At 63.7% G+C, this 57,129-nt stretch carries 48 protein-coding genes, 1 tRNA gene and 2 pseudogenes (1 of these 51 only partly in view); 22 read left to right on the top strand and 29 right to left on the bottom strand.

From position 1 onward, the window contains the following. The 5 genes from ACTIGC_RS08495 to ACTIGC_RS08475 form a co-directional block, all read right to left on the bottom strand. A protein-coding gene (locus tag ACTIGC_RS08495) for a biotin carboxylase N-terminal domain-containing protein (protein ID WP_439633989.1) crosses the window boundary here: on the bottom strand, window positions 1–1,360 show its 5' portion. Its footprint begins 605 nt before the window's first position; the window shows 1,360 of its 1,965 coding nt (coding positions 1–1,360); its start codon is at window positions 1,358–1,360; its stop codon lies beyond the left edge, outside the window. A gap of 160 nt (window positions 1,361–1,520) precedes the next feature. Further along, entirely contained in the window at window positions 1,521–2,321 is an 801-nt protein-coding gene (locus tag ACTIGC_RS08490; protein WP_439633988.1) for an enoyl-CoA hydratase/isomerase family protein, read from the bottom strand. Beyond that, entirely contained in the window at window positions 2,321–3,478 is a 1,158-nt protein-coding gene (locus ACTIGC_RS08485; RefSeq protein WP_439633987.1) for an acyl-CoA dehydrogenase family protein, read from the bottom strand. Before ACTIGC_RS08485 ends, ACTIGC_RS08490 begins: the two co-directional genes overlap by 1 nt. 155 nt (window positions 3,479–3,633) lie before the next feature. Continuing rightward, window positions 3,634–5,244 carry an acyl-CoA carboxylase subunit beta gene (locus ACTIGC_RS08480; RefSeq protein WP_439633986.1) on the bottom strand — a complete coding sequence of 537 codons (1,611 nt, stop codon included), beginning with the start codon at window positions 5,242–5,244 and terminating at the stop codon, window positions 3,634–3,636. Continuing rightward, window positions 5,244–6,125, bottom strand: a complete 882-nt coding sequence (locus ACTIGC_RS08475; protein WP_439633985.1) for an SDR family oxidoreductase — start codon at window positions 6,123–6,125, stop codon at window positions 5,244–5,246. Before ACTIGC_RS08475 ends, ACTIGC_RS08480 begins: the two co-directional genes overlap by 1 nt. 108 nt (window positions 6,126–6,233) lie before the next feature. Between ACTIGC_RS08475 and ACTIGC_RS08470 the strand changes: the two genes are divergently transcribed. Next, on the top strand, window positions 6,234–6,662 hold the full coding sequence (locus tag ACTIGC_RS08470; protein WP_439633984.1) for a MerR family transcriptional regulator: 429 nt from the start codon (window positions 6,234–6,236) through the stop codon (window positions 6,660–6,662). Window positions 6,663–6,860: 198 nt separating this feature from the next. Here ACTIGC_RS08470 and recF read toward each other — a convergent pair whose 3' ends face one another. The 7 genes from recF to mutM form a co-directional block, all read right to left on the bottom strand. Further along, window positions 6,861–8,000, bottom strand: a complete 1,140-nt coding sequence (gene recF / locus ACTIGC_RS08465) for a DNA replication/repair protein RecF (protein WP_439633983.1) — start codon at window positions 7,998–8,000, stop codon at window positions 6,861–6,863. 223 nt (window positions 8,001–8,223) lie between these two features. Next, window positions 8,224–9,342, bottom strand: a complete 1,119-nt coding sequence (dnaN, locus tag ACTIGC_RS08460) for a DNA polymerase III subunit beta (RefSeq protein WP_439633982.1) — start codon at window positions 9,340–9,342, stop codon at window positions 8,224–8,226. A gap of 154 nt (window positions 9,343–9,496) precedes the next feature. Continuing rightward, the gene (dnaA, locus tag ACTIGC_RS08455) at window positions 9,497–10,939 is read right to left on the bottom strand and encodes a chromosomal replication initiator protein DnaA (protein ID WP_439633981.1); all 1,443 of its coding nucleotides are present in this window, start codon (window positions 10,937–10,939) and stop codon (window positions 9,497–9,499) included. A gap of 526 nt (window positions 10,940–11,465) precedes the next feature. Next, window positions 11,466–11,732 carry a 30S ribosomal protein S20 gene (gene rpsT / locus ACTIGC_RS08450; protein ID WP_127565572.1) on the bottom strand — a complete coding sequence of 89 codons (267 nt, stop codon included), beginning with the start codon at window positions 11,730–11,732 and terminating at the stop codon, window positions 11,466–11,468. A 142-nt stretch (window positions 11,733–11,874) separates the two neighbouring features. Continuing rightward, window positions 11,875–12,651, bottom strand: a complete 777-nt coding sequence (locus tag ACTIGC_RS08445) for an enoyl-CoA hydratase (protein WP_439633980.1) — start codon at window positions 12,649–12,651, stop codon at window positions 11,875–11,877. Window positions 12,652–12,782: 131 nt separating this feature from the next. Continuing rightward, a complete protein-coding gene (locus tag ACTIGC_RS08440) occupies window positions 12,783–13,703 on the bottom strand; it encodes a TraB/GumN family protein (protein ID WP_439633979.1) in 921 nt (306 codons plus the stop codon). Between the two features lie 121 nt (window positions 13,704–13,824). After that, window positions 13,825–14,700 carry a bifunctional DNA-formamidopyrimidine glycosylase/DNA-(apurinic or apyrimidinic site) lyase gene (mutM, locus tag ACTIGC_RS08435; RefSeq protein ID WP_439633978.1) on the bottom strand — a complete coding sequence of 292 codons (876 nt, stop codon included), beginning with the start codon at window positions 14,698–14,700 and terminating at the stop codon, window positions 13,825–13,827. Between the two features lie 96 nt (window positions 14,701–14,796). Here mutM and ACTIGC_RS08430 point away from each other — a divergent pair, with 96 nt between their 5' ends. Together ACTIGC_RS08430 and ACTIGC_RS08425 are read left to right on the top strand one after the other, a co-directional pair. Beyond that, window positions 14,797–15,474, top strand: coding sequence for a YbaY family lipoprotein (locus ACTIGC_RS08430; protein WP_439633977.1), 678 nt, complete (start codon window positions 14,797–14,799; stop codon window positions 15,472–15,474). A gap of 54 nt (window positions 15,475–15,528) precedes the next feature. After that, window positions 15,529–16,278 (top strand): class I SAM-dependent methyltransferase, encoded by a 750-nt coding sequence (locus ACTIGC_RS08425; RefSeq protein ID WP_439633976.1) that lies wholly within the window; start codon window positions 15,529–15,531, stop codon window positions 16,276–16,278. Here ACTIGC_RS08425 and ACTIGC_RS08420 read toward each other — a convergent pair. Together ACTIGC_RS08420 and ACTIGC_RS08415 are read right to left on the bottom strand one after the other, a co-directional pair. After that, window positions 16,275–16,517, bottom strand: coding sequence for a helix-turn-helix domain-containing protein (locus ACTIGC_RS08420; RefSeq protein WP_439633975.1), 243 nt, complete (start codon window positions 16,515–16,517; stop codon window positions 16,275–16,277). The two genes, ACTIGC_RS08425 and ACTIGC_RS08420, sit on opposite strands and share 4 nt — an antisense overlap. A 2-nt stretch (window positions 16,518–16,519) precedes the next feature. Then, window positions 16,520–17,026: a DUF2975 domain-containing protein gene (locus ACTIGC_RS08415; RefSeq protein WP_439633974.1), complete on the bottom strand. Its 507-nt coding sequence runs from the start codon at window positions 17,024–17,026 to the stop codon at window positions 16,520–16,522. A 99-nt stretch (window positions 17,027–17,125) separates the two neighbouring features. Here ACTIGC_RS08415 and ACTIGC_RS08410 point away from each other — a divergent pair, with 99 nt between their 5' ends. The 8 genes and pseudogenes from ACTIGC_RS08410 (at window position 17,126) to dut (ending at window position 23,414) form a co-directional block, all read left to right on the top strand. Then, complete coding sequence (locus ACTIGC_RS08410) at window positions 17,126–18,076, top strand: ATP-binding cassette domain-containing protein (protein ID WP_439633973.1); 951 nt, start codon at window positions 17,126–17,128, stop codon at window positions 18,074–18,076. After that, window positions 18,076–18,819 (top strand): ABC transporter permease, encoded by a 744-nt coding sequence (locus ACTIGC_RS08405; RefSeq protein ID WP_439633972.1) that lies wholly within the window; start codon window positions 18,076–18,078, stop codon window positions 18,817–18,819. Before ACTIGC_RS08410 ends, ACTIGC_RS08405 begins: the two co-directional genes overlap by 1 nt. A gap of 76 nt (window positions 18,820–18,895) precedes the next feature. After that, the gene (gene ubiB, locus ACTIGC_RS08400; protein ID WP_439633971.1) at window positions 18,896–20,443 is read left to right on the top strand and encodes a 2-polyprenylphenol 6-hydroxylase; all 1,548 of its coding nucleotides are present in this window, start codon (window positions 18,896–18,898) and stop codon (window positions 20,441–20,443) included. Between the two features lie 33 nt (window positions 20,444–20,476). Beyond that, the gene (locus ACTIGC_RS08395; protein ID WP_439633970.1) at window positions 20,477–20,767 is read left to right on the top strand and encodes an AbrB/MazE/SpoVT family DNA-binding domain-containing protein; all 291 of its coding nucleotides are present in this window, start codon (window positions 20,477–20,479) and stop codon (window positions 20,765–20,767) included. Then, a complete protein-coding gene (locus tag ACTIGC_RS08390) occupies window positions 20,764–21,171 on the top strand; it encodes a type II toxin-antitoxin system death-on-curing family toxin (protein ID WP_439633969.1) in 408 nt (135 codons plus the stop codon). Before ACTIGC_RS08395 ends, ACTIGC_RS08390 begins: the two co-directional genes overlap by 4 nt. A 45-nt stretch (window positions 21,172–21,216) precedes the next feature. Next, a pseudogene (gene coaBC, locus ACTIGC_RS08385) lies at window positions 21,217–22,418 on the top strand (bifunctional phosphopantothenoylcysteine decarboxylase/phosphopantothenate--cysteine ligase CoaBC). Window positions 22,419–22,483: 65 nt separating this feature from the next. Then, on the top strand, window positions 22,484–22,939 hold the full coding sequence (locus ACTIGC_RS08380) for a hypothetical protein (protein WP_439633968.1): 456 nt from the start codon (window positions 22,484–22,486) through the stop codon (window positions 22,937–22,939). 25 nt (window positions 22,940–22,964) lie between these two features. Then, window positions 22,965–23,414, top strand: coding sequence for a dUTP diphosphatase (gene dut / locus ACTIGC_RS08375; RefSeq protein WP_439633967.1), 450 nt, complete (start codon window positions 22,965–22,967; stop codon window positions 23,412–23,414). Here dut and ACTIGC_RS08370 read toward each other — a convergent pair. After that, window positions 23,411–24,718 carry an ATP-dependent DNA helicase gene (locus ACTIGC_RS08370; RefSeq protein ID WP_127565562.1) on the bottom strand — a complete coding sequence of 436 codons (1,308 nt, stop codon included), beginning with the start codon at window positions 24,716–24,718 and terminating at the stop codon, window positions 23,411–23,413. The genes dut and ACTIGC_RS08370 overlap by 4 nt on opposite strands. Window positions 24,719–24,799: 81 nt before the next feature. Further along, window positions 24,800–25,252 (bottom strand): hypothetical protein, encoded by a 453-nt coding sequence (locus ACTIGC_RS08365; protein WP_439633966.1) that lies wholly within the window; start codon window positions 25,250–25,252, stop codon window positions 24,800–24,802. Between the two features lie 70 nt (window positions 25,253–25,322). Here ACTIGC_RS08365 and ACTIGC_RS08360 point away from each other — a divergent pair, with 70 nt between their 5' ends. Beyond that, window positions 25,323–26,093, top strand: coding sequence for a HesA/MoeB/ThiF family protein (locus ACTIGC_RS08360; protein WP_439633965.1), 771 nt, complete (start codon window positions 25,323–25,325; stop codon window positions 26,091–26,093). Window positions 26,094–26,200: 107 nt separating this feature from the next. Here ACTIGC_RS08360 and metH read toward each other — a convergent pair whose 3' ends face one another. Genes metH through metF form a run of 3 tightly spaced genes read right to left on the bottom strand, consistent with a single transcriptional unit; the run spans window position 26,201 to window position 30,875 of the window. Next, window positions 26,201–28,891: a methionine synthase gene (gene metH / locus ACTIGC_RS08355; protein WP_439633964.1), complete on the bottom strand. Its 2,691-nt coding sequence runs from the start codon at window positions 28,889–28,891 to the stop codon at window positions 26,201–26,203. Between the two features lie 3 nt (window positions 28,892–28,894). Further along, the gene (locus tag ACTIGC_RS08350; protein ID WP_439633963.1) at window positions 28,895–29,965 is read right to left on the bottom strand and encodes a homocysteine S-methyltransferase family protein; all 1,071 of its coding nucleotides are present in this window, start codon (window positions 29,963–29,965) and stop codon (window positions 28,895–28,897) included. A 4-nt stretch (window positions 29,966–29,969) separates the two neighbouring features. Beyond that, a complete protein-coding gene (metF, locus tag ACTIGC_RS08345; protein WP_439634179.1) occupies window positions 29,970–30,875 on the bottom strand; it encodes a methylenetetrahydrofolate reductase [NAD(P)H] in 906 nt (301 codons plus the stop codon). Window positions 30,876–31,034: 159 nt separating this feature from the next. On the opposite strand from metF, the gene ACTIGC_RS08340 reads away from it, so the two are divergent. The 3 genes from ACTIGC_RS08340 to ACTIGC_RS08330 are packed head-to-tail and all read left to right on the top strand — an operon-like array spanning window position 31,035 to window position 33,245. Continuing rightward, complete coding sequence (locus tag ACTIGC_RS08340) at window positions 31,035–31,757, top strand: MlaA family lipoprotein (RefSeq protein WP_439633962.1); 723 nt, start codon at window positions 31,035–31,037, stop codon at window positions 31,755–31,757. A 37-nt stretch (window positions 31,758–31,794) separates the two neighbouring features. Next, entirely contained in the window at window positions 31,795–32,415 is a 621-nt protein-coding gene (locus ACTIGC_RS08335; RefSeq protein WP_439633961.1) for an MlaC/ttg2D family ABC transporter substrate-binding protein, read from the top strand. After that, window positions 32,415–33,245: a TIGR01459 family HAD-type hydrolase gene (locus ACTIGC_RS08330; RefSeq protein ID WP_439633960.1), complete on the top strand. Its 831-nt coding sequence runs from the start codon at window positions 32,415–32,417 to the stop codon at window positions 33,243–33,245. The genes ACTIGC_RS08335 and ACTIGC_RS08330 overlap by 1 nt, the downstream gene beginning before the upstream one ends. A 9-nt stretch (window positions 33,246–33,254) precedes the next feature. On the opposite strand, the gene ACTIGC_RS08325 is transcribed toward ACTIGC_RS08330, so the two are convergent. Next, the gene (locus ACTIGC_RS08325; RefSeq protein ID WP_439633959.1) at window positions 33,255–34,034 is read right to left on the bottom strand and encodes an SIMPL domain-containing protein; all 780 of its coding nucleotides are present in this window, start codon (window positions 34,032–34,034) and stop codon (window positions 33,255–33,257) included. A gap of 240 nt (window positions 34,035–34,274) precedes the next feature. On the opposite strand from ACTIGC_RS08325, the gene ACTIGC_RS08320 reads away from it, so the two are divergent. Beyond that, a tRNA-Ile gene (locus tag ACTIGC_RS08320) sits at window positions 34,275–34,351 on the top strand. 135 nt (window positions 34,352–34,486) lie between these two features. Here the strand turns inward: ACTIGC_RS08320 and galU are convergent. Both galU and ACTIGC_RS08310 read right to left on the bottom strand, forming a co-directional pair. Continuing rightward, a complete protein-coding gene (galU, locus tag ACTIGC_RS08315) occupies window positions 34,487–35,365 on the bottom strand; it encodes a UTP--glucose-1-phosphate uridylyltransferase GalU (RefSeq protein WP_439633958.1) in 879 nt (292 codons plus the stop codon). Window positions 35,366–36,530: 1,165 nt separating this feature from the next. Then, on the bottom strand, window positions 36,531–37,256 hold the full coding sequence (locus tag ACTIGC_RS08310; protein ID WP_439633957.1) for an SDR family oxidoreductase: 726 nt from the start codon (window positions 37,254–37,256) through the stop codon (window positions 36,531–36,533). Window positions 37,257–37,402: 146 nt separating this feature from the next. Between ACTIGC_RS08310 and ACTIGC_RS08305 the strand changes: the two genes are divergently transcribed. After that, window positions 37,403–38,293 carry an AraC family transcriptional regulator N-terminal domain-containing protein gene (locus ACTIGC_RS08305; protein WP_439633956.1) on the top strand — a complete coding sequence of 297 codons (891 nt, stop codon included), beginning with the start codon at window positions 37,403–37,405 and terminating at the stop codon, window positions 38,291–38,293. Between the two features lie 28 nt (window positions 38,294–38,321). On the opposite strand, the gene ACTIGC_RS08300 is transcribed toward ACTIGC_RS08305, so the two are convergent. Then, the gene (locus tag ACTIGC_RS08300) at window positions 38,322–39,269 is read right to left on the bottom strand and encodes a cupin domain-containing protein (RefSeq protein WP_439633955.1); all 948 of its coding nucleotides are present in this window, start codon (window positions 39,267–39,269) and stop codon (window positions 38,322–38,324) included. Between the two features lie 97 nt (window positions 39,270–39,366). Between ACTIGC_RS08300 and ACTIGC_RS08295 the strand changes: the two genes are divergently transcribed. Then, on the top strand, window positions 39,367–40,125 hold the full coding sequence (locus ACTIGC_RS08295; protein ID WP_439633954.1) for an SDR family oxidoreductase: 759 nt from the start codon (window positions 39,367–39,369) through the stop codon (window positions 40,123–40,125). Window positions 40,126–40,163: 38 nt separating this feature from the next. On the opposite strand, the pseudogene ACTIGC_RS08290 reads toward ACTIGC_RS08295, so the two are convergent. Both ACTIGC_RS08290 and ACTIGC_RS08285 read right to left on the bottom strand, forming a co-directional pair. Then, window positions 40,164–40,552 (bottom strand): annotated as a pseudogene (locus ACTIGC_RS08290) (aldo/keto reductase); the annotation flags it as partial. A gap of 73 nt (window positions 40,553–40,625) precedes the next feature. Then, entirely contained in the window at window positions 40,626–42,557 is a 1,932-nt protein-coding gene (locus ACTIGC_RS08285) for a sialate O-acetylesterase (protein ID WP_439633953.1), read from the bottom strand. A 181-nt stretch (window positions 42,558–42,738) separates the two neighbouring features. Between ACTIGC_RS08285 and ACTIGC_RS08280 the strand changes: the two genes are divergently transcribed. Further along, window positions 42,739–44,568, top strand: coding sequence for a glycoside hydrolase family 9 protein (locus tag ACTIGC_RS08280; RefSeq protein WP_439633952.1), 1,830 nt, complete (start codon window positions 42,739–42,741; stop codon window positions 44,566–44,568). 172 nt (window positions 44,569–44,740) lie between these two features. On the opposite strand, the gene ACTIGC_RS08275 is transcribed toward ACTIGC_RS08280, so the two are convergent. The 4 genes from ACTIGC_RS08275 to ACTIGC_RS08260 all read right to left on the bottom strand — a co-directional run bounded on the left by ACTIGC_RS08275 (window position 44,741) and on the right by ACTIGC_RS08260 (window position 53,021). Beyond that, window positions 44,741–47,287: a glycoside hydrolase family 3 N-terminal domain-containing protein gene (locus tag ACTIGC_RS08275; protein WP_439633951.1), complete on the bottom strand. Its 2,547-nt coding sequence runs from the start codon at window positions 47,285–47,287 to the stop codon at window positions 44,741–44,743. A gap of 35 nt (window positions 47,288–47,322) precedes the next feature. Beyond that, window positions 47,323–48,465, bottom strand: a complete 1,143-nt coding sequence (locus tag ACTIGC_RS08270) for an endo-1,4-beta-xylanase (RefSeq protein ID WP_439633950.1) — start codon at window positions 48,463–48,465, stop codon at window positions 47,323–47,325. A 4-nt stretch (window positions 48,466–48,469) separates the two neighbouring features. Then, the gene (locus tag ACTIGC_RS08265) at window positions 48,470–49,783 is read right to left on the bottom strand and encodes a cation:proton antiporter (protein WP_439633949.1); all 1,314 of its coding nucleotides are present in this window, start codon (window positions 49,781–49,783) and stop codon (window positions 48,470–48,472) included. 91 nt (window positions 49,784–49,874) lie between these two features. Next, the gene (locus ACTIGC_RS08260; RefSeq protein WP_439633948.1) at window positions 49,875–53,021 is read right to left on the bottom strand and encodes a TonB-dependent receptor; all 3,147 of its coding nucleotides are present in this window, start codon (window positions 53,019–53,021) and stop codon (window positions 49,875–49,877) included. Window positions 53,022–53,390: 369 nt separating this feature from the next. On the opposite strand from ACTIGC_RS08260, the gene ACTIGC_RS08255 reads away from it, so the two are divergent. From ACTIGC_RS08255 to ACTIGC_RS08245, 3 genes are all read left to right on the top strand, one after another. Further along, entirely contained in the window at window positions 53,391–54,914 is a 1,524-nt protein-coding gene (locus ACTIGC_RS08255) for a tryptophan halogenase family protein (protein ID WP_439633947.1), read from the top strand. A 3-nt stretch (window positions 54,915–54,917) separates the two neighbouring features. Further along, window positions 54,918–56,396 carry a tryptophan 7-halogenase gene (locus ACTIGC_RS08250; protein ID WP_439633946.1) on the top strand — a complete coding sequence of 493 codons (1,479 nt, stop codon included), beginning with the start codon at window positions 54,918–54,920 and terminating at the stop codon, window positions 56,394–56,396. Further along, window positions 56,393–57,129 (top strand): tryptophan halogenase family protein (locus tag ACTIGC_RS08245; protein ID WP_439633945.1); only part of this gene is annotated, 737 nt, incomplete at its 3' end. The genes ACTIGC_RS08250 and ACTIGC_RS08245, both read left to right, overlap by 4 nt.

Genomic DNA, 57,129 nt, shown 5'->3' with positions numbered 1-57,129 from the left:
CGCTGGCAGACGCCGCCCAGTCATCAAGATCAGCAATGGTCACCGCACCAGTGCGGAAGGCCTCGCTATCCAGCAGCCGGATGAGGAAATCCCGATTGGTCTTCACGCCCAGCATGGGGGCTTTGGAAAGCCCGGCAATCAGCCGGTCAATGGCCTCATCGCGATTGGGCGCGAAGGCGATCACCTTGGCCACCATCGCGTCATAGGCGGTGCTCACCGCGTCGCCAGTTTCAAACCCTGTATCGATGCGCACTTCGCGCGCGGCGTCGTCAGGCTCGAAATGGATGATGTCGCCCGATTGCGGCTTGAACCCGTCCAGCGGGTCTTCGGCGTAGAGCCGCACCTCGATGGAATGGCCTTCTGGGACAATCTGCTCCTGCGTGGCGGGCAGCATGCCGCCAGAGGCGACCACAAACTGCCATTCCACAAGGTCCATCCCGTAGACCTCTTCGGTCACGGGATGCTCCACCTGCAGGCGGGTATTCATCTCAAGGAAGTAGAATTTCCCGTCCGCATCCAGCAGGAATTCCACCGTGCCGGCGCCGACATAGCCCACGGCCTGCGCCACCCGAACCGCCTCTGCGCCCATGGCGGCGCGAAGCGTCTCATTGACGGCCGGCGAGGGCGCTTCCTCGATCACTTTCTGGCGGCGGCGCTGGGCCGAGCAGTCGCGCTCGCCGATATGGATGGTGTTGCCGTGGCTGTCGGCGAACACCTGCACCTCCACATGGCGGGCGGGGTGGATCAGCTTTTCCAGAAGCACCGCATCATCGCCAAAGGCGGATTTCGCCTCGCGGCGGGCCGATTTCAGGGCCTCTGCAAACTCGGCACTGGAATTGACCGCGCGCATGCCGCGCCCGCCCCCGCCTGCCACGGCCTTGATCAGAAGCGGATAGCCGATTGCGTCAGCTTCTTTTGCGAGATGGGCGTCGGACTGATCCTCGCCCTGCCAGCCGGGAACCATCGAAATGCCGGATGCCGCCAGCAGCGCCTTGGCGCGCGCCTTGTCACCCATCGCCTCGATGGCGTCTGCCGGAGGGCCGATAAAGACAATGCCTTCGGCCGCACACGCCCGCGCGAAGGCGGCATTCTCCGACAGGAAGCCATATCCCGGATGGATGGCATCCGCGCCGGTGGCCTTTGCCGCCGCGATGATCGCCTCGATCTTCAGATAGCTTTCCGAGGCCGCCGCCGGGCCGATATGCACGGCCATGTCCGCCTCGCGCACGTGCAGCGCGTCCGCATCGGCATCGGAATAGACGGCGATGGCGCGGATATTGCGGCTCTTGGCATAGCGCAGCACGCGTACGGCAATCTCGCCGCGATTGGCCACCAGAACGGATTTGATGGGTGTGGTCATGGCGCGGCCCTCTGACAGCAGAACACCCCACCCCTCGTCATTCCGGAAACGCCGAAGGCGTTATCCGGAACCCAGAACTTTATGAAAGAAGCGCTGGGTTCCGGGTCTACGCGCTGACGCGCTTCGCCCGGAATGACGAAAGAAAGGCAAGTGAGGCCGCTCATCCCTGCACCCATTTGGCGGGGCGTTTCTCGATGAAGGCAGACAGCCCTTCCGCGCCTTCCTCGCTGCGTACGGCGTTGGCAAACACCTTGGCCGCATCATCAATGAGGGAGCCTGCATCATGCAGGCGCGCGCGGCGCATCAGGCGCTTGGTCTCGGCTATGGCGTTTGGTGCGCCTTTGCGGATGTCGGCGAGCACCGCCTCAAGCGCCGTATTCATCGCGTCCTCGCCCTCATGTACGCCGTGCACGAGCCGGAGACGCAGCGCGCCCAGCGCATCGATCTTCCCGCCCGTCACGGCAAGACGGCGCGCTTCTGAATAGCCAAGGCGCTCCACCAGAAACGGCGCGATCTGCGCCGGGACAAGGCCAAGCCCGGTTTCAGGCAGGCGGAACAGCGCCGTCTCGCGCGCCAGCGCCACATCAGCCACGCACGCCAGGCCAAACCCGCCGCCCATCACCGCGCCTTCCAGCACGACGATCACCGGCAGGCCGGTCTCCGCATAGGCTTTGCATAGATGGCCAAACTGGGCGTTGACCTTCGCTGCCGGGTCTTCGCCATCAGGGCCGGGACCGGCATAGGCCGCGCCCATATCCTTCACGTCCCCGCCAGAGCAGAAATGCCCGCCAGCGCCTTTAAGGACGATGGCGCGCACGCCGTCGCTTTCAGCGCTTTTGAGGGCGCCCAGCAGCTCGTCCACCATGGCCAGCGACATGGCATTGCGGGTCTCCGGCCGGTTCAGCGTCACATGACGCACCCCGGCACGGGTCTCGATCAGGAGGGTTTCGGGCGCGCTCATCAGTCCTTCCGGCGTTTGGGAAGGGTGCCTTCCAGCTTGCAGATAATGCCCAGCATGATCTCGTCCGTACCGCCGCCGATGGAGATCAGGCGGCCATCGCGGAAGGAGCGGGCGATGGGATTGTCCGAGGTGTAGCCCATGCCGCCCCAGTATTGCAGGCAGGTGTCGGAGACTTCGCGCGTCAGGCGGCCGCATTTCAGCTTCGCCATGGAGGCAAGACGCGTCACGTCCTTGCCTTCCATGAAGTCCGCGACAGCCCGGTAGGTCAGCGCGCGCAGCGCCTCCACCTCGGTGCGAAGTTCAGCCAGCCGGAAATGGACGACCTGATTATCCAGCACCGAATGGCCGAACGCCTTGCGATCGCGCGTGTATTCAATGGTAAGGTCAATCGCCCGGTCGAGACTTTTGAGCGAAGAGGCCGCGCCAAACAGGCGTTCCTCCTGGAATTGCAGCATCTGGTAGAGGAAGCCTGCGCCCTCATCCCCGATCCGGTTGCGTTTCGGCACCCGCACCTCGTCGAAGAAGAGCTGGGCGGTGTCCGAGCAGTGCATGCCGATCTTGTGGATTTTCTGGCGGGTGATGCCCTTGGAATTCATCGGCACGATGATGAGGGATTTGTTGCCGTGGGCCGGGCCGTCTGAGGTGTTGGCGAGCAGGCAGCACCAGTCGGCCTTCATGCCATTGGTGATCCACATCTTGGTGCCCGTGATGACGTAATCATCGCCATCGGATTTAGCGGTGGTTTTGAGCGCCGCCACGTCAGACCCGCCGCCCGGCTCCGACACGCCAAGGCACACCACCGCATCGCCGGAGATGGCGGGGGCCAGGAACTCGGCGCGCAGTTCGTCAGAGCCAAAGTTTGCCAACGCAGGGGTCGCCATGTCGGTCTGCACGCCAATCGCCATCGGCACGCCGCCGCAGTTTACTAGGCCCAGCTCCTCGGCGAGCACCAGCGCGTAGGAGAAATCGAGCCCCGCCCCGCCAAACTTTTCCGGCCAGCGCAGCCCCAGAAGGCCCAGATCGCCCATCTTCTTGAAGAGTTCGTGGGAGGGGAATTGCTCCGCCTTTTCCCACTCCTCGACATGAGGGTTGATCTCGGTCGCGACGAATTTGGCAATCGTGTCGCGAAGCTGGTTGTGTTCGGTGGTGAACTGCATGGGAGCGTTCCTTCAGCGGTCGTGTGAAACCCCGGACGGTGCGCAGCGCCGATCCGGGGCCGGGTTGCCATATCGCGCCAGCCCTTGAGCGAGGTCCCGGCTCGCCCCTGCCGGGGCGTCCGGGATTTCAGCCTGGGTGAGCGGGTGTCTGGTCATCAGAATCTCGCCACCCCGAAGCTGTTGGCGTTCAGCGTGCGGGCATCAGCTTCCGCACAGATATTCAGGCTCTCGGTGAGGATGGCGCGGGTATCGCGCGGGTCGATAATACCGTCATCCCATAGCCGCGCCGTGCCGAAGAGGGCGTAGGACTGGTCCTCCAGCCCGGTGCGGATCATGTCGCTCATGGCTTTCAGGCCATCTTCATCGGTCGGCTGGCCAGCGCGCTCATTCTTGGCGCGGGTGATGATCTCCATCACCTTGGCGGCCTGCGCCCCGCCCATCACGGCGGTGCGGGCGGTCGGCCAGGCGAAGATGAAGCGCGGATCAAACCCGCGCCCGCACATGCCGTAATTGCCCGCCCCGTAAGAACCGCCAAGCACGATGGTGATCTTGGGAACGCGCGCATTGGCGACGGCCTGGATCATTTTCGAACCATGCTTGATCGCGCCATCGGCTTCCGCCTTGGAGCCGACCATGTAGCCGGTGGTATTTTGCAGGAAGATGAGCGGCGTGCCGGACTGGTCGCAGAGTTGAATGAACTGCCCGGCCTTCATCGAACCTTCCGGCTGGATCGGACCATTATTGCCCAGAATGCCGACAAGATGGCCGCCAATGCGGGCATGGCCGCACACGGTTTCTGCGCCATAGCGCGCCTTGAACTCCAGGAAGTCCGACCCGTCGACGATGCGGGCGATCACTTCCTTCACGTCATAGGGCGTGCGGTCATCGGCCGGAACGACGCCCAGCAATTCCTCGCTGGCGAATTTGGGCGCTTCGCCTTGCCCCGGCGGGGTGGCGCCATCCCAGTTCAGCTTGTCCATGATCTCGCGGGCATAGGCGATGGCCTGCGCATCATCCTCGGCGACATATTCGCCAAGGCCGGTGACCTCGCCATGGAGCTTTGCCCCGCCAAGGCTTTCATCGTCCGCGTCCTCGCCAATGGCGGCTTTGACCAGCGGCGGCCCAGCAAGGAAAATCTTCGAATTGCCATTCACCAGCACGACATAATCCGACAGGCCCGGCAGATACGCCCCGCCCGCCGTTGACGAACCGTGCACCACCGCGATCTGCGGAATACCGGCAGCGGACAGGCGCGCCTGATTGGCAAAGCTGCGTCCGCCATCGACGAAAATCTCGGCCTGATAGAGCAGGTTCGCGCCGCCGGACTCCACCAGGTGGATCATGGGCAGCTTGTTCTCCAACGCGATTTCTTGCGCGCGCAGAGCCTTTTTCAGGCCCATCGGCGCGACCGTGCCGCCCTTGATGGCGCTGTCGGACGCACCAATGATCACCCGCTTGCCGCAGACCTGACCGATGCCGACGATGGACCCGCCGCCAGAGGCGCCGCGATCTCCGTCATCATCATGCATTTTCAGGCCCGCCAGCGGCGAGAGCTCGATGAAGGGCGCATCCCGGTCCAAGAGCCGCGCCACCCGCTCGCGCGGCAGAAGCTGGCCACGCTTTTCAAAATCCGCCCGCTTGCGTTCGGAGTTGGCGCGGACCTTCTCTTCCAGCGCCCGCACTTCGGCCAGGCGCTCGGCCATCTTGTCCGCATTGGCGCGAAACTCGTCGCTTGAGGCGTTGAGGCGGGACGAGAGTACGGGCATTAGCTGCCACCTCCGCGCAGGACGTCCGGGTCCACCGCCCGGTGGAAACCATTATAGGCCACGCTTTTCTCATGGTCAGGCAGGGGGAAGACCGCGCTGCCGAGCGGCGCGCCGCCATCAATGGCCAGCGTCACACCAGTGATGAAGCTCGCGCCCTCGCTCAAGAGGAACACGATGGCCGAGGAAACCTCAGCTTCCGTCCCCATGCGTTTGGCCGGCAGGTGCTGGCGCAGATGCGGGATCATGGCGCGCACCGCGCCGCCATAGGTGTCCATGCCGGACGAGGCGACCCAGCCGGGCGCGACTGCATTCACGCGCACACCATACTGCGCCCATTCAAACGCGGCCGTCTTGGTGAGGTTGGCCATCCCAGCGCGCGCGGCACCGGAATGGGCCATGCCCGGCATGCCGTTCCACATATCGGCCGTCATGTTGACGACCACCCCGCCATGTTCGGCCATGGAAGCCTCGAACACGGCGCGCATCATCAGGAAGCCGCCGGTCAGATTGGTCGCGATCACCGCGTCCCAGCCCTTTTTCGAGATGTCCTGCATGCTGGCCGGAAACTGCCCGCCCGCATTGTTGACGAGGCCATGGACGGGGCCATGTTCCGCGACGATTCCCGTCACGGCGGCCCTCACCGCCTCCTCATCGCGGATGTCAAAGCTTGCCATGTGGCAAATGCCACCATCTTCGGCGATCTCACCCGCGACGCTTTGAAGCTTCTCCGCCTTGCGCCCGGTGATGATGATTTTCGCGCCAAGGCTGGCCAGCTCATGGGCGGTGCAGCGGCCAATGCCGGACCCGCCCCCGGTGACGATTATCGTCTTGCCGGCAAACAGATCTGCGCGAAATACGCTGTCATACCCTTTGGCGGTCAAGCTGGCGTCTCCTCCCTGACTGACCCGTCTGACGGGGCTCTTGTCATCTCCTTCAGGCTGGCGCATGCTTACGTATACGTCAAGCAATTCTTGTAAGCGTCAGGCAGCATGGAAATGGCCAGAGCGGCAGCAGACATGAAGGCAGAGCAGACGGGCGAAACCCTCTACGGGATCGCCGATCTCGCTGCGCATTTCTCGATCAGCCAGCGCACGATCCGCTTCTATGAGGACAAGGGGCTGATCACGCCGCAGCGGGTCGGCACGCAGCGAATCTACACCGAGACCGACCGCCAGCGCCTCTCATTGATCCTGCGGGCGAAATCCATCGGCTCGAAGCTCTCAGAAATCCGCACTTTCCTGGAGCTCTTTGGGCGCGAGGGCGAGGGCCGGGAAAAGCAGCTGCGCTACGTGATCGAGCGCACGGGCGAGAAGATCGCCGAGCTGGAAGACAAGCGCCGCCAGATCGACGAAACGCTGGACGAGCTGCGCCTGATCCATGAAGGCTCAAAGGAACGGTTGAGGAAACTGAAGGGGTAGGGTTTTCTTTCATTTCGCAACGCATCCGCGTTGCGGTGTTCCGCGAAAAGTCGCGGGCGCGCGTTCGCGCTTTTCAGGCCGCAAAGCGGCCTGTTGGCTTTGAGTACAACTCACCACGCGTTTCACCGGCGCAAGCCGGTGCCCAGTCCTTTTCTGGATCCCGGCTTGCGCCGGGAAAACGCGTTACGAAGCACGCAACTACCCCCTTACCGCCTTGCCCGCCTCCACGCTCACATATTGCACGCCATCCCCGAACGCCTCGAACAGGCCCTTCTCCACGCCGGTCAGCCAGGCCTGACAGCCTATGGCGGCAATCGCGCTGGCAAGGCCCTCGCGGCGGTCCACGTCCAGATGCGCGCACGCCTCATCAAAGATCATCACCGGGGCGGCCCCGCGCTCGCGCGCGAGCGCCGCGCCGTGGGCGAGCGCGAGGCCGAGCAGCAGGGCCTTCTGCTCGCCAGTGGAGCAGTCCGCCGCCACCTGATCCTTCTCCCGGTGGCGCGCCTCCAGCTCGGTGCGGTGCGGACCGGTCAGCGCGCGCCCCGCCGCGCCATCCTTGCGGCGCGTGTCTTTCAGGCGCGCGGCAAAGCGGGCTTCAGCCGCCGCCTCATCCTCGATCAGCAGCCCTTCCAGATAGCCGGAGAGCGCAAGATCGGCCTTCGGGAAGGCCGATGCCGGGCGGTCACTGATCTCGCTTTGCAGGGCATTGAGAGCCGCCAGACGCGCACGTGCCATCGCGGTGCCAGCTTCGGCCATCTTGGCTTCCAGTGCATCGAGCCATGACAGATCGACGCTGAGCCCCTCATCCATGCGCTCCAGCAGGCGCTGGCGTTCGCGCATCGCCTTGTCATAGGCATTGGCCTGCGTGCCGTGGCCCGGCTCACCGGCCAGCACCAGCCGGTCAAAGAAGCGCAGACGGTCGCTGCGCGGGCCTGCCCATAGCCGGTCCTCGCGCGGGGTCAGCCAGATCATCGGAAACAGGCGCGCAAGCTGGGTCTGGGTGGTCGCCACGCCTTCAAGGCGCGTCTTGCGCCGGGCGGGATTATCGGGGTCAGCGCCGGTGGCCAGCGTTACCGGGCCATCCGCCGTTTCAGCCTCGGCATGGACCGCCCAGACAGGCGCCTCCCCGCCAGCGCCGCGCTGGCGCACCGCGTCAGACCCGGCGGCGCGAAGCCCCCTGCCCGGCCCGAGAAACGAAACGGCTTCAACCAGATTGGTCTTGCCCGCGCCATTGGGTCCGAACAGGCAGACAGGGCGCGCATCGAGCACCAGGTCCAGCCAGGCATAGTTGCGAAAGCCGGTGAGCTTCAGGCGGGTGACGGCAGATGTTCTGTTCATGATCCAGCTGCCCGGCAAACAGCCGGGGTCCCCGCCCCCGAGCGGGGACCCAGAGGCGAAAGCAGGACTTCAAACGGCATGCTTATGACGCTGTTTTGCAGGTTTACTGGGTCCCCGCTCGGGGGCGGGGACCCCGGTAATGAACATACCGTACGAGCAGAAACTGACACGCCAGCAGGCATGGCGGTGTGTCCTTTGACGGGCAAACCGTTCAGGCTAATCCCTACACCCGCAGCGGCATCAGCACGTATTCAGCGTCCGGGTCGCCAGAGTCCGTTACCCGCGTGGGCGAACCGGAATCGGCAAACTCGAACATGGCCTCATCGCCAGCGATCTGCGCAGCGACGTCCAGCAGATAGCGCGCATTGAAGCCAATAACGATTTCGCTGGAAGAATAGTCGGCATGCAGCTCTTCGCTCGCCGTACCGCTTTCCGGATTGTTGACCGCCAGCACCAGCGTGGAGTCCGACACGGTCAGCTTGATCGAGCGGGATTTCTCCTGGCTGATCGTGGCCACCCGGTCGACGGCCTGCGCGAACGGGGCGCGGTCCACTTTCATGATCTTGTCATTGCCGCGCGGGATGACGCGCTCATAGTCCGGGAAGGTGCCGTCGATGAGCTTGGAGGTCAGCACCGCTGCACCCAGCTCGAAACGGATCTTGCCTTCGGAGACCTGCACGCGGATTTCATCATCCACGTCTTCGAGCAGGCGGCGCAATTCCTGGATGGGTTTGCGCGGCACGATGACCGCCGGCATGCCTTCTGCGCCAGAGGGCAGATCGGTTTCGGCCAGCGCCAGACGGTGGCCGTCGGTGGCGACAGCGCGCAGCGTCTTGCGGCCATCACGCTCCGCCGCGTGCAGATGGATGCCGTTGAGGTAGTAGCGCGTCTCTTCGGTGGAGATCGCAAAGCGTGTCTTGTCGATGAGGCGCGCAAAGGCGGAAGCAGGCAGCGTAAAGCTGGTCGCCAGATCCTCGGTCGGCATGACCGGGAAATCACCTGCCGGCAGGGCGGGCAGGTTGAAGCGCGAGCGCCCGGCAGAGAGCTGCAGGCGCGGATCATCACCGGCCATCTGCAGCGTCACATCCGCGCCTTCGGGCAGTTTGCGGGCGATCTCATAAAGGGTATGGGCCGGAGCGGTGACGATGCCTGCCCGCTCCACATGGGCGGGGGCCTCTTCCACAATCTCGGTATCAAGGTCGGTCGCGGTCAGGCGCATGTGCTGGCCGTTGGCATTGATCAGCACGTTGGACAGGATCGGGATGGTATTGCGCCGTTCCACCACCGCCTGGACGTGTCCAAGCGCTTTCAGGAGGGCCGCGCGCTCTATCGTGAGCTTCATCTCTATCGCCTTTTGACCAGATTTGGCGGAAAGCCCGGCAAGCGCAGCCTCCCGCCTGACAGAATCGCTAGTAGACCGGGTTGTTCACCATAGACCAAAAAAAACGACCGCAAGAAGGGGTCTCTTGCGGTCGCCGGGGGGCGTTGCAGCACAATCAGCCGCGAAGACGCTTGCGAATGGCCTCGATATCTTCTGCCAGCAGCGGATCGGCGCCAAGCTGGGCAGTAATTTTGGTCACCGCGTGAATGACCGTCGAGTGGTCCCGCCCGCCAAAGCGCCGCCCGATATCGGGCAGGGAGCGCGTGGTCATGGTCTTGGCCAGATACATGGCGATATGGCGCGGACGCACGACAGACTGGGTGCGGCGCTTGGAGTTGATGTCGGAAGGCGTGATCGAGAAATAGGCCGCTACCGCCTTCTGGATCTCGTCCACGGTGACGCGCTTTTCCGCCTTCACGGGCAGATCGCCCAGCACTTCCTCCACCGCCTCGATCGTCACCGGACGCTCCATATAGGCGGTGCGGACGATGACATTGTTGAGCACGCCTTCGAGCTCGCGCGCAGAGCTGGTCACGCGGGCCGCCAGGAAATCGCGCACCTGTTCAGGCACATCGAGATCGGGGCAATGGGTGCGGGCCTGTGCCACCTTGCAATCAACAATCTTGCGGCGCAGATCGAGATCAGGCCCGAACAGCTCGCAGGCAAACCCGCCGCGCAGCAGCGAACGCAGGCGTTCATCACCGACACCCAGCTCGGCCGGCGCGCAATGCGAGGCGAGCACGACCTGGCGGTTTTCCGCGATCAGGGCTGCAATCGTGTGCAGGAATTCGCTTTCCGTGCTCGGCTTGCCGGCGATGAAGTGGACATCATCAATCAGCAGCACGTCACAGGTACGCACCTGGTCCTTGAAGGGCTGGACGTCACGCGCCCGCAGAGCCGACTGGAAGCCGTTGAGGAACTCCTCGGCCGTCAGATAGAGCACCTTGCGGCCGGACTCGCCAAGGCTCACCGAATGGGCGATGGCGTTCAAGAGGTGCGTCTTGCCAACGCCGTAGCCACCATGGAAGAAGGCCGGGTTGAAAGGCGGGGCGGACGCACCGGCAATCGCCTTGGCAGCCGTGCTGGCCATGGCATTGGCCGAGCCGACCATGAAAGTGTTGAAGGTGAAGCGGCCATCGCTGCGCGAAGCACGCTCCGGCCCGCCAAGGGCCGCCGACGATGCCGAGCTGGCAAGGGCTTCGCGAGCGGGCGCCAGCGCAGCAGACGCCGCGGGGCGGACCGGCGCCGCAGCACTGGCCGGTACCCGGCGATCCTCCCGGACGCCAGCGCGGGCAGCCGGAACGCCTTCACAACAGATCACGATGTCACGCGGGCCGGTATCAAAGGTCGTCCACAGCGCACGAAGCCGGGCGCCCAGATTGTCCTCCACCCAGGCGCGGCCGAAATCATTGGCGCAGATGATCTGGATGGAACCATTGGAATCTTCCGCAACGCGCAGTCGCGCGATCTCGGAAACATAGATCACATCCCCGTATTCCTGGCGCAGCCTGGCGCGTACATCGCGCCAGACATCGCTGACGGCCGGCACACCCTGCATGACGCCCCGCTGCTGTGTTCTGGCGTTAGAAACTGAATTGTTCAGCCCCATAAGTCCCCAACCTCAAACCTGTCGGCTGCAGGTTATGTCCCGCAGCTATTACCTTGATTTTAGACAAGACTTCTCCGTCCGGCAGCAAGCCATATGCTCGCCCCCGCAACCCGCTCTTGGTCCGTATGGAGATCAGTCGCGTCGGTCCAGACAGGTTAGCCAGAGCGCTGCGGGAATCAACATCATTAACCGTGATTCCGGGCCGATTCGGCGCTTGACAAGGAGATTTCCCTGATTGCGCTGGACGTTGCGCAGTGAAAAAAAATTCAGTCAGGGTTTACGTTCCGCAGGCGTTCATGGCGGGCCGTGTTTGCAGCTGTCAAAGGGGAGAGAAATTGCAGCGCGAAAGGTTGTGGGAACGCCTTGTGCAACAGGCGATCCCGGCGGTTTTCTGAACAGAAAACCAATAAAAAAGCGCGCCTGCAGACATACTGCAGACACGCTCTAAACTTATCCGGCTAAGGACGAGTTTTGACTAGGCGTTCATCGACTTCACGCGGGCCGAAAGGCGCGAAACCTTGCGCGAGCCCGTGTTCTTGTGGATGACGCCCTTGGAGACGGCGCTCATGACTTCGGACTCGGCCGCACGCAGGGCGTCACGGGCCTCGGTCTGATTACCGGCCGCGATAGCCAGCTCGACCTTCTTCACAAAGGTGCGCATGCGCGAGCGGCGGGTTTTGTTGATGGCGGTGCGGCGCGCAATCTTGCGCACCATTTTCTTCGCCGAACTCGTATTCGCCATGGATACTCCAGGGGCCTGAAACAGTCGTTGAAACCTAAGTTCTCATCGTCGCGCCGCGCCCTTGAAAAGGCAAGCGTTGAGCGAAGTGAGGCGCGGCGTATACCCGTGCGCCCCGGCTTCGTCAACCGCGATGCGTGCTAAATCAGCGGTGGCGGAAATGCGCAGCGCGCTTGCTGGCAAAGGCCGCCATGCCTTCCTTCTGGTCTTCGGTGGCAAACTGGGACTGGAAGACGCGCCGCTCAAAGCGGATGCCTTCGGTCAGGCCCATCTCATAGGCCATGTTCACCGCTTCCTTGGTCATCATCGCGATCGGCAGGGATTTGGCCGCAATGGCCTCTGCCGCTTCCATGGCTGTGTCGAGCAGGTCGTCAGCCGGCACGATGCGCGAGACCAGACCGGCGCGCTCAGCTTCCTCGGCATTCATCATGCGCCCCGTCAGGCACATATCCATCGCCTTTGACTTGCCGACAGCGCGCGGCAGGCGCTGCGTGCCGCCAGCGCCAGGCATGACGCCGAGATTGATCTCGGGCTGACCGAATTTCGCGGTTTCCGCAGCAATGATGAAATCGCACATCATGGCGATCTCGCAGCCGCCACCCAGCGCATAGCCGGCGACCGCAGCGATGATCGGCTTGCGGAAGCGCGCGACCGATTCCCAGCTCTTTGCGAAGGGATCCTGCATGTAGAGCGAGACGAAATCGCGATCCTGCAATTCCTTGATGTCTGCACCGGCGGCGAACGCCTTGGCAGAGCCCGTCAGAACCACACAGCCAATATCCTCATCGGCCTCGAAAGCTTCCAGCGCGGCAGCCAGCTCCGTGGTCAGCTCGTCACACAGCGCGTTCAGGGCCGATGGCCGGTCAAAGGTGATAACCCCTACCCGCCCCTCGGTTTTGGTCTGGATCGTCTTGTAGGCCATCTTGAGCCCTCCTTGAGGATGACACCGCCTTGACGGTGCCGCGACAGTTCGATGCGGCGGCTTCCATACAGGAAGCCCGCCCCGGGGTCGACACCCCGGGGCGGGCGATCTCTGCATATTGATGGATGCGTCTAGCGGCGGGTGACCGTGTAACCTTCAGCCCGCAAGAGCTCGACCACACCGTCTTCACCGGGGAGGTGACCTGCCCCGACCGCCACGAAATGCGTGCCGCCCGATGCCAGCATGGCCTCGATCTGAGGCACCCAGTCGCGATTACGGGTGACCATGATCGCCTGATAAAGCTCATCGCTGGCACTACGGATGGAGCCGTTCACCTGCGTATCGAGCATGTCCATGTCGCCCGTCGCCCAGGCGGTGACCATTCGGTCCAGCTCGCCGCGCAGATCGCCCATCTCGTCAAGGCTCACACGAAGCCATTCAATCTGGGTATCCATCGGCAGATCGGCGAGGATACGCAACTGGCCTTCAGCCGTTTCGAGATAGTCGAGCTGCTTGCCCTGTTCATTCGCCTCAGCGCTCAGCACGGCCTCAACACCCGTGGCGGGGCTGAACCCGAATGACTGGAGCTGCATGGCGCCCAACGTAATCCCGGCCAGCCAGGGCTGCACAGGCTCGAAATTGCCCGCCGGAATACCCAGCTCCGCCGTCTGCGCCTCAAACGCGGCATAGGTGTCTGCCCCCAGCAGGGAGGACAGTGTGACGCCTTGCGGGTTGAGCCCGAGCTGCGGGATCAGGGCCTGCATCTGCGCCTGTGCTTCGGGGCTGAGGACGTCGGCCTCGAACCACACCGTCCCGGCTTCGGCAAAGGCGGTGTTCACCGTGTCGGAACGCCAGTCGAGCGCGTCAGGCAGCAGATGGAAAGTGCCGAACAGATGGACGGTCGCGCCGTCCGCCTCGACCGTCCACAGGGCTGGAGAGGCCTCGATGGCGGCATAATCGTTTGCGTAGCTTCGTTCCAGGGAGGAGAGCCCAACCCCGGTCAGGAAGCCCAGTGCGGCCAATGCCGTTGTCTTGATGATTTTCTTGAGCATGGGTCTGACCTTTTCATTGTGTATCCGGCCTCCTGCATGGGAGGCTTGAAGGGGCTCATATCAAACTAACTGTTATATGTCTACAACATTATGGATGACATATTTGTAATGCGCTCGCCGGTTAGCGCTGGCATGACGGGCAGTAGAAGGTCGACCGGCCTTGCTGGACCAGACGAACGATGGGCGCGCCGCACCCTTCGTTTCCTGCGCCGCCCCGGCAAGGCTCGCCCTCGCGCCCGTAGGCGTCGAAGCGGTGCTGGAAATAACCCAGAGCGCCGTCTGCGCCGGCATAGTCGCGCAAAGTAGAGCCGCCCGCCTCGATCGCCTCGGCAATGACATTGCGCACGGCCACGGCCAGTCGCTCTGCCCGCTCACCCGCGATTGTATAGGCCTGCCGCTTCGGGCTGATGCGCGCGCGCCAGAGCGCCTCGCACACATAGATATTACCCAGCCCCGCCACGACGCGCTGGTCCAGCAATGCGGTCTTGATGGGGGAACGCCGCCCTTTGAGCGCTGCCGCCAGATGGGGACCGGAAAACAGGTTGGAATCCGGCTCCGGTCCAAGCTGGGCCAGATAGGGATTTGCCGCCTCCTCGCCTGTATCGAACAGGGTCATGAAGCCGAAACGGCGCGGATCATTATAGGTAACCCTCACCCCGCCCTCGAGGTCCAGCACGACATGGTCGTGGGCCGGATTGGCAGGCGGCGCATAGACGAAATCGCCGGGCTGGCGCGCCATGTCCTCTGCCAGAATCGAGAACCGGCCCGACATGCCCAGATGCATGAGCAGGGTTTCACCTGATCCCAGCCGCACAAGCAGGTATTTCGCACGCCGGTCGAGCCGCTCCACCTGTGTGCCGGTCAGGCGCTCTGCCATGCGTTCGGGGAAGGCAAAGCGCAGATCGGGCCGGTTCACGCGGGCGGACAGAATGCGCCGCCCTTCCATGGCGGGGATGAGGCCGCGGCGTACGGTTTCCACCTCGGGCAGTTCGGGCATGGTGTGGCCTCGTCGTCTGAAAGGTGCGTCTTGCTGCTTAGAATGTGCGCATGCGCTGTGCTAAGGCGAGTGCCAGCATCACATGGAGACGTCACCATGATCCGCTTATCGGCCGTTATTATCGCACTCGGCCTGCTTCTGGCCGCGGCCTGCTCGCCTTTTGACGAGGACGCGCCGCGTACACTGACCGCTACGTTGAGCGTTGGCGAGCCGGTGCGCCTGCCCGATGGCACGGCCATACTGGTCGAGTTGATCGCGGTCAGCGGTGAAGGCGAGGCCGTGGCTGAAGCCAGCACTGTACTGGACGGCGCCGACCTGCCGCTGGAGGTGAGCCTCACCATTGATCCGGCGCGCCTTGAAGACGGGCAGGCCTATGCATTGCGCGCCGCCCTTGCCTGGGATGGCGAGCTGCAATGGCTGAGCGCGCCGCTGGCGGTCAATGTCGGGCAGAGGCGCATTCATGCCGGGGAGATACGTCTCGATCCGTTCAACAGCGGCCTGCCTGCTGATGCGGGCGAGGCACCTGCCATGGAAGCCGAAGAAGCCATCTTCCTGTGCGGGGACGCCATTATCATCCTCAACCGCGATGCGGACGGCGCGGCACTGTCTGTCGAAGACACGGAATATCGGCTCGGCCCGGCCATGGCAGGCGAGGCTGAAGGTGTTCTGCGCCATGAAAGCGCGGACGGGCAGAGCTGGTTTGATGATGCCGGCGCTACGGCACGCTACGCGATTGACGGCGAAAGCGGGCCGGACTGCGTGCGGCTCTACTGAGCGGCGCGTTTCGCCGCACTGGCGGCTATCAATGGTGAAGGCTAGGCTGATCCCATGAACGATACCAACACCACATCCTTCGGCTTCCGCGAGGTTCCGCGCGAGGAAAAACAGGGCCTTGTGCGCGGCGTGTTCGACCGCTCGGCGCGCCGCTATGACCTGATGAATGATGTGATGAGCCTTGGCATCCACCGGGTGTGGAAAGACATCACCATCACCCGCGCGAGGCCGAAACCTGGCGAGCGCCTGATCGATGTGGCGGGCGGTACGGGCGATCTCGCCCGCGCCTTCATCGAGCGCTCCAAACGCCCCGGCGAGAAGCCCGCCACCGCCATCGTGGCCGACATCAATGAGGAAATGCTGCGTGCAGGCATCAAACGCGGGAAGGCAGACGGCATCGAATGGGCCGTCGCCAACGCCGAATGCCTGCCCTTTGACGACAGAAGCGCGGACTGCGTGATGATCGGGTTCGGCATCCGCAATGTGACCGAACGCATGCAGGCGCTGCGCGAAATGCACCGCGTGCTCAAGCCCGGCGGGCGTTTCCTGTGTCTGGAGTTTTCCCGGCCCGTCACGCGCGCTATCGCGAACATCTATGATCTGTGGTCGTTCAAGGCGATCCCCGAGCTCGGCGCTCTCATCGCCAAGGACCGCGACAGCTATCAGTATCTCGTTGAGTCCATCCGCCGCTTCCCTCATCAGGAGGCGTTTGCCGCCGAGCTGCGTGAGGCGGGCTTTGGAGAAGTGAGGGTGACGAACCTGTCAGGCGGTATCGCCGCCCTTCATACGGGCTGGCGGGTCTAGTCCTCACCCTCATCCGGCCGGGCGAGATCGTCGGGATGAAAGTCGTAATCCAGCAGGTCAGACGGCGTGCAATCGAGCGCGGCGCATAGTCTTGCAAGCGTTGAAAAGCGTATCCCCTTCACCTTGCCCGACCGGAAGAGTGAGAGCTGCGTCTCCGACAGGCCTATCTCGGCGGCGAGATCACGCGCCTTGATGCCCCGCCGCAGTATCAGCGCATCGAGTGTCACCCGTACCGGCATGGTCAGATAAACTCGCTCATAGCGGCTTCCTGCCGCGCCGCGCGGTCAATGATGCCGCCGAGCAGGAACACCGCGCCGCCCGTGAGTATCAATGCCATCGCCCCGGGGTCAAAGTGCAGATACGAACCCTGCGTATGGCCTGCCATACGCAGCAGATTCGGCATCACGGCAATGCTGATGACGCCGCCGGCCGCAAGGGCAAGCCCGACCCGGCGCAGGCCCGCAGACAGTGCCGGGCTGAACAGGCTGGCGCCCCGCGCCAGGGCGCTGAAGGTCACGCCTAGCGTCCACACCCCATAGAGATAGGCGAAAGCAGACAGGGAGAAGATGAGCGCAACCGGAATGCCGCTCATGCCCTGCGGCGGCGGATTGCCAATCGCGACGAGAACCACCGGGGCGACAATATTGCCGGCCGCCAGAACGCCTGCTGCCAGCCCCGCAACAAGCTTTGCCGCCAGGCCAAGCCTTGAGAGCCGCCTGCGCAGCGTTGCCTCACCCTTCTTCGTCATGGCCAGCCTTCCCGATCCAATTATGAACAATTTTTAGTCTTGACTTAAAGTGTGTCAATGACAAAATTTTATGTAAGACTTAAAGGGCATCAACCTCGGATGAACAGTATCGCGATCGAAACCCGGCATCTTGCCCGCCGCCTTGGTCAGCATCAGGCCGTGAGCGATGTCAGTCTCAGCGTGCCGGAGGGCTCGGTCTATGCGCTGCTCGGACGCAATGGGTCAGGCAAGACCACCACGCTGAAAATGCTCCTGGGCCTGTTGCGCGCGGACAGGGGCAGTATCCGTATCCTTGGCTGCGACCCGCAGCGCGAGCGCCTTAGGACCGCCCGCCTGACCGGAGCTCTTCTGGAAGCTCACGGATTTTACACCCAGCTTACCGGCGCGGAGAATCTGGACATTGCACGGCGGCTTCTTGGACTGGGCGAGGGCGAGATCGCCCGTGTGCTGCGCCTCACCGGGCTGGACGAGCGGGCAGCCCGCCTGCGGGTTGGCGGCTATTCCCTTGGCATGCGCCAGCGTCTGGGGATTGCCCGCGCGCTTCTTGGCGCGCCGCGTCTTCTGATCCTTGACGAGCCGGGTAACGGGCTGGACCCGGATGGTATTGCGGACATGCGCCGCTTCCTGCGTACACTACCGGAACGGAGCGGCGCGACTGTGATGATTTCCAGCCATCAGCTCAGCGAGGTGGAGCAGACGGCCACCCATGTTGGTGTGATCCATGACGGACGGTTGGTAGTAGAAGGCCCGCTGGCCACGCTGAAATCCGCTGCTGCGCCGGAGCTGCGCATCGCCACCAGCGATGATACGCGCGCCTGCCAGATTGCCGAGCGCATGGGCTATCAGATCATCGCCGAGGCTGAACCGGTATTGCTGCGCGAACCGGCCAGTCGCGGCGGGGCAGAGGCACGGGCCGGGTTGAACCGCCATCTGGTCGAGGCCGGCATTGATGTCTTCCTCTTGCAGCCCGGCAGTGCATCGCTGGAGAGCATCTATCGCCACGCCACTGGCCAGGATGCCCCCGCCGTCCCTCTTGAAAGGGTTGCCTGATGACCGCCATCGCTGCGTTCGCCCCGCTTCACGCCGAGATCGCCAAGCTGCGCCGGTCCCTGTCCGGGCTGATGGTTCTGGCCGCGCCTGTGGTTCTTGCCGTGTTCACCTTCGCCAACATGGTCCGCCTGGATGAGCCGCGAAGCTGGGACAGCTGGCTGCAAGGCACAACCGCCATCTGGGCCCAGTTCATGCTGCCCATGAGCATGACCGCAATCACGGTGCTGGCTGCGCAGGCCGAGCACGGCCCGAGAAGCTGGGACTATCTGCGCGCCCTGCCCTTGCCGCGCTGGCGGCTCTATGCCTCCAAGGCCGTGATGGTAATGGGACTGGGGGCTGCCATGACAGCGCTGGTGGCTCTGGCTGTGCCGGGGGCCGCGATGCTTGCCGGTCTGGCAAAGCCCGCCATAGCCGCCTCAGGGGGGGCCGACATCGCCGCCTATGCGGCCAGCCTTGGCAAGATGCTGGCCGCATCCACCCTGCTGGTCGCCATCCAGCTCTGGGTCGCCTTACGTTTTGCCAGCTTCGCTCCCGCACTGGCGACGGGCATAGCGGGCACGTTCTTCGCCCTCACGGCATGGAATGCGCAGAACGGGATCTATTTTCCATGGCTGATGCCCATCAATACTCTGGCCGATGAGCCGGGCCGGGCAGGCCTTGCACTCGCGCTGGGTGGAGCGGGAGGCGTGGCAGTGTTCGCTGCGATGACGGCGCACCTGTCAGTCCGGGAACATCAGGGCTGAGCCACCTTGCAGACATTGCGCCGCACATGCCCCCTCTCGCCAAATCGGGCTTTGCCGCCTAAACCTCGCCCCTGTGATGTTTGGACCTGTCTTCACCTTCTTCCGGCTTATCCGCGCGGCTTGGACGCTGGCGCGCCATGACGCCATGTTCCCGGTCGAGTACCAGACCGTCTTTCCGGCGCCTGCGCGTCTGGCGGGGCGGGTGGCGCGCCTTGTGGCCATTCGCGGACGGGCGGACAATCCCGGCGAGCGGCTGGCACGCGCGCTTGAAGAGCTGGGGCCCTCCTATGTGAAGCTGGGTCAGGTGCTGGCCACCAGAGCCGATGTGGTGGGCGTACATTTCGCGCGCGGCCTGTCGCGCCTGCAGGACCGGATGAACCCCTTCCCGGACGCCGAGGCCCGAAAGGTGATCGAGGCCGAGCTGGAAGCGCCGGTAGAGACGCTGTTTGCTGAATTCGGCCCGCCCGCAGCCGCGGCCTCCATCGCTCAGGTCCACAAGGCGGTTACGCATGATGGCCAAACCGTCGCGGTAAAAGTGCTGCGTCCAGGCATCGATCAGCGCATCCACAAGGATATTGCCGTGCTGCGCATGGGCGCCGGTCTGGCCGTACGCTTCTTCCCGGCCTCGCGCCGCCTGGAGCCGCGTGCCTTTGTCGAGACGGTTGCCCGCTCTCTGGTTCTGGAGCTGGATCTGCGCATGGAGGCAGCCGGCGCCAGCGAGCTGATGGAAGCCGCCGTGGCCGCGCAGAACCTCCACATACCCGAAGTGATCTGGCCGCTGACCGCCAAGCGCGTGCTGACCACCGAATGGATCGACGCGATCGCGTTGACCGATATCGAGGCCGTCGAAGCGGCGGGCATCGACCGGGTAAAACTCGCCTCCGATATCACCGATGCCTTCCTCACCTGCGCGCTGGAGCGCGGCGCGTTTCACGCCGACATGCATGCTGGCAATCTGTTCGTGGGCCGCGATGGCAAGCTGTGGGCGGTCGATTTTGGCATCGTAGGGCGGCTGGAAGGGCCGGAGCGGCGCTATCTGGCGCGCATCCTCCACGGCTTCCTCACCCGCGATTATGACCGCGCCGCCGATGCCCATTTCGATGCCGGCTATGTGCCTGCGCACCATGCGCGCGCGGACTTCTCCGCTGCGCTGCGCTCGGTCGCCGAGCCGATATTCGGCAAGCGCGCAGACGAGGTGCCGATGTCACGCGTGCTCCTGCAGCTCTTCGAGGTGACAGAGCTGTTCGACATGCACCTTCAGCCCCAGCTCATCCTCCTGCAGAAGACCATGGTACAGGTGGAAGGTGTGTGCCGCACCCTCACACCCGCCCATGATATGTGGGAATCGTCCGCCCCTGCCGTAGAGCGCTTCATGCGCCGCGAGCTGGGCCCGGAAGGGCGGATACGCGATGTCTTGCGCGATCTGGAACGCCTGCATACCAGCCTGGTCGCCCTGCCCGTCACGCTGGAGCGCCTGACCGAAGCCGCCGAGCGCATGCAGGGTCCATCAGGGGCGGTACAGACACGCCATCGGGGCTTCTGGTTCACAGGCCTCCTGGTCGCTGGCGCTGCGCTTATCGGGGTGGTCTTCGCCCTCGCTCTGACCGGTCGCCTTGCACTGTAAGCACGTGCGTGCTTATATGGAGAGTGGAGGTGCATGATGCGCGAACGGCCCGGACAGTCCTTTGATCACGAAACGGCTCAGCCAGCGGATGCGCCGGTCAACGAGACGCGCAAGCTGCGCAAGACCGGCAACAGCTATGGCGTGACACTGTCCAAGGCTGCGCTGGATGCGGCAGGCTTTTCACCCGATCAACCTGTCGCCGTGATCGCCGAACCGGGACGAGTCATCATCCGCGCGGCGGGCGGGGCTTATGACGACACGGTGGAAGCAGGCCGCGAAGCGATGGCCCAATACCGTTTTGCGCTTGAGGCGCTGGCGCGATGAGCGTGCGCCTGCCCGATTATGCAGGCTATCTCGCGGTGATGGGGGAAGTGCTCGCCGAAAGCGGCGGCACGCCTTTGCAGCTGCGCGATGAGGGCCTGCTGCAGTCCGCCTTTGCCCGGCCGGAGAACCTGATGGCCTACGCCAACGGGTCCGAGGATGTATTCGCCGTGGCCGCCAGCCTTGCAAACGGCATAGCGCGCAACCACCCCATTGTGGACGGGAACAAGCGCGCTGCTGCAACGGCGTTTCTGATTACGCTGTTTCTCAACGGCATCAGGACGGATACAACGCAGGCGGACCTGGCTGAAACCTTTCAGTCCCTTGCCGCCGGCACACTCGACGAGCACACTCTCGCCGACTGGGGCAGGCGCCAGGGCGTTGAAGACCCCCGCTTTGTCCGGTAGGGCGGCAGTGATCCAGTTGCGTGTCGCACAGCTCGCGGAGACGACATGACCCGGCGCATCCTTCTCATCATTTCCGGCGGCATTGCCGCCTACAAATCGCTGGAGCTGGTCCGCGAGCTGAAGCGGCGCGGTGTGGGCGTAAGCTGCGTTCTCACCGATGCGGCCAAACAGTTCGTCACGCCAATGAGTGTCGCCGCCCTGTCGGGCGAGAAAGTCTATGACAATCTCTTCTCCCTCACCGACGAGACCGAGATGGGCCATATCGAGCTGTCACGCTCGGCAGAGCTGATCGTCGTTGCCCCTGCCACCGCCAACATCATGGCCAAGGCCGCACATGGCTTGTGCGATGATCTGGCTTCCACCACCTTGCTGGCCACTGACAAGCCGGTCCTGATGGCCCCCGCCATGAATGTGCGCATGTGGGAGCACGCCGCGACACAAGCCAATCTCGCCACGCTGAAAAGCCGCGGGATAGCCTTTGTGGGGCCGGACGAAGGCGAGATGGCCTGCGGCGAGTTCGGGCCGGGCCGCATGGCCGAGCCGATGCGTATCGCCGACGCGGCACTCGGCCTCCTGAACGCATGACTGCGCCGCACATCATCATTACGGCCGGACCGACGATTGAGCCGATTGATCCGGTCCGCTTCCTCTCCAACCATTCCTCCGGACGGCAGGGCTATGCGCTGGCTGCCGCTCTGGCAGCGCGCGGCGCGCGCGTGACGCTGGTCTCCGGGCCGGTGAGTATAGAGCCGCCAGCGGGCGCCGAGCTGGTCAAGGTCCAGACCGCGCTGGAGATGCTCGACGCCGTGATGGCCGCCCTGCCTGCTGATGCCTATATCGGCGTCGCAGCCGTGGCCGACTGGCGCCCGGCAACACGCCATGCCAGCAAGATGAAAACCGACAAGGCGGGCTTTGCGAGCCTTCAGCTTGTTGAAAATCCGGACATCCTCCGGGAGGTTTCCAGCCTGCCAGACCGCCGCCCGCGCCTGGTCGTCGGGTTTGCCGCCGAAACCGCATCGGACAGAGGCGCGCTGGAAACGCTTGCGCGCGCCAAGCTGGAGCGCAAGGGGTGCGACCTTATCATCGCCAATGACGTATCAGGCGACGCGATGGGCGGTGCGGAGAACAGTGTGCTGATCGTCGGACGCGATGATGTGAAACAAATCGCCCGCGCGCACAAAGACGTGATTGCGGCAAAGCTGGGCGATTCAGTGATGGCCTTGTTACGCACACCTTTGCGGCGTTAGGCTGCAGCGTGTTCTGGCCGCTGGACCGGGCCGTCCCGTCTGCGGTTGCTATCAGGAGTTTCTCCATGAAGACATTGTTCGCCAGCGGTGCTGCCCTTCTTGCCAGCCTTGTAGCCGGTGCGCCCGCTCTTGCCGACTGCTTCGCCATTCCCGGCGAGGCCGGCGCCCAGCCGACCGTCATCGAAGGCTTCACCGTGCGTGAGGCGACCGCGAGGCCCGGCCCGCTGCAATTACCGCCCTTGCCCGAAGGCACCGGCGCCATTTTGTGCGACCGGGACACCGTCGTACCCGACAGGAACGACTTCAAGGTTCTGCTCGCCGGCCTGCCGCTGATGATCCGTGCAGGCACGCCGGACGACCCCACCGTGCTGAGCCTGGGCATTCAGGACGGCGATTACGCGATCGGCGTCATGATGGGCTCGCTAACCGACCAAGAGCGCACTGCGATCATCTCCACTGTCGAAGGCTTCGACGACAGCATTGACGAGATGGAACGCTGGATGGAACAAAACCCGCAATAGCGGCATCCAGGCGGGGGATTCTTTCATGGTTCAGGTGCGCATCAAGGCGCTGGAGCATTTTGCGGGCCTGGACCTTCCCCGCTATCAGACACCGGGATCGGCGGGTATGGATTTGCCCGCCGCGCTCCCCGAAGACGCGCCGGTCACCCTGCAACCGGGCGACTGGCAGCTGATCCCGACCGGGCTCGCGATTGCCCTGCCCGAGGGCTATGAGGCGCAGGTGCGGCCCCGCTCCGGACTTGCTGCCAAGTTCGGCATTTCCTGCGTCAACACGCCAGGCACGATTGATGCCGATTATCGCGGCGAGTTGCGCGTGAACCTCATAAACCACGGGCGCGAACCCTTCGTGGTACGCCGCGGCGAGCGTATTGCCCAGATGGTCATAGCGCCTGTGGTACAGGCCCAGCTGATACCGGCTGAAACGCTGGACGAGACCGAGCGCGGCACGGGCGGTTTTGGCTCGACCGGGGTCTAGCCCTCAAGCCGGGCAGGCGCAGGATCGCAATAGCTTTTCACGTCGAATATGCGCTGATCGACAATGATGTCGGACGGGCGCAAGGGCCGTGACAGCTCCATCCCTTCCAGCGTGCGCGCACGTGACAGGGCGACATAGGCTTGGCCATGTGCAAACAGGCGGCCCGGCAGATCGAGATAGACCCGGTCCAGCGTCAGGCCTTGTGCCTTGTGAATGGTCATCGCCCAGGCGAGCCGCAGCGGCATCTGGGTGAAGCTGCCGACCGTTTCCTTCTTCAGCGCCTTGGCCGCCGCGTCATAGCTATAGGCATGGCGGTCCCACTGCACCGGCTCGATGCGGTGGACCTCATCGCCGATTTTCACCATCACACCGGCCTCGGCAAAGCCGACAACTTCTCCAAGTGATCCGTTGACCCAGCGCCCGCCCGGATCATTCCTGAGCAGCATCACGCGCGCACCGCGTTTGAGGATCAGCGGATCATCGGTCGGCATGATGCGCTGGTCGAACTGGCCGCTCGTCTTGCCCTCGATCAGTTCCGGCTTGCCGGGCAGGGCATCAAGGCGCTGCGCATTGATGCGGAAAGCAGCCTCGTTGGTGGGGGTCAGCACGACATGGGTGGCGCTGGCCTCCAGCCCTGACCGGCCCGTGACGCGCGTATTGAGCACCGCGCCTTCCTCACGCGTCAGCTCGCCGGTACGTACGGCATTGAGTATCTGCACGAAATCCGGGTCTGCCTGCCGATGGACCTTGGTCAGCTCCAGCATGGAAAACCCCGCATCGCGAAAAGCGGGCGGGTGGAAGAAGAACGGCCCGCCATAGGCCATCTCCAGATAGCCAGCCTCTTCATCGCGCACCACGGGAGGAAGCTGGGAGAGATCGCCGACGACGATCATGCGCACCCCGCCAAAGGGCTCCGAGCTTTCCCGGTTGAGGCGCAGGCTGGCATCAATCGCCCACATCATGTCGGCGCGCACCATGGAAATCTCGTCGATAACCAGGGTTTTGAGCGCCTTGACCGCACGCGCATTGCGCAGGCGGCGAATGTCGGACGGCTCCACAAGGCGCGGCGGCAGGCGGAAAAAGGCGTGCAGGGTCTGCCCGCCCGCCTGCATGGCGGCAACGCCGGTGGGCGCCAGCACGGCGGCGCTGGAACCCAGACGCTCCAGCACGGCGCGCGTCAGCGTGGTCTTGCCGGTCCCTGCCCGCCCGGTGAGGAAGACATGGGAGCCGCCATTGACCAGATAATCGAGCACCGGGCCGTCAAGATCGGCCGAAGCAGGAGATTTGGCGGGCGTATCCATCATCGGCGCAGGCTGACGCGGTTTGCCACCCGCCGCCAGTGCCGAGCTCCGCCCTATTCACACCTTGCTGCGCCCGGTGCGGTGTCAGCTGAGCTCAGGCGCGCGGCAGGCATCCCCCTCAAAGCGGAAATCGCGCACAATCCCGTCCGGGCTGACAACAAAGCGCGTCTCACAATCGACCATCCAGCTGCGCGGCGGCGTGTAGACGGTTTCCTCATACTGCTCGATGCGGACGTGCTGATTGCCCCTGCGGTCGGTCCAGACAATCCGGCGCTCGCGCGGAATGGTGGTGTAGCCGCCCGGATCGTGGCGCTGCTCGGCCACGAAATAGGTCCACACCTGCGAACCATCGCTGAGATAATCGCGCGCAAGCGGAGAGCCGCGCTCGACAATCAGCGCATCGGCGGACTGGCCCAGATGCAGTGCGGCACGCTGGCGATAGCCTTCCTGTGTGGCGCACGCCGAAACAAGCAGACCCAGCGCCGTTGCCACGATCAGGTGTGGCCGTGAAATTCCCCGTACATTCCCCTGTGCCATGAGACACCTCCCTTGGACCGTTTCAAGGCTAGCGTGCTATGGCGTTGATGAACCCTGCCTGAAAGGATGCGTGAAGGTGCGCAAGACCGATATTGACCGTCATGCCCGCCATATCCTGCTGAAGGAGATTGGCGGCCCCGGTCAGGCAAAGCTGGGCGCAGCGAAACTGGTGATGATTGGTGCGGGTGGGCTGGGCGCTCCGGCGGCGCTATATCTTGCTGCTGCCGGGATTGGCCAGATCACACTTGTCGATCCCGACACGGTGAGCCTCGATAATCTCCAGCGGCAGGTACTCTTCCGGACGAGCGATATTGACCGCCCCAAGGTGGACGCCGCGAAGGATGCGCTGCACGCGCTGGACCCGGCGGTCAGCATTGAAACCCACCGCCTGCTCGCTGACGCCAGCAATCTGCCCGCCCTCCTCGAAGGCGCGGACCTCGTGCTTGATGGCTGCGATGATTTTGCGACCCGCTTTGCGGTCAATGATGCGGCCATCGCCGCGCGCATCCCGCTGGTGTCGGGCGCGGTCGGGCGCTGGGACGGGCAGGTCTCCACCTTCGCGCCGCATCTGGGAAACCACGCGCCCTGCTATCGCTGTCTGGTGCCGGATATTCCCCCCGACGCGGAAAGCTGCGCCGTGACCGGCATAGTCGGCGCGATCACCGGCATTGTCGGCACGCTGATGGCGCTGGAAGCGATCAAGCTAATCACCGGCGCAGGCGAGCCGCTGATCGGCCGGGTGCAGATAGTCGACGGGCTTTCAGGAAATCTTCGCACGGTGAAGCTGGCCCGCGATCCGGCGTGCGAGGCGTGTGGGGGGAAAGCTCCAAACAGCCCATGAACTCCCGGACGGCGCAGCCGATCCGGGACCTGTTGCAGGTGATACGGAGAGAGGCCCCGGATAGCGCTTCGCGCTTCCGGGGTTTCAGCTAATCTTGAGCAAACCCCTCAAGCCGCCGCGTCGGCTTCCTCCAGCCGGGATGCATCAGGCTCATAGCCAAGCACAGGCGCGAGGGCCTTTTCGGCCTCTTCCATGCTCCAGCCCTTGCGCTGCGCATAGTCTTCTACCTGATCACGCATGATGCGCCCGACGGCGAAATAGACGCTGTCGGGGTGCGCCAGATAAAGCCCTGAGACGGAGGCTGCCGGGTACATGGCCCGGCTTTCGGTCAGCCTGATGCCGGTACGTGCTGGCGCTTCAAGCAGTCTAAAGAGCAGGTCTTTCTCGGTGTGATCGGGCTGGGCCGGATAGCCCGGCGCCGGGCGGATACCGGCATAGGCCTCTTGAATCAGCTCCGCATTGGAGAGCCGCTCATCGCTCGCATAGCCCCAGATATGCTTGCGCACGCGCTCATGGAGATATTCGGCGAAGGCTTCGGCAAAGCGGTCCGCCAGCGCCTGGAACATGATCGCCGAATAGTCGTCATTGGCCTTCTTGAAGCGCTCGGCGATCTCGTCCTCGGCATCGCCTGAGGTAACGGCGAACCCGCCCACCCAGTCGGTCACATCGCTGCGCACGAAGTCAAAGATGGAGAGATAGGGATTGTCACCATCCTTCTCCGCCTGCTGGCGCAGGCCGTAGAATTTGCCGAGGCGGGCGCTGCAGGTCTCGTCGGCGAAGACGGCAATATCATCGCCCTCGCGCCGGGCGGGCCACAGGCCGACCACGCCCTTGGGTTTCAGCCAGTCGCCCTCCACCATCTGTTTCAGCATCAATTGCGCGTCTTCAAAGAGCGCGCGCGCCGCCTCGCCCCGATTGGGGTCATCGAAGATGGCCGGATACGTCCCCTTCATCTCCCAGCTGAAGAAGAAGGGCGTCCAGTCGATGTAAGGGACGAGATCAGCCAGGCGCACATCATCAATCGTGGTGAGGCCTGGCTGCAGCGGTTTGACGGGCGTATGGCCGGTGGCATCGGCATCGAACGCCTTGGCGCGCGCATCAGCCAGCGTCACGCGGCGGCGATTGCCTTGGGTACGTGCGCGCGTCTCGCGGATGCGGGCGTAATTGGCCTGTATCTCGTCCCAATAGGGCTGGCGCTGGGTGTCAGAGAGCAGCTTGGAGACCACGCCCACAGCACGGCTAGCGTCATGCACATGGATGACCGGCGCCTTGTGGTAGGCCGGCTCGATCTTCACGGCTGTATGGGCCGGGCTGGTCGTCGCGCCGCCGATCAGGAGCGGTATGTCAAAGCCTTCGCGCTCCATCTCGCTCGCCAGAAACACCATCTCGTCGAGCGAGGGCGTAATCAGGCCGGACAGGCCGATAATGTCGGCCTTGTGCTCGCGCGCGGCCTCCAGGATTTTCTCCGGCGGCACCATCACGCCCAGATCCACCACGTCATAGCCGTTACACTGCAGCACCACGCCGACAATATTCTTGCCGATATCGTGCACATCGCCCTTCACCGTCGCCATGATGACAAGGCCGTTGGACTGCTTGTCGAGCCCTGCCGCCTCGCGTTCGGCTTCCATATAGGGGAAGAGATGGGCGACGGCCTTCTTCATCACACGCGCTGATTTCACCACTTGCGGCAGGAACATCTTGCCCTCGCCAAACAGGTCTCCCACCACATTCATCCCGTCCATGAGCGGGCCTTCAATGACGTGGAGCGGGCGCTCGGCGGACTGGCGGGCCTCTTCGGTGTCCTCCACCACGAACTCATCAAGGCCCTTCACGAGAGCGTGCTTTAAACGCTCTGCAACGGGCAAGGAGCGCCATTCGGCTGCGGCCTTCTCTTCGGCCTCTCCGGTGTCGCGATAGGCTTCAGCGGCCTCCAGAAGGCGCTCTGTGGCATCCTCGCGCCGGTTGAGGATCACATCCTCGACCAGCTCACGCAGCTTGGGCTCGATCTCGTCATAGATCTCGAGCTGGCCGGCATTGACGATGCCCATATCCATGCCCGCCTTGATGGCGTGATACAGGAAGACCGAGTGCATGGCCTGACGCACCGGCTCATTGCCCCGGAAGGAAAACGAGATGTTGGACACACCGCCGGAGACATGCGCGCCCGGCAGGCGCTTCCTGATCTCGCGCGTCGCCTCGATGAAGGCGACGGCATAGTCATTATGCTCCTCGATCCCCGTCGCCACGGCGAAGATATTGGGATCGAAAATGATGTCTTCGGGCGGGAAGCCCAGCTCATCGACAAGGATGTGATAGGCGCGCTCGCAGATCTCGACCTTGCGCTCTTTCGTGTCGGCCTGACCGTCCTCGTCAAACGCCATCACCACCACGGCCGCGCCATAGGCAAGGCAGGCCCTCGCCTGTTCGCGGAAGCTCTCCTCGCCTTCTTTCAGCGAGATGGAATTGACGATGGCCTTGCCCTGCACGCATTTCAGGCCCGCCTCGATCACCTCCCACTTGGAGCTGTCGATCATGATCGGCACGCGGGCAATGTCCGGCTCGGTGGCGATGAGATTGAGGAAGGTGATCATGGCCTGCTTTGAATCGAGCAGACCCTCATCCATGTTGATGTCGATCACCTGCGCCCCGGCCTCGACCTGCTGGCGCGCGACATCAAGGGCGGCCGCGTAATCGCCCTCCTTGATCAGCTTTCTAAAGCGCGCAGAGCCGGTGACGTTGGTGCGCTCACCAACGTTTACAAAGACGGCACGGGATTGGGCAGGCGTATCAGTCATAAATCACGAAGCCAGTTCAAACGGCTCAAGGCCCGACAGGCGCATGGCGCGCGGACGCTCCGGCAGAGCGCGCGGCTTACCCGCAAAAGCAGCCTTGGCGATGGCGGCGATATGGTCCGGCGTCGTGCCGCAGCACCCGCCGACAATGTTCACAAGACCGGTTTTCGACCAGTTGGCGATATAGGCGGCCGTTTCCTCCGGTGTCTCGTCATACTCGCCAAACGCGTTGGGCAGGCCGGCATTGGGGTAGGCGAGCACACGCGTGTTCGCGACCCGGCTCATCTCGGCCACATAGGGGCGAAGCTGCTTGGCCCCAAGCGCGCAGTTCAGCCCCACCGCCCAGGGCCGGGCATGGCGCACCGAGTTCCAGAAGGCTTCCGTCGTCTGACCCGACAGCGTGCGGCCCGACGCATCGGTAATGGTGCCCGACAGCATGAGCGGGATGGCCGGGTCCAGCTTTCCTTCATTGCGCAGATCCAGCACGGCCTTGATCGCCGCCTTGGCGTTCAGCGTGTCGAAGATCGTCTCGATCAGGATGAAGTCGACGAATTCGGCCATGGCCAGCGTCTGCCCGGCATAGGCCTCGCGCACGGCGTCGAACGTGACATCTCGATAGCCGGGGTCTTCCACCGAAGGCGATATGGAGAGCGTCTTGTTGGTCGGACCGATAGCGCCCGCCACCGCGCGCGGCGTGCCGGTCTCGGCCTCCACCGCATCAGCCGCCTCGCGGGCAATGCGTGCGCCTTCGCGGGCAATCTCGGCGGCAAGCTCTTCCATCTCGTAATCGGCCTGCGCGATGGTCGTGGCCGAAAATGTATTCGTTTCGGCGATATCCGCGCCGGCCTCAAAATAGGCGCGGTGAATATCGGCGATAGCGTCAGGCTTGGTGAGGTTCAGAAGATCGTTATTGCCTTTGAGTGCCTTGCCCCAGCCCGCAAACCGCTCACCCCGGTAATCTTCCTCGGACGGTTTCAGGCGCTGGATCATCGTACCCATGGCACCGTCCAGCACGAGAATGCGTTTTTGCGATTCCGCTTCGAGCGCCTCAAGGCGCGATTTCCGGTCAAAACTCATGGGATCAGGCCGCCATTTCCACCGGACGCACACCCAGGAGCCGGCAGGTCGCCAGCGCCAGCTCGGCCCGGTTCAGGGTGTAGAAGTGGAGCTGGTCAACGCCCTGGTCGCACAGATCATGGCACAGATCAGCGACCACATTGGCGGTCAGCAGTTCGCGTGTACCCGGATCGCTTTCCAGCCCGTCGAACAGGTCAAACAGGCGCGCCGGGATGGTGGCGCCGCACAGTCCCGCCATACGCACCAGCCCCTCAAAATTCGACTGCATCATGATGCCCGGCACGATGGGGATATCAATGCCCGCTTTGCGCACCCGGTCCAGATAGCGGAAATACACATCCGCATCGAAGAAGAACTGGGTGATGGCGCGCGTTGCGCCATTGTCGATCTTGGCTTTGAGAAGATCGATATCGTGGTCAAAGCTCGCGCTTTCGGGGTGCTTTTCCGGATAGCAGCCAACTGACACCTCGAAATCACCAAGCTTGCGGATGCCGGCAGCCAGCTCAGCGGCATTGGCGTAGCCGCCATCGAACGGCTCATAACGATCACCAACCCCGCTGGGCGGATCGCCGCGCAGCGCCACGATATGGCGCACGCCCGCCGCCCAGTAATCACGGATGACCTCGTCGACCTCGTCGCAGCGCGCATCCACACAGGTCAGGTGCGCAGCCGGCTTCAGCGACGTTTCTTCCACGATGCGGCGCACCGTGCGGTGCGTCCGGTCACGCGTCGAGCCGCCCGCCCCATACGTCACCGACACATAGAGCGGGTCGAGCGGGGCCAGCCGGGAGATGGAATCCCACAGCCGCTCTTCCATCGCCTCGCTCTTGGGCGGGAAAAACTCGAAGGATATGGCCGGGCCGGGCCGGACCGGCAGGTTGCGCCCATCGGGCATGGTGCCGCCTCGCATCACAAACAACTACATAAGGATATCTTTATGCGATTATCTGGCATGCTTCAATGCCAAAGGCGCAAATCGATCTTTGGCAAAACGCACAGACGCCTTATCTAGATGTGCTGGATGCGGGGGCATCGGGCAGACAGCCGCGCTTGAAGGGAAACACGATTGATGCGCCAACTACGCCTTGCAGGATCTGCAGTCCTCGCCGGACTCGCTCTGGCGGCCTGCACCACGCGCCCGGAATCCCTTCAGGCCAACGATCCGTTCGAGCCGCTGAACCGGGCGGTGTTCAGTTTCAACGCGGCCGCGGATGACGCTGTCATCGCCCCCGTCGCCTACGCCTATCGCGATGCGGTGCCGTCGCCAGCGCGCAAGGGCGTGCGCAATGCGCTGAGAAATCTCAACGAGCCGGTGGTGTTTGCCAACCTGCTGCTGCAAGGGCGGCCGGGCGACGCCTTCGCGACCGCCAGCCGCTTTGGCCTGAACACGATTGTCGGCGTGGGCGGACTGTTTGACGTCGCCAGTGAAGCCAATATCGCGCGCCGGGATACCGATTTCGGCCTGACACTCGGACACTGGGGCGTGGAGAGCGGACCCTACATGGTCTTACCCTTCCTCGGCCCGTCCAGCGTGCGCGACACGTTTGGCCGGTTTGTGGACCGTTATCCCCACCCCACCTACTGGGTCGAGGATGTCCGCGAGACCGAGGCGATCTGGGTCTACCGGGGCATTTTTGCCATAGATGTCCGGCTGCAGCTTGATGAAACCTTCCAGAGTCTGGAACGTAGTGCCATCGACCCCTACGTTCAGTTGCGCTCGGTCTACCGGCAGAACCGGGCCAATGCGCTGGAAACAGCGCAGGACTTTGATGATCTGCCCGATTTCGACTGACGTGATGGGAGCCACGCCAGCTACCAGGACAGGAAATATGCTCCAATTATTCAGACTTTCGGCCACCGGCCTTGTTGCGGCCTTCGCCCTGCTCGCTTTCGCCCAGCCTTCGCCCGCGCAAAGCGCCAGCGAGGCAGAAGGCTTTGTCCAGCGCGAAGCACAAGAGGTTATCAACGCCCTGCAGGCCTATAACGAAGGTGAGCTCGACGAGGAAACCCTGAAACGCAATTTCCGCGAACGGGTGGACCTCCTGGCCGATGTGCCACGCATCACGAACTTCGTGCTTGGACGCTATCGCCGTGGCGCGGACGAGGCAGAACTGGAGGAGTTCCGGACCGTGTTCCGGGAGTTCGCCATCAATGTGTATGAGCGTGAGCTGGGCAATTACGCAGGTCAGACGCTGGAGGTAACCGGCTCTGTCACGCGTTCGCCGGGCGACTTCATTGTCCGCTCCACCGTGCGCGGCAACGGGAATGGTGAGAACGTGCCGGTGAACTGGCGTGTGATGAGCAGTGATGACGGCATGAAGGTCGTCGACGCCGAAGTGATGGGTGTGTGGCTCGCCCAGACCCAGCGCGAGGAGATCACCAGCATTATCGGCAATGCCCGCGGTGATGTCAGCGCCGCAACGCGCGCCCTGCGCCAGCGCATGCAGTGATGCTCGTATCTGACGTTTCAGCGCCAGCGCGCCTTGGCGCGCTGGCCGGTCAGTATGACGCCGTTCTGTGCGATGTCTGGGGTGTCATCCGTGACGGAGAGAGCCTGATCGGGCCAGCGCTGGATGCGCTGGTCCACTTCCGGCAACAGGGGGGCCGGGTCTGCCTGGTTTCCAACTCGCCGCGCCGCGCACCCTCGCTGGAGCGCTTCCTGAAAGGCATGGGCGCGCCGGATGGCGTGTGGGACGCCGTTGTCACCTCCGGCGATGCCACGCACGCCCTGTTGTCACGCTTCGGCACCGGCCCGGCCTACAAGCTGGGGCCGGACTTTGATGATCCTATCTATGCTGGCACCGGGCTGGAGTTTGCCGCCCTGCAGAATGCAAAACTCGTCTCCTGCACGGGCCTCGTCGATTATCTCACAGAGACGCCGGAGGATTATGCCGGGCTTCTGGAAGAGGCAGCGGCGCTTGACCTGCCCATGGTCTGCGCCAATCCTGACATAGTGGTTCAGGGGCCCGGCGGGCGGCTGCTCTATTGCGCAGGTGCGCTGGCTGAAGCCTATGAGGCGCTGGGCGGCACCGCCCTCTATGCCGGCAAGCCGCATGCGCCGATCTATGAGCTGGCCTATGAGGCGCTGGCCCGGCTTTCCGGCGAAACGCCGCCCAAGGCACGTATTCTGGCTATTGGCGACGGACCGGCTACGGATCTGGCAGGGGCGAACCGCGAAGGGCTGGATTGCCTGTTCATCACCGGCGGGATCAATTCCGGCGAGATCAGCTGGCCGGACAGCCGGGGCCCGCGCTGGCAGGCCCCGGACCTTGTCTGGTAGGCGCTTCTATCAGGGCTGAATGGCCCAGACTGCATCCACGTTCACCGAGATCGTGATCTCTCCCGGTGCCACTTCGGTGCCCGCATCCATGGCCAGGGATTCGGCGCGGGCATACATCATCGGATAAGGCTGGCTGGAGCTGCTCTCGCTCAGCGAGATAAGCCGCCCCGTAGAGATGCCGGCTGCCTCTGCATAGAGAGAGCGCAGGCGATTGAGCTCGTTCACCGCGCGGCGGCGGGCTTCGTCGCGCGCCTGCGCCGGATCGGAATGGGTGAAGTTCACGCCCTGCAGCTGGTTGGCCCCGGAGGACACCAGCGCATCAATCGTGCGGCCCACACGGTCCATGTCGCGCACGATCACGCGCACGGTATTGCTGGCTTCATAGCCGACAATGCGCTGTTCGCGCCCGCGCTCGGAAGAATCGTAGGGTGCGTAGACCGCGTTGAGCGACAGGCCGGAGGTCTGGATATCACGCCGGGCAATGCCTGCCCGCTCCAGCGCCTGAAACACGCCCGACATGGCCCGCGCATTGGCGGCCAGTGCCTCGGCTGCGGTGTCGGCGCGGGTCTGCGCACCGGCGCTGACCGTGGCCATGTCCGGCGCGATGCGCACCTCGCCCTGCGCCGACAGGGACAGGCGGCCCTCTTGCGTTTCTGTCTGCGCCTGCGCGAGGGCAGGCACCGGCATCATCGCCGCTGCACCCAGCAGCAGACCGGCGGCCAGAGCCGCACCAGTCAGGCGCCGCCGCAAGGCCACACGGGCCGGCGTAACGTTTGAACTATGGTTCATTTTCAATCTCCGCTTTCAATCCGTATCGCGCGCAGGCGAAACCCTCCCGCGCCCCGGACCGGATAACGATCCGGCATCGTCCGCGTTGCACCGCGATTTTCCCATCTCCCCATGCACGCGAGGCAAAAGCAAGGCGGGGTGGTGGCGCGGCAATGGCGATGTGGCGGAGAGGGAGACGGAAGTTGGCGTGAAGCGCGCGCTTCCCCCTCCCGCCAGCCTGCGCTATCAGGGCGCTACGGTGGGCCTGTAGCTCAACTGGTCAGAGCCGGCGGCTCATAACCGCTTGGTTGGGGGTTCGAGTCCCTCCGGGCCCACCATTTTTCCTGTCCTCCCTCGCATCCGCTCGGTCGGTCCTCGCTGACGCTGCGGGCGCGCGGTCGCGCTTGCGAACCCTGCGGGTTCGGTATGTGTCATCGGATCACGGCCCGGCTGGCCTGACTGCAGCCCGCCCCCTACCCTTTCAGCAGCGCTTCGAGGATGCGGCGCACTTCAGCGCCATGTTCGGGATCGCCAAGGCCGAAAGCGGCGGCGGCGCGCAAATATCCGGTCTTGGAGCCGGTATCGAAGGTTTCGCCGGTAAAGGGCAAGGCGTGGAAGGGGCTGGTTTCCATCAGCTTCAGCATGGCATCGGTCAGCTGGATCTCGCCGCCCGCGCCGGGCTTTTGCTCTTCCAGCGCGTGGAAAATCTCCGGCTGCAGGATATAGCGCCCTGAAATCATCAGATTGGACGGAGCATCGGCGATGGCAGGCTTTTCCACCATGCCGCGCATCTCGATCAGATCGCCCTTGCGCTGGCCCGGCTCGATAATGCCATAGGAGCTGACCTCCTCCATCGGCACTTCCTCCACCGCGATGATATTGCCGCCCGTCACCTTGTGGGCCTGTACCATGGCGGCAAGGCAGGGCGTCTCGGCGCGCATGATCATGTCGGGCAGGAGGACGGCAAACGGTTCATCACCAATAATGTCGCGCGCGCACCACACCGCATGGCCAAGACCCAGCGGGGCCTGCTGGCGTACAAAGCTGCACGCGCCGGGCGCGGGCAGGTCGGCGCGCAGCTCTTCAAGCAGCTTCGTCTTGCCCTTGGCCTCCAGCGTCATTTCCAGCTCGTAGGCGGTGTCGAAATAATCCTCGATCGAGGCCTTGTTGCGCCCGGTGACGAAAACAAAGTGCTCGATGCCTGCCGCGCGCGCCTCGTCGACGACGTAGTGGATCGCCGGCCGGTCAAAGACGGGCAGCATTTCCTTGGGCATCACCTTGGTGGCGGGAAGGACGCGCGTGCCAAGACCGGCAACGGGAAGGACGGCCTTGCGGACCGGCTGAATTGTCATGTGCGTATGCTCCCCTCGGTGCTTGCAAGCGCTTCTGCCGGCCTCGACCCCTGCCCGGCAGGCTTGGTAGACTAGGAGGCCGCCTACTGACAACGCAAAGTTTAATGACCCATTCAAGAGAGGATCTACTCGCACAGTGTTGAGGCATATCTGCCTAGCAGCGCGTTGTGCTCAACGCATACCTGCGCCCTGCGCGGATTTCCCATCTTCAGATTTCCTGATCGAACGCGCCGACTTCAGCAGGGTGTGCCAACTCCTGCTTGATCACGGCAAAGATCGCGCTGACGTCTTCCCCGGTCAGCGCCCCGTCTCCAGGCACTGAAAGGCCAGCCCCCGGGAAGGCATCTGGCGGCAGGGCTTGTTGTAGGGTATGATTGTCTTTGCCTATTCAGGTCAGCTTGGACAGAGCATGCCAACGGGAAGCGATCCATGACCAACCCTTATGTGATATTTGAAAAACTCCCGCGTTGGTCGACACGACGGCTGATTGCTTTTGTGGTCGTAACGAATGGGATTTTCTGGGCCGTCGTGATCTGGGCCTGTTTCAAGCTGTTCGGCTAGCAGGCGGACGACACGCCGCGCCCACGGACCCGCATTCGCGCGAGCCAGCTCAAGCTTTTTCGGAGCCATCATATCCGACTTCAATTGGGCAAGACGATCACCGGCCTGCCCGGATCACGCACCGATACCGACCCTGACGAAACAACGCATTGAGCACGCGAAGGGCGCGGTGCCGTCGGCGGCTAACCCTGTGCCCCGGCAAAACTGCAATCCCCATATGGTGACGAATACCTATTCACCGCGACATGGGAGGCGTGGAAGCGTTCCCGCGTTGCCTTACAGCACTGTATCACTTGTTTCGGGGTATATGGACACCACAAATAAGGTCATAAAATCTGCTGTTCAATTTGCTGCACATTTTGCTGCACAATGCGAAAATCGACGGCCATTAACATATTGATATTATGTCAGCAGTACAAATTCTGAAAGCAATTTGGCTCCCTTCCTCTCCGCCAGTTCTCTTTGAAAGCACGGGCTTCTACTGAGCTTTTAGCCAGGCCAATGAAGCTGTGTACGGTTCCTCGTCGCGCAGCGTGCCAGCCAGTTCAAGGAACCGGCGCCGCCGATGGACGGGCGGAGGCCGGTCCATCGGCATTGCCCGTGATCACATGTCCGCCGCGGTGGGGCGCACGATGATCTCGTTCACATCCACCCCTTCGGGCTGCTCCAGCGCGAAGCGGATCGCCCGCCCGATCGCATCGGGCCGAAGCGACTTCTTGCGCCACTGGTTCAGGCCTTCGGCGATCTCTGGCACCGTGATGTCATGGCCCAGCTCGGTGTCGGTGACACCGGGACAGATGATCGTGCACCGCACCTCGTCATGCTCCTGGCGCAGGCCTTCAGAGATCGCCCAGACCGCATATTTCGTGCCGCAATAGACAGCGGCGCTGGGAAGGACGAGGTGGGCACCTACAGAGGCCACGTTCACCACATGACCAGAACGCTGAGACACGAAGCGCGGCAGGACAGACGCAATACCGTTCAGGACGCCGTGGATGTTGACGTCGATCATCCGTTTCCACTCGTCGCGCTTTAGAGCCTGAAGCGGTGAAAGCGGCATGATGCCGGCATTGTTGACGATGGCGTCGATGCGGCCGTACTGAGCCTCGGCGGCGTCCACGAACCCATCGAAATCGTCCGCGTCGGTCACGTCGAGCCTGCGCCAGACGACATTGCCTCCGAGCTCTGCTGCGAGGGCGCTGAGCCGCTCTTCCCGCCGCGCTCCAATGAAGAGATTGGCGCCCGTCGCGGCGAGCTCGCGTACGGCGGCTTCTCCTATGCCGCTCGACGCGCCGGTGATCAGGACGGTTTTTCCAGCAAGTGCTGTCATGGTGTTTCCTTTCGCTGTGGGATGGGCGGACCATGCGCCGCAAGCGAAACGAAACGATAGACAGATCGCCCGGAATGATTGCCCGATCCTCCGCCAGAACCTAGGAGGCGCTTGCGCCAGGACAGGCGCGCATGAAACAAGTATGCATGACCCAACGCACCGAACTCGCACGCCAGATGCTCCGTTTCACGCCGAAGCCCGGTATTCATGCCACCCCGATCGAGCGGCTGACACTGATCCGGTCAGACCAGCCAACCGATGATCTTCCGAGCATCTATGAAGCCTCGGTTTGCCTGATCGCCCAGGGCACCAAGACCGTGTCCCTCGGGGGCACAAGTCTCATTTATGATGCATCGAGCTATCTGGTGGTCTCGGTGGACCTGCCGCTGGTCGGGCGGATTCTGCAGGCGAGCGCTCAAGACCCCTATCTATGCTGCAAGATCGATATCAATCCCGTCGTACTGACAGAGCTGGTCATGCACGAACGCCATCCTGCAGCCACGGGCAGCGCCCCGGTATTCGCCGTCCACCCTGCCGATGAACAGCTAAGCGATGCAGCTTGCAGGCTGGTCAGCCTGCTCGGCCAGCCGGAGCATGCTGACGTGCTGGCGCCGCTGATCGAGAAGGAGATACTGTACCGGCTGCTGCAAGGACCGCACGGCCCGGCGCTGCGGCGGATTGCGCAAGGCGACAGCCATGTAGGCCGCGTCGGCCGTGCGGCTGCTTTCATCCGGGAAAACTACCGCAAGCCGATCCGGGTGGATGATGTCGCTGCGGCCGCCGGTATGAGCCCGTCGTCCCTGCATGAACATTTCAAGGCGATCACGACCCTGACCCCGCTCGAGTTCCAGAAGCGCCTGCGGCTTGAAGCGGCCCGCGCGCTCATGCTGTCGACGGATGCGAACGCCGCCGACGCTGCGTTCGCAGTCGGCTATCAGAGCCCGTCCCAGTTCAGCCGCGAGTACCGGCGTGCCTTCAATGCGTCGCCGCGCCTCGACGCCGACCGACTGAAGGCGTCGGGATATGCCGGCACTTGAAACGGCGCAGGCATCGGCCGGCTTCGCTTCAAGCAATGGCCCCTTCATATTGCGTGGCCTCGTCTGTGGCGGCTGCTGCCACAGCCTGGCGAGCATAACGCACGGGCGGCATCCCTGCTTCACGCTGGAATGCCACGCTGAAGGCGCTCGCCGAGCTGTATCCCACCTGCCGGGCAATTTCGGCTACGCTGACGTCCCGCTTCCTCAAGAGGTTTTTCGCCAGCGCCAGCCGCCAGGCTGTCAGGTATTCCATCGGGGCGATGCCGACCACGCTCTGGAACCGCGCATGGAAACCTGACCGCGACATGGCCGCCTCGCGCGCAAGGATGGCCACCGACCAGCTGCGTCCGGGGGCGGCATGCATGGCGCGGATCGCTCCGGCCAGACGATCATCGCGGAGCCCGCGTAAAAGGCCCGGCGACTGGCCGGGCTCGGCCGTTGAACGCAACGCTTCGATCAGAAGCACTTCGAGAAGGTGCTGCAACACCACCTCCCGGGCGGGCTTATTGCCAAGCGCCTCCTCGCCGAGCAGTTGCATGACCATGGCGAGGCGATACTCGCCCCGCACCACCACCATTTGCGGCAGAAGCGAGGAGAGCAATGCCGCATCATCAGACTGGAAGATGCAGTACCCCACCAGGGCGCGCATATCGGCCGGACCATCGATCCTGCCAACCCTATACCCGCCCCCGGGCAGGATGAACGGATTGATCACCATGTCCGACTCGCGGCTGGGCGCTTCGCTCCACATCATGAAATCCTGAGCGAAGGGTATGAGGATGAAATCGCCCGCATTTACGATGATTTCGCCAAGCTGATGATCACGGTAGCGCAGGCTACCCTTGAGCACCGCCACATAATAAGGGTTGGGCGACTGGGTGCGCCTCACACGCCAGGGGCCGGACCCTGTGACGCATTTGGAAAAGGGCGCGCCTGGCTGCAGCAAGGCAACGATCTGAGCGAGGGGATCCGCCATAATGGACTCTTACGAAAACTTTCTGGACATCTGATGATAGAACGTCCAGCGCGGCGTGACCATGTTCTGTTCAGTCAACCACGAACAGGACCCTTCCATGACCCATTCACCCCGCATCGCACTCGTAACCGGCGCCAATCAGGGCATCGGGCTTCAGATCGCCTCCGATCTCGCCAGGGCCGGCCTCACCGTACTCCTCGCCTCGCGTAATCCCGGCCGCGGCAAGGAAGCGGCCCGGAACCTTGACGGCGACGTGCATCCCATCCAGCTCGATGTCACCGATGAGGCATCGATCCGTGCGGCGGTCGAAGGGGTCGAAAGCCGGTTCGGCCGTCTCGACATCCTCATCAACAATGCCGCCATCTCCCGGGCCAATGGTGAAGGCGCGGAGACGATGCAGGATTATATCCAACGCTCGCGCGCGACGCTGATCTCGGTCGATGAGGTACGCGCTATATGGGAGACCAATGTCTTTGGCGTGCTGGCCCTCACCCAGGCCTTCGTGCCGCTGCTGCGCAAGTCCGACGATGCCCGCATCGTCAACGTGTCCAGCGGTCTCGGCTCGCTCACGATCAACGCCGCGCCGCACCCCTACCGGGCGACGTTCAATCCCGGTTATGGCGCGTCGAAGACGGCGCTCAACGCCATCACGCTCGCCTTCGCCATTGAACTCGAGGACGAGGGCATCAAGGTCAATGCGGTGACACCGGGCTTCACGAAGACCGCGCTCAACAATTACGAAGGCACCGACACCGTCGAGCAGGGCGCAGCCGAAGCCGTTCGCGTGGCGCTTCTCGGCAAGGACGGGCCGACGGGAACCTTCACGGCGTGGGAAAACGAGACCGTGCCCTGGTGACAGGGCGAGGCACGCCCCGGTTCCGCCACGCCGTGGCGGAACCGGGCGCCGAATGCGCCCTCGGGCAGGACCCGCCGGATCTGATCCAGGTCGTCAGCCGTCAGTCGGATGTCCGCCGCGCCGGCATTCTCCTCCAGCCGTTCAATGCGCCGCGTTCCCGGGATCGGCACGATGTCCTCGCCTTGAGCGAGAAGCCAGCCAAGAGCCAGCTGCGCCACGGTGCCCCCCTGGATTTGGCCATCTCCGTGAGATGCTGGACAGCGTCGAGGTTCTTCTCGAAATTGCCCGGCTGCCAGCGCGGATCGAAACGCCGCATATCGGTCTCCTCATTCTCGGCGGCAGGCTTCACCGCCCCTGTCAGGAACCCGCTGCCAAACGGACTGTAGGCGACAAAACCGATACCCAGTTCGCGTTCGTCTGGCAGCACCGCCACCCATTCCCGGCTTTGCGGTCTCGGGGCCGTTCCGGCACGAAGCGGCTTGAAGCCCCCGCGGCCTTCCTCACTCCAGTTCCAGCTCGAACGGACCCGCTGGCAGCCCTGTCTCATGATAGAGGTTGAGGATCGGGGCATCGGCCCAGCCAAAGCGGACCCGCACCGGCCGCGGCCCCGCCCCGGACGCCAAAAGGACGGACGACGGACCGGCCAGATGCCCCGGCACAAACCGGCATGTCAGCGCCTCATCGCACAGCTCGAAACCAGTAGCCACATTGCCGCCAGCGAGCATCAGTGCGCCCTCTGCCGCGAACTCCACGAGGATCGCACTACCCTGTGCGTATGCGCGCAAAGGACGAGGTCCCCAAGGCGATGGAATACTCTCCCCGTCCAGAAACCGCGCCGTCCGGGATACCCGCTGGGCCACGGCCTGCTTGTTGGGCGGGTGGATGTCGAAGCGGTCTCCAACATCAATGGCGACCACCAGCCCGGTCAGCAGGTCTGCCTCGGCGATGCGCCGCTGCGCCTCGCGTACTTCCGCCCAGCCGGAAGGAGCCGGATCACCGCGCAGCGCGCCGAAATTGGCAAGCTGGATAATGACGGCCGGAAGATCAGCCCTGAACTGTCCGCGCCAGCCCGCCAGCAGGGCGGCCAACGAGGCATCATAGGTTTCCGGGCGGCCGGTATTGGACTCGCCCTGATACCAGAGCGCTCCTGCCAGCCCCGCCGGACCAAGCGGTGCGATCATCCCGTTGTGAAGCCCGGCAAGCCCGCCGACAGATTGCCACGGCATGGCCGGTGGCACGCCACGGACAGGATTGACCCGCTGATAACTCCAGCCGGTATCGAGTGGTACGGTTTGCGCGCTTTCAAAGCCGAGAGCCAGATCGGTTGCCGGCCCGGTCATGCCGCCCGCACCCCAGCTATTGTACACATTGACGCTCAGCGTGTTCTGACCGGTCCGCAGCATGTCTGCAGGGACAGTGTAGGTGCGCGGTGTGCCCCAGCCGAACGACCCTGCCAGGAAGCGGCCATTGATCCAGACAGCGTCGATTTCGTCGATCCCGCCAAGCGAGAGCGTAGCCGGACTTGCCGCCTGCTGAGGAGAAAGATCAAACCGGGTCTGGTACCAGAGCATGCCAAGATGGCCGTGCATCGCCTCATCAGCCCAGCCTCGCCAGTCTGAAAAGTCCGGCACTGGTGTCCATGGACCAGACCTATCCTCCCAGGGCAAGGACGGATCATATCCGCCCCTCCACCATGCCTCCCATGTCTCGCCGTAGCGGGCCATGCCGGCCTGCGGATCGCGGACGTACTGCTCCAGGAGGTCCAGCCCATCTTGCGCAACACCGGCGCTGCGCAAGGCCTCCGCATTCATCCACGCCTCGATCTGCGAGCCACCCCAGGACGCATTGATCAGGCCAACCGGCAGGCCCGTTTGCTCCCGCCTCTCGCGTCCGAAGAAGTAGCAGATGGCCGAAAACCCGGCCGCCGTCTCCGGCGTCGAGGCTGCCCATGCGGTGCCTTCCGGCAGGACTTGCATGGCCTGCAACTGGCTGGTCTGGGGAATGGAGAGGAGTTGCAGTCCGCGATCACTGGCGGATGTCAGCTCGGTATCGGGGTTGAGCGCCCGCCTTACCGGAAATTCCATGTTCGACTGTCCAGAGCACAGCCACACCTCGCCTGTCATGGCATCGGAGACACGCGCCTGGCGTGTTCCACTGCGCACCACGAGATCCACCGGAACGCCGCCTTCCAACGCCCCGAATGTGGCAGACCAGCGCCCCTCGGCATCGGCTGTCACGGTCTGGCGACGCGTATTGAGCGAAACATCAACCGCCGCGAGGGGCTCTGCGTGCCCCCAGAGGATCACCGGCTGCCCATGCTGGATCACCATCCCGTCAGAGAAGAACGACGCCAGCAGCGGCGGGGCTTCATCGGCTCTGGCCGCGGCGCCTTGCAGGCCGGAAAAGAGGCACAGCCAAATCAGCAGACACATACGCATTCTCATGCCGCACCCCGTCGCCCGGCCCTCGCCAGCGCCCCTTTGCTTGACCCCCGGGCTTTGCCCTGTCAACGTTTATGTTAGCGCTAACAATAAGCCAGGAAGAACTGGCACGCCAGCGAGGGGCAGTCCCGTCAAAGGCGAGGCCACGAATTGATAAAAGGGGGGACGAGACATGACACGCTTTTCCATGCTTGCCGGGGCGGGCCTCGCCGCGCTGCTGGCGGGCTCTGCCATCGCCGATGAGCCGGGCGCACTACGCTTCAGCCAGATCGGGTTTGAAGCAGGCGGGCACAAGCGCGCCATCCTTGTCTCGGACGCCTCGACGCCGCTTGCCTGGCAGATTGTAGACGCCTCCGGCGCGGTAATGGCCGAAGGCCAGACGGCGCCGTTCGGGGCGGATGAATCCTCCGGCCAGAGCGTCCACCAGATCAGCTTCTCCGGCGCGATTGAGGCGGGCGAAAACTACCGCCTGATCGTCAACGGCGAGGAGAGCCGCCCGTTCGCGGTATCAGAGCGGCCCTGGCATGACCTCGCACGGGACTCGCTGAACCTCTTCCACCAGAACCGGGCCGGGATCGCCATTGAGGAACGCAATGTGGAGCGGCCAGACCTTGCCCGTCCCGCCGCACACGAAAACGAGCTGCTGACCTGCTTTTCCGGCGCGGACATGGCGGGCAATCACTGGACGGGCTGTGATCATTCGCTGGACGTGACCGGCGGCTGGTATGATGCGGGCGATCACGGCAAGTACGTGGTCAATAGCGGCATCACGGTGTGGACGCTGCTCGATGCCTATACGCGCTTTGGCGCGGCCTATGGCCATGGCACACTGCCCATTCCGGAGGCGGGCAATGGCGTCAATGACCTCCTGGACGAGATACGCTGGAATCTGGACTTCATGCTGGCCATGCAGATCCCCGAAGGGGTGACCATGGACATGCCGGTGGGCCCGCTGACCTCGCGCGAGGGGCTGGTCTTCACGGTTACCGACGTCTCCGGCATGGCCCACCACAAGACCCATAACGAGGTGTGGACGCCCCTGCCCTACGCGCCGCACACCGATGATGTGCCGCGCTATCTCTACCCGCCCAGCACAGCAGCCACGCTCAATCTCGCCGCGGCGGCCGCCATCGGCGCACGGGCCTGGGCCGATGTGGACGCCGAATACGCAAGCCGCGCCCTTGCCGCCGCGATGCGCGCCTATGACGCCGCGCTCGCCAATCCGGCCATCTACACCCCCGGCACGTTCGATGGCGGGGGCGGGTATGGTGACGCCGATGTGAGGGACGAGTTCTACTGGGCCGCCGCAGAGCTCTACGCGGCGACGGGCGAAGAGCGCTATCTTGATGATGTGCGCGCCTCGCCGCACTTCCTGGGCGCGCCCGGTGTTGAAGGCTCGCCCACAGGCAGCATTGCCTGGCCGAGCGTCGGTGCGCTCGGCACCATCACGCTCGCTACGGTGGAGACGGGTCTCAGCGATGCAGAACGCGAGACGGCCCGCATCAATCTCGTCACAGCGGCGGACCAGTATCTCGCCGTGCGGGACAGCGAAGGCTATGCCATCCCCTTCGGCCCCGGCGATTATGTCTGGGGATCGACGTCAAATCTGCTCAACCGCGCGGTGATTATCGCGCTCGCGCACGAGATCACCGGCGAGGCGCGCTATCGCGAGGCGGTGGTCGATGCGATGGACTATATTCTAGGGCGCAACGCGCTCGATCAGTCCTATGTGTCGGGCTATGGCGCGCGGCCCATGCGCAACCCGCATCACCGCTTCTGGGCGCATGCCGCAGACCCCGCCTTCCCCCTGCCGCCAGCGGGCATTCTCTCAGGCGGGCCGAACGATCAGAACATGTCAGACCCGATCGCGCAGGAAATGCGCGGCGCTTGCGCGCCGCAGGCCTGCTGGGCGGACCATATCGACTCCTACGCCATGAACGAGGTGGCGATTAACTGGAACGCGCCGCTCTTCTGGGTCGCAGGCTGGCTGGACGCGCAGTGAGAGGGCGCCCCCACACGTCATTCCGGCAAGAGAGATGTCCTCCCCCGTTTACGGCGGAGGTGTCAGCGTAGCTGACGGAGGGGGGAGCTATTCGGAACAATCCCCCCCTCGCCGCTTCGCGGCACTCCCCCCGCAAGCGGGGGGAGAAACCACACCCGGAAAACTCGAACCTCTACTCCGCCGGGCAGATGGCGTCGCCCTCATTGGAGGCAAGGCGCGCGGTTTCAAAGCTGATCGTGGCAGGGCCATCGGCGCGCAGGGAGAAAGGCTCCTCCACGGCGTTGATGACGGTGCCCAGATCGCGGAAGCAGGACAGGCGTACCTTGATCTCGCGCCAGCTTCCGGTTTCGCCCATGAAGGGCGTGAGGTCGATTTCCGCCTCGCCCACACCCAGCCACACACGCCCCTCCGGCGCGCTATCGGCGCGGTAGCGCAGGAGCAGTGCCATCTCGCCATTGGCCTGACGGGTGAGATCCACCGCCGTGCCCCAGGCCAGCGCACGGGCCGGGCCGGTGAAGGCGAGCGCGCGGGCGGACTCCTGCGCCGAGCCATCAACAGTGCGCATGGCCACGGCCCCGCGCGGGCTCTCACCCGATGGCGCAAGGCCCGGACGGTTGTCCCCGCCCTCGTCACGCAGCAGAAGCGACCAAGGCGCGATGAAACGTCCTTCGACGAAATACCGGTCCGGATTGGCGGCATCGCCGGACACGCCGGACTCTTCAGAGAGCACGTCCAGCGCGCCATCGTCGGCATAGGTCAGGCCAAAGCCGTAGGCAAAGAGCGGGTCGTAATCTGCCATGTCCCGGTTCAGCGGTGCCTGCAGCGCATGGCGCGGCCAGGAGAAGGAGAGCGTGCCGGTAAAGTCATACCGTGCCTCGCCCGCCTCATCCCCGATCAGAACATCGGCCACGCCGCCGCCTTCACTGCCCGGCAGCCAGGCCGCGACAAAGGCGTTGGAGGCGTTGATCTCCGGATTGGTCCACATGGGACGGCCCGAGATGAACACCGAGACGGTCGGAATGCCCGCTTCCTGCAGGGAACGCAGCACGCGCAAGGGTTCCGGGTCAGCGAAAGCCAGATGATCAAGATCACCCTGGAACTCGGCATAGGGCGTCTCGCCGAACACCACGATGGCGACATCAGGCGCTTCGTCATGGCTGCCGTCAGCGCTCAGCACGGCGGTGCCGCCCGCTGCTGTCACGGCCTCCTCGATGCCGCCCCAGATGGAGGTGGCACCGGGGAAATCGGCATTGGTTGTCCCGGTACCCTGCCAGCTCAGTGTCCAGCCGCCTGATTGCTGGCCGATATTGTCCGCCGCACTGCCAGCGACGAGCACGCGCGCGTCGGGACGGATCGGCAGGACGCCATCATTCTTCAGAAGCACGAGCGACTGACGCACCGCATCGCGGGCAACAGCGCGGTGTTCCGGCGCGCCGATGAGGTCATAGCGGCCTTCCAGCGGGCGTTCGGTCTCGAACAGTCCTGCACGGATTTTCACCCGCAATATGCGGCGCACCGCCTCGTCCAGACGTTCCATCGTGATCGCGCCGGAGCGGACCTGTTCGAGCGTGTTGTAGTAAAGCGGCCGCCAGCTATCGGGCGCCATGAACATGTCGATACCGGCGTTGAAGGCTTCCGGGCAGCTCTCATTAATGCAGCCGGGAATCTGGCCGTGCGCATTCCAGTCAGAGACGACAAAGCCCTCAAAGCCCAGCGGCCCGCGCAGCACATCATCCAGAAGCGTGTGATTGCCGGTGATCTTTACCCCGTTCCAGCTGGAGAAGGAAGCCATGACGGTCAGCACGCCCGCATCAATGGTCGGCGGATAGCCCGCATTGTGTACGCGGATCAGCTCTTCCTCCGAGATCGGGGCGTTGCCCTGATCGACCCCGTCCACTGTGCCGCCATCGGCAAGGAAATGCTTGGCCGACCCGGCAATGCGGCCAACGCCCAGCACCTCGCCCGCGCGCAGCTCGCCCTGCAGTCCCAGCGTGACCGGACCGGCATAGCTCGCGACGATCTCGGGATCCTCGCCATAGCCCTCATAGGTGCGCCCCCAGCGCAGATCGCGCGGTACGGCCACCGTCGGGCCGAACGTCCAGTCCGCGCCCGTGGCGGCGACTTCGAGCGCCGTTACTTCCGCGATGCGGCCCACCAGCTCCGGGTTCCGGGCTGCGCCGAGGCCGATATTGTGCGGGAAGATGGTCGCGCCGATGACATTATTGTGCCCATGCACGGCATCGATCCCGAAGATCAGCGGGATACGCGCGCCTTCACGCGCCTCGACCGCCGCGCGGAAGTCACGCGCCAGCTGCACCCAGTCTTCAGGCCCGGCCCAGTTGCGGCCGCCGGGCGCGGAGTTGCCCCCCGCCAGGATCGATCCCAGCGGATAATTGGCCATGTCTTCAGGCGTAACGGCAGAGATGTCGGCCTGGATGGTCTGGCCGACCTTCTCCTCCAGCGTCATCTCGGCAAGCAAGGAGTCGATAAAGGCTTCTGTGGCGTCATCCGTGATCGCCGCAGGCGTTGCCGAACGCGGCCAGACAGCCGGATTGGCACGCGCGTCGGGAGGCAGATCCACCAGCACGCCGCGCTCTGCGGCGCCTGCGTCAGCATCCAGCGCTGCCTGTTGCACCGTCTCGGCGGCGGGCTCTTCGCAAGCCCCCAGCCCCATCACACCCAGCAAAGCCGCCAGCGCGGCCGTATCTCTCAAGCCCATGACATTCCTCCCCATCTTCTGTTTTCCAGCGGGCCTTACGGCCTTGGTGCAGCCGCGATCAGCGCGTCGGCGATCGCCTGACGCAGAGGTTTGGGCTGAAAATTGGAATCGTAGGGCGTCGGGCGCTTGGCCACCCCGTCTTCACGCACCCAGTGTTCCTGATACCAGGAATACTGATCGGCCATCCCCCACACGAGGAAGTCCTTGGTCTGCGGATAGGAGAACATGATATCCAGATAGCGCCGCGCAAGCTCGGCTACCTCGCGGTCACGTGTCTCGATATCGGCCGGCAAATTCTTGTCATGCACGTCAAACTCGGTGATCGAGAGGCTCAAGTCCTGAGCGACCACCGCATCGAGGAACTGCCGCCACGTGTCCTCACGCGCGGTATCAAAGCCGGTGGAGTAATCATAGTTGCCAGAACCGATATGGCTCTGCACGCCCAACCCGTCGATCGGCACACCGCGGCTTTTCAGGCGCTCCAGAAGGCGCAGCACGCCCTCCTGCTGGCGCTCATAGCCCGCCTCCCAGCTCATATAGTCGTTATAGAGCAGCTCGGCGTCCGGATCGGCCTCCTTGGCGACGTGGAAGGCGAGATCGATCACCTCTTCACCGAGATAGCGTGACAGCGCAGTCTGGCGGAAGCGGCCAGCCTCGTCGATGGTCTCGTTGACAACGTCCCACGAGTAGATGCGGCCCTTGTAGCGTTCCACCAGTGTGCGCACGTGCTCAGTCAGCATGCGCTCGGCTTCACTCGCCGGGCGGGAACCGAAATCGTGATTATTGATCCAGTCCGGGAACCAGTCCGTGTGATGCCAGAGCAGGGTGTGCCCGCGCATCTCCATGCCGTTTTCCTCAGCAAAATCCATGATGATGTCGGCGCGTTCGAAATCAAATGTCTGCGCATCGGGGCGCGCGACATACCATTTCAGCTCGTTCTCGTGGACGAGAACGCCGCACTCATTGATCAGGAGTTGGCGGTATTGCGGATCATGGAAAGCCCCCGAAACTGTGCCCGGAGGGCTTACCCCGATGGCGCTGCCAAAACGCATCCCCTTGGCCTGAGCCAGTTCGTGCAGGGACGGTCCGCGATCCTCGCGGCCCATGACGAGGCCCGGTGCCCCCATGGCCGCCAGTCCGCCCGCGCCAAGGGCCAGGGTCTGTCTACGCGTCAGCATGATATCACTCCGCAAGCTGCTTCTTCTCTGGCGGCACCGGGTCAGTACCGCTCCCCTCTTCCAGCGTGCCAAGACGGCCCGCCTCTCTTGCCTTGCGCCCGTACACCCACTCGAAAAGCGGCGTGGCCATCAGTGTGGTCACCACTGCCATCAGGACGAGAATGGAGAACAGGGCCGGGCCGATAATGCCCGCCTGCAAGGCGATATTGATTATAATAAGCTCCATCAGCCCGCGCGCATTCATCAGCGCGCCAATGCCAAGGGCGGTCGCATTATCCTGACCGGTCAGGCGTGCCGCCGCCCAGCACGCACCGAACTTCGCCAGAACGGAGGCAGCCAGCACCGCAATCGCGATCAGGACCAGCTCCGGGCTGCTCACCAGCGTCAGCTGCGTATGCAGGCCTGAATAGGTGAAGAACATGGGCAGGAACAGCACCACCGCTACCGGCTCCAGGAGGCGGCGTATCTCGGCAGCAAAGAGCCCGCGCGGCATCACCGCCCCAAGAAGGAAGCCGCCAAACACTGCATGAATACCGATTGCATCCATCGCAAACGCGGCCAGCAGGAACAGGACCAGCGTAATCGCCAGCACGCCGTGGCTGACCTTGCCCTCGCGTTCCACCATACGGCCGAGCGGGGCGAGGAGGCGCGGCGCAAGCGTGACCATGAAAACGGTGAAGGCAATCGCGCCGGCAATTGTGATCCACGCCGCGCCCATACCCCCGCCAAAGCTGGCAACGACAATGGCAAGCACGATCCACGCAGCGGCATCGCCAATGGCACCCGATGAGAGTGAGAGCGTTCCAAGCGGCGTGCCGGACAGGCCGCGCTCATGAATGATGCGGGCCAGCATGGGGAAGGCCGTGATAGCAATGGCCGCGCCCATGAAGAGGCTCGCCTGCAGCCGCGTGGCGCTGTCCGAAAACAGGCCCGGGACTTCCATCAGCCACGGCGTCAGCACCACGGCGATAAGGAAAGGCGCTGCGATGCCGGACAACGAGACAGCTGCAGCGCTGCGCGCTCGGGCACGAAACTCATCGCTCTGAAAGCCAAGACCGACAAGGAACATGTAAAGCCCGACGCCGAGCTGCGCTCCGGCATAGAGAATGCTGCGGGATTCTTCGGGAAAAATGACCGCCTGAAACTCTGGCAGGAACAGACCGAACAGGGACGGTCCGAGAATAATGCCCGCAATCATCTCGCCAACGACTTGGGGTTGGCCGAGATAGCGGCGCGCCAACCATCCCACTGCCCGGCAGGCCGCAATGATCACAGCAAGCTGGGCGAAAAAGATTACGCTGAGCTCTGCTGCACTCATTATTCCTCACCCCTTTTTGCCTTCATGGAGAAGAAGAAGGCGTGTGGTCCAAGGCAAGCCTCTGACCACACGCCCACCAGGAGGAGACCTCTTAGTAGCTGGCGCGAACCACGAAGGTGTAGCGCCGGTCGTTCATGAACCAGGACCGCGGAGCGGTCAGCAGGTTATTGTCGAGCACCTGACTGGTGCGCGTAACCTCGTTGAGCAGGTTCACGCCTTGGACGCCAATCCGCACGTTTTCGTTGACGGAGAAGAAGATCGACCCGTCAAGCTGACCCGTGGATTCCTGGATGATGGGCGCGTATGGCACGATTACGTCGCGCACCGTCACCACAAAGTCCGACCGCCAGGCATAGGCCAGACGCGCCGACCAGCGTTCGCCCTCATAAAAGGCTGCAAAGTTGGCCGTGTGCTCCGACAGACCCTGCAGCGGCAAGCGGGACGTATCTACATTGGCCACATTGCCAGCCGAGACATCCGGGTCGGTCGCCGACAGGGTGGACTGGCTCACGCCCGAGGAGTCCACGTAGGTGTAGTTCGCCTGAATGCCGAGGCCGTTGAACGGCGCTGGCAGCATGTCATAGACCTGCTGGTAAGCGATCTCGAAGCCCTGCACCGTGCCGGTGCTGTCGGAGTTGACGGGGGTGGTTACCACCGCGTCGAAGGTTGCTCCGTTATTGGTAAAGGCCAACCGCTCGGTGCCGTTTGTGTGGACATCGTGCAGGCGCTTGTAGAAGAGCGACAGGGTGAGCGAGCCAACATCGGCGAAGTACCACTCAGCGGACAGGTCGAAATTGTCTGAGCGGATCGGGCGCAGGTTAGGATTACCCACATTGAATCGCCCCGTGGGCCGGCCATCTATGATATCCTGAGCATTGGTGGACAGCTCGATATTATAGAAGTTCCGGGTCAGACCGATATCCGGCCATGTTAGCGCCTGCGAGAGGCCGAGACGGAACTGCAAGCCGTTTTCAAGCCTCAGCACCGCATTCAGGCTCGGCAGCCAGAAATCATCCGTGTAACTCGCGTCATTAGCCTCTAGCGTACCATTGGCAAATGCCCGGGCGTCGGCTCTCACCTGCGGGTCAAGCTGACAGAAGGTGGACGGAGTCTGGTTGGGATCTGCCGCCTGGGCTGCGCATTCCGCGTCGGACAGGAAGCCCTGCTGGTTGAATGACAGCCAGCCGCTCGCGGTCCGGTCGAAGCTCACATAACGCACCCCGAAATTGCCGCTCAGCCTGGCGCCATTATTGAAGTCGGCACCGTAGCGAACCATGGCGTAAAGCGCATCGGTCTGCTCGCGTGACGGGTTGATTTCCTGCAACTGGAAGGGCGAGTCCGCGCCTACACCGCAGCGCAGATGCAGCGGCTGCCAGTTCTGCGGCTGGCCGCAAGCCGTGTCAGGACGCCATGAGTCATTCACGCCGCGCGCATAATCGATCATGCGCTGGTAGTCTTGGACGATATTGCTGTTCCAGAACAGACGCGGCTGATCGCCCGTCGGCACCGGCACCTTGCCTCGCATGAAGTTATCGAAGCCGAACGGGCTGTGATAATCGGCGAGATTACCAAGACCGGGTACATTCCCGTCCAGCCAGATCGGGCCGCCACTGCCCCACTGCTCGGAGATGACACCCCAGTTATACTCCGAGAACCGGGTCGTCTGGTTGCGGATCGAACGCCGGGCGCCAAACCGGATCGCCTGCAGCCAGTTATGATTGAAGTCGTACTGGGCATCGAACCGGAAGGCGTCGAGCGTGCCTTCGCTACGTTCAATATGATCCATGGCCGAGCGGGTGAATGTCGCCGCCGGTGAACTCAGATTGGTGTGACCGGGGTAATCCGGGCAGTCATTGGCCGTAACCGTGCATGGAACACCGGCAGGCGCCTCGCCAGGATTTCCTGGAGCTATAAATCTGCCGGGATTGTGGAAGCGTACGACCGGAATCCCGCTGCCGCGCAGCTCGATCTCGGCATCCTGATATGTGGAGTTCCAGAGAGTGAAGTCGAGTACGTCAACCGAAGACTCGACACGCTGGAAGTCGAAGTTGAACGACCAAGGCCCTTCCGGCGCCCAGCGCAGATTGAACCCGTAGTCGGTCGTTACATACTGCTGTTGCTGGTCCCTGCGGATATTATTGCTCTGCAGGCCCCAGCCCGGCGTACGCACCCCGCGTGAGCCTGGCCCGTCGAATTGACCGTCACGCCAGCCCGTATAATCGCTTGTGATCAGGCCGGACGTAAACACGCCGTCCGGGCCGAAGGAAAGCGTGGTGCCGGGGAAGGCACGGGAGTCGCCTTGATCGGCCACGTTGTCGGTCGCGATTTCGATCGCGTGCTCGGTCCAGGCCTGCCGGGAGTCCGAACGAAGGAACTGCGCGGTCGCCTCAATGGTCCTGTCCGGGCTGCGCCACTGAGCTGCCGCACCGATGCCTTCACGCTCGCGCTCGAAATCCTGAGTCCGGAACGCCGCACCCCGGGGGAACCAGACCGTACCGACCGGCGAGGCCGAGCCGTCATTGATCACGTCACCATTATCGTAAAGGGTGCGTTGGCCGAAATTGGAAATCTGCTGGCCATCGCTGCGCGCGCTGAGCTGCGAGTTCACATAATTGATCAGAAAGCCAAACTCGCCGGAATTTGCGGTTTCCCAACGATCAGAAAACAGCGCGGATACGGTCGGCTTCCACTCTTCCGAGAAGTCGCCATAACTACCCTCGACAGAGGCCGCAATCATGCGCCCGGATGAGTCAAACGGCACGCGGGTGCGCAGGTTCACGCTGCCCGAAATGCCGCCCTCGACCATATCGGCGGACTGGTTTTTGAACACATCGACGCCGCCGAGGAGTTCGGCCGGCACATCGGCGAAGCTGAGTATCCGGCCATTATTGGCGCTGAACGTGTCGCGCCCGTTAAGTTCCGAGCGGACCCACGTCAGGCCGCGGACAACCACACCGCTGCCCTCGATCGAGAAGTGATCCGGGTCCACGCCCGCCTGGAAGCGGTCTATCGACACACCGGGAACACGCTGAAGCGCCTCGGTGACGGAACGATCCGGCAGAGCGCCGATGTCCTGGGCGGTAATCGAGTCTACGAACACTTCCGAGTCGCGCTTGATATCCTGCGAGGTCTGCAGGCTGGCACGAAAGCCCGTGACGATGATCACTTCGGCCGTTGAGGCCTCGGCGCCATCATCTTCCTCGTCCTGGACCTGGGCCAGGGCCGGCCCGGTAAACATACAAGCCGCCAACACAATGGCCGACGCGCCCGATAACAAGCGCTCGTGCGTGGACAGCTGACGGCGGACGCACTTCTCCTCAAACGATACAAACATCAGACTTCCCTCCCCTTATGTTCGTTTATATTTTTTATGTTAGCGCTACCATTTTGGTTTGGCGCTTATGTCTGATTAATAAACCCGTAGCGCAACATTGGTCCACCTGCAACCCTTTCCGTCCTACCAAACAAAAAATTTCGCCTGGCATCGCAAACCCGCCACGCGACCAAGCCGCCCTGCGTTGACCGCATCGCGCAAGCGTGAATAGGATGCCCGGCAAAGACTGGCACACGCATAGCTTTGTCAGACAATTAGATAAGGGCGACGCCCATGAGTACGCCGGGGAGGCAGATATCAAAGGTCCTCATTGTCGGCGGCGGCACCGCCGGCTGGATGGCGGCCGCTGCACTCTCGCACAGCCTGAAAGGCACCGGAATCGCGATCGAACTGGTCGAATCGGAGGTGATTGGCACTGTCGGAGTCGGTGAATCCACCCTGCCCCATATCCGTCATTTCAACCAGACGCTCGGGATTGATGAGGCGGGCTTCCTTAAAGACACCAAGGCCACGATCAAGCTAGGTATCGAGTTCCGCAACTGGGCACGCAAAGGCGACAGGTATATCCACCCCTTCGGCGATTACGGCCATCCGGACGACACGGTAGGCTTCCACCATCACTGGCAAAGGCTGGGCGGCGAGGCGGCCATGGGGCCGATCGACGATTATTCCCTGCCGATCCAGATGGCGCGGCGCGAGCGCTTTGCACGCCCAACGACGGATATGGGCTCGCTCCTGTCCACCTTCTCCTATGCCTACCAGTTCGACGCGGCTCTCTATGCGCGCTTTTTGCGCGGCTTTTCCGAAGCGCGCGGCGTGAAGCGTACCGAAGGGCGCGTCGTGGATGTTGCTCTGGACGGGGAGACCGGCTTCGTGACGGCCATCACGCTGGAGAGCGGAGAACGCATCGAAGGCGATCTATTCGTCGACTGCTCCGGCTTCCGCGGGCTGATCATCGAGCAGGCGCTCAAAGCCGGGTACGAGGACTGGTCACACTGGCTGCCCTGTGACCGCGCCATTGCCCTGCCGAGCGCCTCCACGCACGAGCTGCCGCCCTTCACCCGCGCCACCGCGCAGGAAGCCGGCTGGTGCTGGCGCATTCCGCTGCAGCACCGTGTCGGCAACGGCCATGTCTACTCAAGCGCTTTCATGGATGATGCGCGCGCAGAAGACATTCTGATGGACGCGCTGGAGAACGAGGCACTCGCCGAGCCCAACCGTCTGCGCTTCCTGACCGGCAAGCGCCGCCAGCAATGGAGCAAGAACTGCGTCGCGATAGGCCTTGCCAGCGGTTTCCTTGAGCCGCTGGAATCCACCTCCATCCACCTCATCCAGGTGGCGCTCGGCTATCTGCTGGACTTCTTTCCCACCGGCGCGTGGGATCCGGCGGACGCGGAAGAGTTCAACCGCTCCATGAGCATGGAATACGAGCGGGTTCGCGATTTCCTGATCCTGCACTATCACGCGACCGAACGGGACGACACGCCCTTCTGGGACTATTGCCGGACCATGGATATTCCGGACTCGCTCACATGGAAGATGGAGTTGTTCCGCGAACGCGGCGTACCCACCTCCTATGAATACGGTGTCTTCCTGCCGCCGAGCTGGATCGCGGTCTATATCGGCCAGCGTATCCTGCCGAGGCGTTTCGACCCGCTGGCGCACGCCATACCGGAAGACGCAGCGCGGGCACGTTTTACCCGCATGAAGACCGAGATCGCGGCACTCGCTGAAACCCTGCCTCATCACGGGGTTGCCATCGGCATGACCCGTCCACCTGCAAGCGCGGCAAGCTGAACGATGAGCGGCGGACCGGCACATATCCTCATTGCCGGCGGCGGGGTGGCAGGCTGGATGTTTGCGCTGGCCGCTGCGCGCACGCTTCTCCCCCTCGGCACGCAGATCAGCGTGGTTGATGACGGGGTGGATGAGAGCCTTGGCGGTCACACCCTCGCGCTCTCTACCCTGCCCGGCGTTCAGGACCACCATCATGCGCTAGGCGTTGATGACATCGCGGCGCTGCGGGCGGCACGCGGCAGCTTCAAGCTGGGCGAGAGCTATACCGGCTGGACATCCGGCGGCGCGGCGATCCTGCCCTATGGGGATACCGGAGCGGATCTCGGCCCCGTGCGCTTCCACCAGCAATTACTGCGGCTGGGCACCCGCGTGCCCGATATGGACCTCGCTGGCTTCTCGCTGGCCGGAGAAGCGGCGCGGCTCGGGCGGTTTGCGCCGCCCTCACCGGACCCGGCCTCTATACTTTCGACACTCGCTTTCGGCCTCCATCTGGAAGCTGCGGGCTATGCCCGGCATCTGCGGGACGCAGCCTTGAAGGCCGGTGTGCAGACAGTCGAAGGCCGTGTGGTATCGGCAGACCGCGGTGCAGATGGCAGGCTATGCGCCGCCGTGCTGGCCGATAACCGCAAGATCAGCGCTGACCTCTTTATCGATGCCACGGGTGAGCGCGCGGCGCTGATATCGGGCGTGCTGGGCGTGGCATGGGAAAGCTGGGCGGTGCCAGGCCTCGACCGGATCGCCAGTGCCATCGCCGATCACAGCGTCCCGCCTGCCCCCCTGACCCGCAATGAGGCTTTGAGCGGAGGCTGGCAGCGCAGCGTGCCGCTCTACGGGGTCATGGCCAGCCAGCTCATCTTCGCCTCGAGCGAAATGGACGACGCCAACGCCATAACGCGCCTGGGCGGCAAGGCGGACGTGTCCGCTTTCAATCCCGGCAGGCGGGAGACGCCGTGGAAGGTCAACTGCCTCGCCATCGGCGCGGCCGCCTGTGTCCCCGACCCATCGGCTAGCGCCGAGCACCATCTGGCCGCCAGTGCAGCCTTGCGCTTCCTGAAACTTGTCCCGCACAGGGATGGCGGTGGGGTGGAAGCGCGCGAATACAACCGCGTCTTCGCCGCCGAGACCGGCTCGGCCCGCGACTTGGCAGCCCTCTTCTACACCGCCCAGACGCGTACAGAGACGCCCTGGAAGGCCGCCCGCACGCTGGAGCGTTCTGCAGAGTTTGCCCGCCACAGGGCGCTCTTTGACGCCAGAGGCCGCATTCCGCGCAGCGAGGACGGGCTTTATGACGAGGCGATGTGGGCTGCCGCCTTCATCGCCGCCAGGGTTCAGCCGCGCGACCATGATCCGCTGGCCAACGGCCTGAACCAGACCGCGCTGAAGCAGCGATGCGAGCATATCCGCCAGCTTGTCGCCAACACAGCCCAGCGCCTGCCAGCCCATGGCGACATGCTGGCCCAGCTGCACGGGGGCCGCTCATGAGCGCGCCCATAAGGCAGGTGGTAATCGTCGGCGGCGGCACGGCGGGCTGGATGGCCGCCTCCGCCCTCTCCCGCCTCATCGCCAATGGTGTCACTGAGATCACGCTCATCGAATCCGACGAGATCGGCATTGTCGGCGTCGGCGAAGCCACCATCCCGCCCATCCGCCAGTTCAACGAAGTGCTGGGGATTGATGAGCGCGAATTCCTGAAAGCCACGCAAGGCAGCTACAAGCTCGGCATCGAGTTCGTAGACTGGACCCGGCCCGGCCATCGCTACATCCACCCGTTCGGCCCATTCGGCGCGGACATGAATGCGGTGAAGTTCCATCAGTACTGGCTGAAGCTTCACGGCCTCGGCCGGGCGGCCGATTTCGCCGAGTACAATCTGTGCGCCACGGCAGCCTGCCAGAACCGGTTTGGCGGCATCGCCCCGCAACACCGCAATCCTGTCACCCAGCTTCAATGGGCCTATCATTTTGATGCCTCGCTTTATGCGCGCTTCCTGCGCCGCTATTCCGAAGCGCGCGGGGTGAAGCGCCAGGAAGGCAAGATCGTAAAGGTCCACCAGCGCAGCGAGGACGGCTTCATCGAGAGCGTCGAGCTGGAAAGCGGCCAGCGCGTGGAAGGTGAGCTCTTCATCGACTGCTCGGGCTTCAGAGGCCTTTTGATCGAGCAGACACTTCAGGCCGGATACGAGGACTGGACACACTGGCTGCCCGGCGACCGGGCGGT

It is taken from the genome of Glycocaulis sp., assembly GCF_051859565.1.
In the GTDB taxonomy this organism is placed as follows: Bacteria; Pseudomonadota; Alphaproteobacteria; order Caulobacterales; family Maricaulaceae; genus Glycocaulis.
The sequence above is the reverse complement of the archived record's forward strand: the minus strand, read 5'-3'. Positions and strand labels throughout refer to the sequence as shown.

Coding starts and splice junctions, on each gene's coding strand:
- ACTIGC_RS08415 (WP_439633974.1), bottom strand. CDS start 17,026: ATGACGAAGAAGGGTGAGGCAACGCTGCGCAGGCGGCTCTCAAGGCTT.
- ACTIGC_RS08260 (WP_439633948.1), bottom strand. CDS start 53,021: ATGTTTACCGGGCCGGCCCTGGCCCAGGTCCAGGACGAGGAAGATGAT.
- dnaA (WP_439633981.1), bottom strand. CDS start 10,939: ATGCAGGGTGTGCCGGCCGTCAGCGATGTCTGGCGCGATGTACGCGCC.
- ACTIGC_RS08335 (WP_439633961.1), top strand. CDS start 31,795: ATGCTCCAATTATTCAGACTTTCGGCCACCGGCCTTGTTGCGGCCTTC.
- ACTIGC_RS08440 (WP_439633979.1), bottom strand. CDS start 13,703: ATGCTCAAGAAAATCATCAAGACAACGGCATTGGCCGCACTGGGCTTC.
- ACTIGC_RS08410 (WP_439633973.1), top strand. CDS start 17,126: ATGAACAGTATCGCGATCGAAACCCGGCATCTTGCCCGCCGCCTTGGT.
- ACTIGC_RS08390 (WP_439633969.1), top strand. CDS start 20,764: ATGAGCGTGCGCCTGCCCGATTATGCAGGCTATCTCGCGGTGATGGGG.
- ACTIGC_RS08350 (WP_439633963.1), bottom strand. CDS start 29,965: ATGAGTTTTGACCGGAAATCGCGCCTTGAGGCGCTCGAAGCGGAATCG.
- ACTIGC_RS08280 (WP_439633952.1), top strand. CDS start 42,739: ATGACACGCTTTTCCATGCTTGCCGGGGCGGGCCTCGCCGCGCTGCTG.
- galU (WP_439633958.1), bottom strand. CDS start 35,365: ATGACAATTCAGCCGGTCCGCAAGGCCGTCCTTCCCGTTGCCGGTCTT.
- ACTIGC_RS08310 (WP_439633957.1), bottom strand. CDS start 37,256: ATGACAGCACTTGCTGGAAAAACCGTCCTGATCACCGGCGCGTCGAGC.
- ACTIGC_RS08470 (WP_439633984.1), top strand. CDS start 6,234: ATGGAAATGGCCAGAGCGGCAGCAGACATGAAGGCAGAGCAGACGGGC.
- dut (WP_439633967.1), top strand. CDS start 22,965: ATGGTTCAGGTGCGCATCAAGGCGCTGGAGCATTTTGCGGGCCTGGAC.
- ACTIGC_RS08285 (WP_439633953.1), bottom strand. CDS start 42,557: ATGTGTCTGCTGATTTGGCTGTGCCTCTTTTCCGGCCTGCAAGGCGCC.
- dnaN (WP_439633982.1), bottom strand. CDS start 9,342: ATGAAGCTCACGATAGAGCGCGCGGCCCTCCTGAAAGCGCTTGGACAC.
- ubiB (WP_439633971.1), top strand. CDS start 18,896: ATGTTTGGACCTGTCTTCACCTTCTTCCGGCTTATCCGCGCGGCTTGG.
- ACTIGC_RS08365 (WP_439633966.1), bottom strand. CDS start 25,252: ATGGCACAGGGGAATGTACGGGGAATTTCACGGCCACACCTGATCGTG.
- ACTIGC_RS08395 (WP_439633970.1), top strand. CDS start 20,477: ATGATGCGCGAACGGCCCGGACAGTCCTTTGATCACGAAACGGCTCAG.
- ACTIGC_RS08300 (WP_439633955.1), bottom strand. CDS start 39,269: ATGGCGGATCCCCTCGCTCAGATCGTTGCCTTGCTGCAGCCAGGCGCG.
- metH (WP_439633964.1), bottom strand. CDS start 28,891: ATGACTGATACGCCTGCCCAATCCCGTGCCGTCTTTGTAAACGTTGGT.
- ACTIGC_RS08340 (WP_439633962.1), top strand. CDS start 31,035: ATGCGCCAACTACGCCTTGCAGGATCTGCAGTCCTCGCCGGACTCGCT.
- ACTIGC_RS08445 (WP_439633980.1), bottom strand. CDS start 12,651: ATGGCCTACAAGACGATCCAGACCAAAACCGAGGGGCGGGTAGGGGTT.
- mutM (WP_439633978.1), bottom strand. CDS start 14,700: ATGCCCGAACTGCCCGAGGTGGAAACCGTACGCCGCGGCCTCATCCCC.
- metF (WP_439634179.1), bottom strand. CDS start 30,875: ATGCGAGGCGGCACCATGCCCGATGGGCGCAACCTGCCGGTCCGGCCC.
- ACTIGC_RS08295 (WP_439633954.1), top strand. CDS start 39,367: ATGACCCATTCACCCCGCATCGCACTCGTAACCGGCGCCAATCAGGGC.
- ACTIGC_RS08265 (WP_439633949.1), bottom strand. CDS start 49,783: ATGAGTGCAGCAGAGCTCAGCGTAATCTTTTTCGCCCAGCTTGCTGTG.
- ACTIGC_RS08370 (WP_127565562.1), bottom strand. CDS start 24,718: ATGATGGATACGCCCGCCAAATCTCCTGCTTCGGCCGATCTTGACGGC.
- ACTIGC_RS08485 (WP_439633987.1), bottom strand. CDS start 3,478: ATGCAGTTCACCACCGAACACAACCAGCTTCGCGACACGATTGCCAAA.
- ACTIGC_RS08255 (WP_439633947.1), top strand. CDS start 53,391: ATGAGTACGCCGGGGAGGCAGATATCAAAGGTCCTCATTGTCGGCGGC.
- ACTIGC_RS08430 (WP_439633977.1), top strand. CDS start 14,797: ATGATCCGCTTATCGGCCGTTATTATCGCACTCGGCCTGCTTCTGGCC.
- ACTIGC_RS08405 (WP_439633972.1), top strand. CDS start 18,076: ATGACCGCCATCGCTGCGTTCGCCCCGCTTCACGCCGAGATCGCCAAG.
- ACTIGC_RS08275 (WP_439633951.1), bottom strand. CDS start 47,287: ATGGGCTTGAGAGATACGGCCGCGCTGGCGGCTTTGCTGGGTGTGATG.
- ACTIGC_RS08425 (WP_439633976.1), top strand. CDS start 15,529: ATGAACGATACCAACACCACATCCTTCGGCTTCCGCGAGGTTCCGCGC.
- ACTIGC_RS08480 (WP_439633986.1), bottom strand. CDS start 5,244: ATGCCCGTACTCTCGTCCCGCCTCAACGCCTCAAGCGACGAGTTTCGC.
- ACTIGC_RS08380 (WP_439633968.1), top strand. CDS start 22,484: ATGAAGACATTGTTCGCCAGCGGTGCTGCCCTTCTTGCCAGCCTTGTA.
- rpsT (WP_127565572.1), bottom strand. CDS start 11,732: ATGGCGAATACGAGTTCGGCGAAGAAAATGGTGCGCAAGATTGCGCGC.
- ACTIGC_RS08305 (WP_439633956.1), top strand. CDS start 37,403: ATGACCCAACGCACCGAACTCGCACGCCAGATGCTCCGTTTCACGCCG.
- ACTIGC_RS08270 (WP_439633950.1), bottom strand. CDS start 48,465: ATGCTGACGCGTAGACAGACCCTGGCCCTTGGCGCGGGCGGACTGGCG.
- ACTIGC_RS08325 (WP_439633959.1), bottom strand. CDS start 34,034: ATGAACCATAGTTCAAACGTTACGCCGGCCCGTGTGGCCTTGCGGCGG.
- recF (WP_439633983.1), bottom strand. CDS start 8,000: ATGAACAGAACATCTGCCGTCACCCGCCTGAAGCTCACCGGCTTTCGC.
- ACTIGC_RS08420 (WP_439633975.1), bottom strand. CDS start 16,517: ATGCCGGTACGGGTGACACTCGATGCGCTGATACTGCGGCGGGGCATC.
- ACTIGC_RS08490 (WP_439633988.1), bottom strand. CDS start 2,321: ATGAGCGCGCCCGAAACCCTCCTGATCGAGACCCGTGCCGGGGTGCGT.
- ACTIGC_RS08330 (WP_439633960.1), top strand. CDS start 32,415: ATGCTCGTATCTGACGTTTCAGCGCCAGCGCGCCTTGGCGCGCTGGCC.
- ACTIGC_RS08250 (WP_439633946.1), top strand. CDS start 54,918: ATGAGCGGCGGACCGGCACATATCCTCATTGCCGGCGGCGGGGTGGCA.